This is a genomic window from Caballeronia sp. SEWSISQ10-4 2, from assembly GCF_030464885.1.
Lineage (GTDB): Bacteria > Pseudomonadota > Gammaproteobacteria > Burkholderiales > Burkholderiaceae > Caballeronia.
This window is the reverse complement of record NZ_JALPRJ010000008.1, coordinates 1-56,704: the sequence shown is the minus strand read 5'-3', so window position 1 is coordinate 56,704 and position 56,704 is coordinate 1. Positions and strand designations below refer to the sequence as shown.

Genomic DNA, 56,704 nt, shown 5'->3' with positions numbered 1-56,704 from the left:
GTATCGCCGAGATCACGAAGTTCGATGCCACGAACTTCTCCACGCGCTTTGCCGGTGAAGTCAAAGGCTTCAATGTCGAAGACTACATGCCGGCCAAGGAAGCGCGCCACATGGATACCTTTATCCATTACGGCATCGCAGCGGGCGTGCAGGCCATGCGGGACAGCGGGCTGGAAATCACCGAGGAAAACTCCGAGCGCGTAGGGGTGGTGGTCGGCTCGGGAATCGGCGGCTTGCCGATGATTGAAGTCACGCAAACCGAATTGCTGAATCGCGGTCCGCGCCGGATTTCGCCGTTCTTCGTGCCGGCGTCGATCATCAACATGATCTCTGGCCATCTCTCCATCCGCTTTGGTTTGAAAGGACCGAATCTCGCCATCGTGACCGCGTGTACGACGGGGCTGCATTGCATCGGCGAAGGCTCGCGGCTGATCGAATACGGCGACGCCGACGTGATGATCTGCGGCGGATCTGAGGCGACCGTGTCGCCATTGGGTGTCGGCGGCTTCGCGGCTGCGCGCGCGTTGTCGCAACGCAACGACGACCCGGCGACCGCCAGCCGTCCGTGGGACAAGGATCGCGACGGTTTTGTGCTGGGCGAAGGGGCGGGCGTGATGGTGCTCGAAGAGTACGAACACGCGAAGGCGCGCGGCGCGAAGATCTACGCCGAAGTCAGCGGCTACGGCATGAGCGGCGACGCGTATCACATGACCGCACCGCCGGAAGATGGCGATGGCGCGCGTCGCAGCATGCGCAACGCGTTGAAAAACGCTCAGATCAATGCGGACGAAGTGCACTACCTGAACGCGCACGGCACGTCCACGCCGCTTGGCGATCTGGCCGAAACCATCGGTATCAAGAATACCTTCGGCGACCACGCGAAGAAGATCGTAGTGAACTCGACCAAGTCGATGACGGGCCATTTGCTCGGCGGCGCCGGCGGGCTGGAGTCGGTCTTCACGGTGCTGGCGTTGCATCACCAGATCTCCCCGCCCACCATCAACATCTTCAACCAGGACCCGCAGTGCGACCTGGACTACTGCGCGAATGAAGCGCGGGAGATGAAGATCGACGTGGCGCTGAAGAACTCGTTCGGTTTCGGCGGCACGAACGGCACGCTCGTTTTCAAGCGGCATTGAGCGGCGCGCGCTTTGAGTTCGTGCAGGATTGGCGAGTGACGAGTGCGCAAAACTCCCAGCGGGAGGCCTCGGCGGAAGTATTCGCCGAGTTCCCGCGCCGGCAAAAAATCCGTCCCTCGCGATTGTTGTGGGGCGCGATGGCTGCGTTCGTGGCCATCGCGGCCGGATCGGTATTTCAGTGTGTATCGGCGTATGGCGGATTTTTTGACGCCGGCGTCGCGGCGTCGCGGCGTCGCGGCGTTGGCGGCGATGGTCGCGCTGGCCGCTGCGGCCTGGAATGGCGAGCGGCGCCGGCCCGTCGCGTTTGAGATCGGGCAGGACGGTTTGACCACGTGGGATCGCGCGGGTCATGCGCAATACCGGCGTATTTCGGGTTGCGCCCAGTGGAGCGACCGCTTGCCCTCATCCTGGTGCCGGCAGAGGGCCGTTCTGCATCGTTTCTCGTGCCTGCCGACGCTCTCTTCGACACCTCCGCGTTCCGCGAACTGGCCGTGCGCGCCCGGCGTTGCGCCCAGGAACATCTGTAACGCTTGTAACCGCCAATCAGCATCCGGCGCGTCCCAGCGGCGTAACGCTACAATAGCCCTCCGCGTAGCACTCCCAAAGTTAATGGATTTCCCAGGTGAGCGAAAAAGAAATCGATCAGGTACTGGTCGAACGCGTGCAAAAGGGCGATAAAGCAGCGTTCGAGCTACTGGTCGCCAAATATCAGCGCAAAATCATCCGGCTTATCTCGCGTCTCGTGCGGGATCCGGCCGAGGTCGAGGACGTCGCGCAAGACGCCTTCATCAAGGCTTATCGTGCGTTGCCGCAGTTTCGCGGAGAATCGGCGTTTTATACTTGGCTTTACCGGATTGCGGTGAACACCGCGAAGAATTACCTTGCCACTCAGAGCCGGCGTGCTCCAACTTCTACCGAAGCTGATGCAGAAGAAGCGGAAACTTTCTCCGACGCAGACCAACTAAGGGATATCAACACGCCTGAGTCGATGTTGATGAGCAAGCAGATCGCACAGACGGTCAATGCTGCAATGGCGGTTTTACCGGAAGAGTTGCGCACCGCCATTACTCTTCGTGAGATTGAAGGTCTGAGCTACGAGGAAATTGCCGAAATGATGGGTTGCCCGATCGGAACCGTCAGATCAAGAATTTTTCGTGCTCGCGAAGCCATTGCGGCAAAATTGCGTCCATTGCTGGACACTCCCGAAGGCAAGCGCTGGTAACAGCGAAGGTGCGCGGGGCAGGGACGCGGTATCTGGGTCAGGTAGTGTCACTACGGGGTGCAGTCAAGATGGGGAGCATCATGGGGTCGGTTTCGGTGCAATCGCAAGCTAGCTCGCGAGGCGAGCGTCTGTCCGCTTTTGTCGACGGTGAATCCTTCGACGGTTCGGGCGACATCAGTCAGTTTCTTTCCGGGTTTACGCAGAAGGAACGCGCGGCGTGGTCGGATTACCACTTGATCGGCGACGCGCTGCGTTCCGACGATCTCGCGGCCAGTCCGGCAGCCAGCAGCGCGTTCATGAACGCGTTCTCGGCGCGCTTCGAGGCAGAAGCTCACGTATTCGCCCCTGCGGCCATTCCGGCGGTCGCCGCCGAGCGGGTCCGTTCGCGGATGTTCCGCCGCCGCGTGGTGCCGGCCTTCGCGGTCGCGGCTGCCGCAGCCACGCTGACGTGGATCGTCGTGCCGCAGTTGCAGGGCGTGGACGGCCGTAACGGCGTGCAAGTGGCTAGCTTGTCGTCGGATCACGTGCAGCGCGTAGCCATGGCTTCAATGCCTGCCGCCAGCACGCGCTCGCCGGTTGTCGAGGCGAACATCATTCGCGACGCAAGCCTCGACCAGTATCTCGAAGCGCATCAGCAATTCTCCCAACAGCCCGTCATGCCGGGCTCGATGCCTTTGATCCGCACGGCGGCTACCAGCCAAGGCCAATAACTGATGCAACGTGTGCGGTTGAACAAAACGACTCATTGGGGGCGGTTGCCGGCGTTGATGTTCTGTGCAGCCGTGTTGTTATCCGCAGCATCCAGTTCTTTTGCGCAAGGCGACGATCCCGCCGCCGTGCGCAAGTCCGCTGCGGACCTGCTTAACCGGATTCACGACGCCGCACAGCAGCAGAATTACGAAGGCACCTTCGTCTACCAGCGTGGGACGACGGTGCAATCGTCGCGGATCACCCATTCGGCGGCGCGCAGCGACGGTGAGTTCGAGTCGCTGGAAAGCCTGGATGGCAAGCCTCGCAAGATGCTTCGCCACGACGACGACATGTATACGTTCGTGCCCGAACGTCATCTGCTGGTCGTCGAAAAACGTCAGAACAAGGATGCGTTCCCGTCGCTGCTCACGACCAGCAGCGACCAGGTTCTGACGGTCTACGAGCCGAAAATGCTGGGTGCGGACCGCGTAGCCGGGATCGACAGCCAGGTGATCGAGCTTGATCCGAAAGATGCCTGGCGCTTTGCCTACAAGCTCTGGGCCGACTCGAAAACCGGTCTCCTGCTGCGCGCTCAGACGCTTGGGCCCGACGGTCAGGTGCTCGAGCAGCTTTCATTTTCGCAAGTTCGGATTGGCGGGTCCGTCGACCGGGCTGCTATCGCGAACGGGATCAAGAACATAGCCGGGTGGACGGTCGTGCGGCCGCCGGTTCAGCCGGTAAATATGGAAGCGCAAGGCTGGAAAATTGCGCCTGCCGTTCCGGGTTTCCGCGAGATTCGCGAGTTGCGCCGGCCGATGGCATCGAGTGAGGAAGGGCAGCCTCCCATTCCCGTCGATCAGGCTGTTTTCTCCGACGGTCTTGCCGCAATCTCCATTTTCGTCGAGCCAGTGGAAAAAAATTCGCGCAAGGAAGGCGCGGGCGATAGCGGCGCGACGCACGTGCTGGTCAAGCGCCGGGGCGATTTCTGGATCACCTTGCTGGGCGAAGTGCCCCAAGCCACGTTGCAGCAATTTGCTTCTGCCATAGAATACAAGCCTTCCAAGTAATTCCTCGGCCCACCACGATATGAGCAACCTCTCGCTGCGCACCTTTTTCGCGGCCGCGGCGCTTGCCGCATGCCTGCCGCTCGCGACCTCCGCGGCCACAGCAACAGCAACGGCGCCCGCACTGGCGCCGGCCGTTACACCGGTCGCGGCGCCGGGAGTGAATTTGCCTGACTTCACGACGCTCGTCGATAAAGTGGGTCCGTCGGTCGTCAATATTCGTACGACAACGCGCGTGAGCAGCAGCAGCGATCTGCGCGGCTTGCCGCCCGGCATGGACGACGGCGATATGTCGGAGTTTTTCCGTCGTTTCTTCGGTATTCCCATGCCCGGCACGCCCGGTTCGCCGCGCGGCGGCGGTGGAGGCGGCGGGAGTGGTGGTAACGGCGGTAACGGCGGCGACCAGGGCGGCGACAGCGGCAGCGGCCGGGGTAATCGCAGCGCGCCGCAGGACAGCCCGGACAATCAGGACAATTCGGAGCAGAGCAGCGGCGTGGGCTCGGGTTTCATCATGTCGGCGGATGGCTACGTGATGACCAACGCGCACGTGGTCGACGACGCCGACACCATCTACGTCACGCTCACCGACAAACGCGAATTCAAGGCGAAGCTGGTTGGCGTTGACGAGCGCACGGACGTCGCGGTCGTGAAGATCCAGGCGACGAGCCTGCCGGCCATTACCATCGGCGATTCGAACAAGGTACGTGTTGGCGAATGGGTGCTGGCGATCGGTTCGCCGTTCGGACTCGACAACACGGTGACGGCCGGTATCGTCAGCGCGAAGGGGCGTGACACGGGCGACTATCTGCCGTTTATCCAGACCGACGTTGCGGTGAATCCGGGTAATTCGGGTGGTCCGCTGATCAACATGGCCGGCGAAGTGATCGGCATCAACTCGCAGATCTACAGCCGCACGGGCGGCTTCATGGGCATTTCGTTCGCGATTCCCATTGATGAAGCCATGCGCGTCGCCGATCAACTGAAGACGACGGGCAAGGTAACGCGCGGCCGGATCGCGGTGGCGATCGGCGAGGTCACGAAGGAAGTGGCGGATTCGCTTGGGCTTCCGAAGGCGCAGGGTGCGCTGGTGAGCAGCGTTGAAGCGGGCGGGCCGGCCGACAAGGCCGGTATTCAGCCGGGCGACATCATCCTGAAGTACAACGGTCATGATGTGTCCACGGCGACGGATTTGCCGCGCATGGTCGGCGACACGAAGCCGGGCACGAAGGCGACGATCACCGTGTGGCGCAAGGGCGACTCGCGCGATCTGCCGATCACCATCGCGGAAATGCAGCCGGACAAGGTCGCGAAGGCCGAGGCCAAGAAGACACCGCCGCCGAAGGAGCGCGCGAGCAATACGCTCGGGATTGCGGTGAGCGACATTCCGGCTGACCAGAAGAAAGCGCTGAAACTCACCAACGGCGTAATGGTGGACGCGGTGGAGGGTCCGGCGGCGCGTGCCGGTTTCCAGAAGGGCGACATCATCCTGCGAATCGGCGATACGGACATCACGAGCGCGAAGCAATTCGACGCGGTCGCGCAAAACGTCGATCCGAGCAAGATGGTCGCGGTGCTTGTGCGTCGTGGCGACAACACGCAGTTCGTGCCGTTGCGCCCGCGTGCGCCCGTGCAGAAATAATGGCAATGAACGTGCTCAAGCTGTACGGGCGCGCGTGGTGCCACTTGTGTGAAGACTTGCGCGCCGGGCTTGAGCCGATTGCGGCTGAGTTCGGCGTGGCGATCGAGTGGATCGATATCGATACGGATCCGGCACTCGAAGCGTTATACGACGAACTCGTGCCCGTTCTGGTGCTGGATGGCGTGGAGTTATGCCATTACCGGCTTGACGAAACGCGTGTACGTAACGAGCTCCTGGCACGCGCTTAAGTCCCTGAACAATCGGACCTTTCCCGTAAAATCCGCCGTCAGCCCGCCTTTTCGGCTAAAATAGACGAGTTTTTCACCCCATTTTCAAGGCGTGCTCCGCGTTTGTCTGGGCGCGCCTTTTTGCTTGATCGGCACTGAATGAATCATATTCGTAACTTCTCGATCATTGCGCACATCGACCACGGCAAGTCGACGCTCGCCGATCGCATCATCCAACTGTGTGGCGGCCTGTCCGATCGCGAGATGGACGCGCAGGTGCTCGACTCCATGGATCTCGAGCGTGAACGCGGCATCACCATCAAGGCGCAAACCGCGGCGCTCAGCTATAAAGCGCTCGATGGCCAGGTCTACAACCTGAATCTCATCGATACCCCCGGTCACGTCGACTTTTCGTACGAAGTCAGCCGCTCGTTGTCCGCCTGCGAAGGCGCGTTGCTCGTGGTTGACGCCAGCCAGGGCGTGGAAGCGCAGACGGTTGCCAATTGCTACATGGCGATCGAACTGGGCGTGGAAGTCGTGCCGGTGCTGAACAAGATCGACTTGCCCGCGGCCGACCCCGAGAACGCAATTTCGGAAATCGAAGACGTGATCGGTATCGATGCAACCGATGCCACGCGTTGCAGCGCCAAGACGGGCCTCGGCGTGACCGACGTGCTCGAGGCGCTGATCGCAAAAGTGCCGCCGCCAAAGGGCGATCCGGACGCACCGCTGCAGGCGCTGATCATCGACTCGTGGTTCGATAATTACGTCGGCGTGGTCATGCTCGTGCGCATCAAGAATGGCACGCTGCGCCCGAAAGACAAGATCAAGATGATGGCGTCCGGCGCGATTTATCCGGTCGAAAGTCTCGGCGTGTTCGCGCCGAAAGCCACGAATCTCGCGTCGCTGTCGGCGGGGCAGGTGGGCTTCATCATCGCGGGCATCAAGGAATTGCAGGCGGCCAAAGTCGGCGATACGGTCACCACCGTCGCGCGTCCGGCCGAAGCGCCGTTGCCAGGTTTCAAGGAAGTGAAGCCGCAAGTGTTCGCGGGCTTGTATCCGATCGAAGCGAACCAGTACGACGCGCTGCGCGAATCGCTGGAAAAGCTGAAGCTGAATGACTCCTCGCTGCAGTACGAGCCGGAAGTGTCGCAAGCGCTCGGTTTCGGTTTCCGATGCGGCTTTCTCGGTCTCCTGCATATGGAGATCGTCCAGGAACGGCTCGAGCGCGAGTTCGACATGGACCTCATCACCACGGCTCCAACCGTGGTGTACGAAGTCGTGAAGCGCGATGGCACGCTGATCCAGGTCGAGAACCCGGCCAAGATGCCGGAGCCTTCGTATATTGAAGAAGTGCGCGAACCGATCGTGACTGTGAACCTGTACATGCCCCAGGAGTATGTCGGCGCGGTGATCACGCTCTGTACGAACAAGCGCGGCCAGCAGGTCAACATGTTGTATCACGGCCGTCAGGTCCAGCTTACGTACGAAATCCCGATGGCGGAAATCGTGCTGGACTTCTTCGACCGGCTGAAGTCCACGTCGCGCGGTTATGCCTCCATGGACTACGAGTTCAAGGAGTATCGGGCGTCGGATGTGGTGAAGGTCGACATGCTGATCAATGGCGACAAGGTCGACGCGTTGTCAGTGATCGTGCACCGGTCGCAGAGTCAGCATCGCGGGCGCGAAGTGGCGTCCAAGATGCGCGAACTGATTCCGCGGCAGATGTATGACGTGGCAATCCAGGCGACTATCGGCGCGAACATTATCGCGCGCGAGAACATTAAAGCATTGCGTAAGAACGTTCTGGCAAAGTGCTACGGCGGCGATATCTCGCGAAAGAAAAAGCTTCTGGAAAAGCAGAAGGCCGGCAAGAAGCGCATGAAGCAAGTCGGTTCGGTCGAGATTCCGCAAGAAGCTTTCCTCGCGATTCTTCGCGTCGAAGATTAATAAAACAACCGGAAACGATTGATGAATTTTGCGTTGATTCTTTTGGTGCTCGTCGTCGTGACGGGGATTGCGTGGGCATTCGATAAACTGGTGTTCGAGCCGCAACGACGGCGCGCAGCAGATGTAGCGGTAGCAGAATTCGATCAGCAGCAGGCCCGCCTCGAACCCCGTTTCGCCGATGAAAACGCACCGCAAACGCGCGCTCGTCTACGCGATGAAAAGCTCCGCCAGCCATGGTATCTGGAATATTCGGCGAGCTTTTTCCCGGTGATTCTAGTGGTCTTCGTGGTGCGCTCGTTCGTGGTCGAACCGTTCAAGATTCCGTCGGGATCGATGGTGCCGACCCTGCTGGTGGGCGACTTTATTCTCGTTAATAAATTCGAATACGGTTTGCGTTTGCCGATCAGCAACACCAAGCTGACCAGCGGCACGCCGCTCAAGCGCGGTGACGTAGTGGTGTTCCGTTATCCGAAAGACGAATCGGTGGATTACATCAAGCGCGTGATCGGCCTTCCCGGTGACACGGTCGCGTATCAGGACAAGAAGCTCACCATCAATGGCAAGCCGGTTCCTGAAACCTCGCTTCCCGATTTCTTCGACGACGAACGCATTGGTTATGCAAAGCAATTCGAAGAAGATCTCGATGGCCGCAAGAACGCGATCCTGAATAATGCGCAAGTGCCGCCGTTCGTGATTGGCGCCGACGACTTTCCTTATCGCAACAACTGCAACTACAACGCTCAAGGCGTCATTTGCAAAGTACCGCCGGGCAACTATTTCATGATGGGCGACAATCGCGACAACAGCGCGGACAGTCGTTATTGGGGTTTTGTGCCTGACGCGAATATCGTCGGCCGTGCGTTCTTCATCTGGATGAACTTCAGCAGTTTGAAACGCATTGGGTCGTTCCATTGAAGCGTGCTTTCGAGCAATACCCTGAGCAGTAATTTCGTTCGACAACTACGCCGCGTCATCGCGGCGTAGTTGTTATTGCAAGTCACCTTAGAGCCGCCTAGAAACAGCACGAAGAATCGCGGCTAACCGTGTGCTTGCCGTACCATTTTCCTTGCGGTTTTCCGGCCTTTCAGCCGGATTCGCCCCTCCCGGCGCCCGCGTTATACTCTGCCCATGCCCTCAACCCCGTTGGAAAGCCGGCTCCAGTACGAATTTCGCAATGCGGAATTGCTGCGCCAGGCGATGACCCACCGCAGTCACAGTGCCACGCACAATGAACGACTCGAATTTCTCGGGGATTCCGTTCTAAATTGCGTGGTGGCTGCGCTTTTGTTCCAACGATTCGCAAAACTCGACGAAGGCGATCTTTCTCGCGTACGGGCAAATCTCGTCAAGCAGCAGTCGCTTTATGAGATTGCACAGGCGCTGAACGTCTCCGAGGCGTTGCGGCTGGGCGAGGGCGAATTGCGCAGCGGCGGTTTCCGGCGCCCGTCCATCTTGGCCGACACGCTTGAGGCCATCTTCGGCGCAGTGTTCCTTGACGGTGGTTTCGACGCCGCGCATCAGGTCATTAAACGGCTCTATACGCCGATCCTCGACCACATCGATCCACGCACCATCGGTAAAGACGCGAAGACACTGCTGCAGGAATATTTGCAGGGCCACAAGATCGCGTTGCCGACTTATACGGTCGTCGCCACGCACGGCGCAGCGCACAACCAGCAGTTCGAAGTGGAATGCACGGTGCCGAAGCTCGAGGTGAAAGTGTCGGGTTCCGGTGCGAGCCGGCGCGCGGCTGAACAGGCCGCGGCGAAGAAGGCGCTCGATGAACTTGCATCGGCCGCGCCCGCGATGACGGCGAAGCCGAAGCGCAAGGGCGCGCGTGCAGCCAAGCTCGCGGAACAGGAAGTCGTGCCGGGCGTGACGGGCGTGCAGGCGGCGCTCGATCTGCGCACCCCGGACCGGCGCGAGCGTTCACGTGCCAGTAACACCAGCAATAGCGGCAACAGCAATACGCATAACGATCCCGAGCGTCCGGCCACCGCGCCATTCGCCGTGATTCGTGCGTCGCACGTGGAACCGTCGGCGGGTACATTCGCCGGAGCGGAGAAAACGGAGCGGGCCACGATTCATCGGACGGAGAAGTCGGAGAAGTCGGACAGGGCCGCGCCTGAAGTTCAGGCTGGGAAAGGCGAAACGGCCGACAAACAACCCGCCGTGCACGTCGAGCAAGCAGTGGATAACGCTGTGCATAACCCGGTGGAAAAAGGCGCTGCGAAGACGGATAGCGCAGGCGAGAAGGTCGCTCCTAAACATGCCGACAAGCCGGCCGGGAAGAGCGCCGAGGTGTCCGTCCTCGACAAGACCGCATCGCCGGTGCGACAGCGTGAAGACGTACCCGCCGCGCACGCCGCTTCGATCCCGAAGAGCGAAGCAAACGCAGAAGCGCACGCAGAAGTGCACGCAGAAACGCATGCAGAAACGCATGCAGAAACGCATGCAGAAGAAAGCGCCGTACGCGCCGCCGATGCCGGCCATTGATGCGGCCACCGAACCCGCACGCGACCGAACAAGCACACTCCCGACGCCACGCGTCGCAACGAATTCAACGAAGCCGCAGCACACATTTATGAACGCACCCACTTCCCCTGGTTTCCGCTGCGGTATGGTCGCGATCGTCGGTCGGCCGAACGTCGGCAAATCGACTTTGATGAACGCGCTGGTCGGCCAGAAAGTCAGCATTACGTCGCGCAAGGCGCAAACCACGCGTCACCGAATCACCGGCATTCATACGCTGGACGACGCGCAGTACATCTTCGTCGATACCCCAGGCTTCCAGACCAAGCACAGCGGCGCGCTGAACCGTTCGCTGAATCGCGCGGTGACGTCCACGCTGACGTCCGTCGACGCCATTCTGTTCGTGATCGAAGCGGGCCGTTTCGGTCCCGACGACCAGAAAGTGCTCGACCTGATTCCGAACGACACGCCGTGTCTGTTGATCGCGAACAAGCTCGATCACGTCAGCGATAAAGATTCGCTGTTCCCGTTTATGCAGAAAATGAGCGCGCTGCACGACTTCAAGGAAATCGTGCCGATGACGGCGAAGCATCCCGACGACATCGCGCGCCTGATGACGGTCGTGAAGCCGTATTTGCCGGAAGGCTCGCCCATCTACGGCGAAGACGATCTCACCGATCGCAGCGAGCGTTTTCTCGCCGCCGAAATCCTGCGCGAGAAAGTGTTCCGCTGGACCGGCGACGAACTGCCGTACACGAGCACGGTGCTCATCGATAAATGGGAAACGGAAGGGCGCTTGCGCCGCATTTTCGCGACGATCCTGGTCGAACGCGATACCCACAAGGCGATGATCATCGGCCAGAAAGGGGCGAAGCTCAAGCAGATCAGCACCGAAGCGCGGCTCGATATGGAAAAGCTTTTCGACGGCCCCGTGTATCTCGAGACCTTCATCAAGGTGAAGAGCGGTTGGGCGGACAACGAAGCGGGACTGCGCGCCTATGGGTACGAATGACGCGTGGATGACCCAGTCTTCCGACGCAGACTCCGAACCGCTCGCCGACAATAGTTTCAGCACCGACGAGCCTTCAGCGCCTGCGCCTAAAAGGCGCCGGACGGCGTCTGCGTCTGCAAAATCCGCCGCGCCTAAAGAACCCAAAGCCCCCAAACCACCGCGCGCCGCGCCGCGCTCGGATTTTCGTATCGCGGAGCAGCCTTCATTCGTGCTGCACAGCTATCCGTATCGCGAGACCAGTCTCGTGCTCGATGTGTTTTCACGCGATCACGGCCGCGTCGCGCTGGTCGCCAAAGGCGCCAAGCGCCCGCATTCCGCGCTGCGCGGCGTGCTGCAAACCTTCCAGCCGCTGGGGTTGTCGTGGACGGGGAAGGGAGAAGTCCGCACCTTGACGCAGGCCGAATGGGTCGGCGGCATGCTGCCCCTCGCCGGCGACGCGTTGCTCTGCGGCTTCTACGTCAACGAATTGCTCGTCAAGTTTTGCGCCCGTGAAGACGCGCATCCCGCTCTGTTCAATCATTACGTGCTGACCTTATCGCGCCTTGCGCACGGCGAACCGGCGTTGCACGTGTTGCGTTCATTCGAGCGCGTGCTGCTGCGTGAAACCGGCTACGCGATGGCATTAGATAAAACCATTACGCGCCAGCCAGTTCTCGCCGATAAAAGATACGTCTTCGATCCCGAACGCGGTGTGCGCGAAGCATCGGACGAACTGCCCTCGCAATGGCCGGTGATTGCCGGCCAAACGCTGCTGGACATGGAACTCGATGACTACAGCCGCCCGCAGACGGCCGCACAGAGCAAGACGCTGATGCGCTTTCTGCTGAACGTGTATCTTGGCGGCACACCGCTCGCCACCCGTCAAATCCTGATCGACCTCCAAAATCTATGAGCTTCTTTCTCTCGTCGCCCGCGAATGTGATCGATCTGGGCGTGAATATCGATCATGTCGCCACGCTGCGTAACGCGCGCGGCACGAAATACCCCGACCCGATCCGCGCTGCGCTGCAAGCCGAAGAAGCGGGCGCTGACGCGATCACGCTGCATTTGCGCGAAGATCGCCGCCATATTGTGGATGCCGACGTGCACGCGCTGCGTCCGTTGTTGAAAACGCGGATGAACCTCGAATGCGCGGTGACGCAGGAAATGCTCGACATCGCGTGCGGTGTTCGTCCGCACGATGTCTGCCTCGTGCCGGAAAAGCGCCAGGAGTTGACGACTGAAGGCGGACTCGATGTCGCGGGCCAGTTCCAGGCCGTCAAAGCCGCGTGCGAGCAATTGCGTCAGGCGGGCGCGCGGGTGTCGCTGTTCATCGACGCCGATGAAACGCAGATCCGCGCGGCGCACGAAGCCGGCGCGCCGGTGATCGAATTGCATACGGGCTGCTACGCCGAAGCCCACGATGAAACCACCCAGCAGAAGGAATTCGAACGCGTCGCGCGAAGCGTCGATTTCGGCAATTCGCTGGGCTTGAAAGTGAACGCCGGACACGGTCTGCATTACACCAACGTCCAGCCGATCGCGGCGCTGGAAGGTATCGTGGAATTGAATATCGGCCATGCGATCGTCGCGCACGCGATCTTCGCCGGCTGGGACAACGCCGTGCGCGAGATGAAGGCGATCATGGTGGCGTCGCGCCTTGCCGCTACGTCTCGATAATCAGGGCCAACCATGGCGATCTATGGAATCGGTACGGATATCGTTCAGGTAAGCCGCGTTGCGGCGGTCATGGAGCGCACGAAAGGGCGTTTCGCCGAGAAGGTGCTCGGGGCGGACGAACTGCGTATCTATCACGCGCGCAACGCTCGCTCCCAAGTCCGCGGCCTCGCGTTCCTCGCGACGCGTTTCTCGGCGAAAGAAGCATTTTCGAAAGCGATCGGACTCGGCATGCACTGGCCGATGACCTGGCGCGCGCTGCAAACGCTCAACGAGCCGAGCGGCAAGCCGAAGATTGTGGCATCGGGCGAACTCGCCGACTGGATGGCGGTGCGCGGCATTACCGCCCAGGTCACGATCACCGATGAACGCGATTACGCGGTGTCGTTTGTGATCGCGGAAACCGGCACACAGCCAGAAGCTAAAACAGCAACAAAAACCCCCTGACTTTTTCTCTGCCAATTTGAACTCGCTAAAACGCACTCCCGGACCGGTCATGCTCGACGTGGCCGGCACGACCCTCTCCGATGCCGACATTCGCCGTATCGATCATCCGAATACCGGCGGCATCATCCTCTTCGCAAGGCATTTCCAGGATCGTGCGCAACTTGTTGCACTGACCGATGCGATTCGCGAGGTTCGCGAAGACATCCTGATTGCCGTCGATCACGAAGGCGGCCGCGTGCAGCGTTTTCGCACCGATGGCTTCACCGTCCTGCCCGCGCCGGGCAAGCTTGGCGCACTGTGGGACCGTGACGTCTTGCTCGCGACGAAAACCGCGACCGCGTTTGGTTACGTGCTCGCGGCCGAACTCAGGGCATGTGGCATCGACATGAGCTTCACGCCCGTGCTCGATCTCGATTACGGGCACTCGAAAGTCATCGGCGATCGCGCGTTGCACAGCGATCCGCGCGTAGTGACGATGCTCGCCAAAAACCTGAACCACGGTCTCGCGCTCGCCGGCATGGCGAATTGCGGCAAGCATTTTCCGGGGCACGGGTTTGCATCGGCGGATTCGCATGTGGCCATGCCCGTGGACGATCGCTCGCTAGAAGAAATCCTCGCCGCCGATGCGAAACCGTACGACTGGCTGGGGATGTCGCTGGCATCGGTGATCCCGGCGCATGTGATCTACCCGCAAGTCGATGAAAAACCCGCCGGTTTTTCGCGCGTCTGGCTGCAGGAGATCCTGCGCGGCAAGCTCGGTTTCAACGGCGCGATTTTCAGCGATGACCTTTCAATGGAAGCCGCCCGCGCTGGCGGCACGCTGACCGAAGCGGCTACGGCTGCGCTCACGGCGGGCTGCGACATGGTGCTGATCTGCAACCAGCCGGACGAAGCGGGGAAGGTGCTGGATCGACTCACGTTCACGCAGACGAAGGCATCGCAGACGCGCTTGCGGCGGATGCGGCCACGAGGCCGCGCGTGGCATTGGGGCAAGCTGATGGCGCAGGTGGAATATCAGCAGGCGCTGGCGCTGATGAAAAGCGCGCTGGGCTGAAATTGCTTCGCTCAAGTCTGCACAGGTCGTAAAAAAAAGCCGCTGGTTCGCGAGAACGAGCGGCTTGTTTCAATCAACGTCGATTCACCAAGTCGCGCGGGATGCACCGGCCTTCAGGCCGGTGAGGCAGAGCGCTCAAGCGTATTGACTGAGTACTGTACAAATATACAGTGGTATGCTATTGATGTGTCATGGCCGAAATTCGCACGAATACGTTACGCATCGTGCCTTCCCGTGAGGAAGCGACGACCTTGCGCGTGCTGGGCGAACGAGTTTCCCGGCTGTACAACGCGGGCAATTACCTGTGCCGGCAAGCCTTCATTGCAGCAAAGCCGATTCCGAGCTATGCGACGCTGTGCAAGCGGCTGCCCGTGGAGTATGAAGCGGACTACCGCGCACTCCCCTCAGATATCGCACAGGAAGTCATCCAGAAACTGGCGGAAGCCTGGAAGTCTTTCCGGGCGCTACGCCTGGCGCATGCGCCCGGCACGCTCAAGCAAAAGCCCGGGCTGCCTCGGTATCGCAAGAACCGGGACGGCACCCGGCCGTTCAATTACATCCCCATTCAGGGCGAGGAGGAAGTCAATCCAGCTTCATGCGCTGAAGCTTGTTATACAACGTCTTCGGGCTGATCCCGAGCAGCGTCGCCGCGCGATGCCGCGTGCCGCCCACGGCCTCAAGCGTCGCGCGAATCAGCATGTCCTCAACATCGGCGAGCGCCGTGCCCACCGTCACCTGCACGCTGCTACCGTTCAGCCCGCGTCCGCCTGCGCCACCTTGTTCATCGGCGCGCAGCGTTTCGATTACATCGCCGGAAGCGTGATACGCGCGGCGCACCCGCTCGCGCAGTTCGCGCACATTGCCGGGCCATTCGGCTGCGAGGCATTCGCGAATGAAATCCGGGCTCACGCGCTTCGGCGCACCACTCGTGATACCGCTCACGTAATTCTCGCGATTCAGTTCGTAGACGAAATGCTCGGCGAGCAAGGCGATGTCGTCGCCACGATCGCGCAAGGGCGGCAACGCTATCGACGACGCATTCAGGCGCAGGAACAGGTCTTCGCGCAATTTGCCATCGGCGACAGCCTCTTTCACCGGCAGCCGCGTAGCCGCGAGCAGGCGGAAGTCCGTCACGATCTTGTTGCTGCCACCTACGCGCATGAAGGTTTGCGAATCGAGCGCACGCAGCAGCGCTTCTTGCTGCGTGAGCGGCAATGCATCGATCTGGTCGAGGAACAGCGTCCCGCCGCCAGCCTGTTCGAGCAAGCCAGGCTCGCGGTTTTCCGCGCCGGCAAATGCACCGCGCTCGTGGCCGAACATCAGGCTTTCCATCGAGCGATTGCTGGTTTCGTTGGCCGCGGCGCAATCGAAGGAAACGAACGGGCCTTTGCGGCGCCGGCTCATCTCATGCAGCGTGCGGGCCGCGACTTTCTTGCCCGTGCCGCTTTCGCCGCAGATGAGCACGGCGGCTTCTGTTGGCGCGGTATGTTCGATCAGATCGTAGACATGCTGGATCGCCCCGCTACGGCCTAACAAACCGCCGAAATGCCCGAGATCGCGCAGCGTGCTGCGTAGCGCCCGCACTTCCTCCGTCAGCTCGTAGGGGCGCGGAATGCGGGCGAGCAAGCTGCGCAGGCGCGGGATGTTGACCGGCTTCAGCAGGTAATCCCAGATCCCTTGCCGCAAGCCTTCGATAGCGCTCTCCACTGTCGCATTACCCGTCATCACAATCACGGGCAGCGCGCCGCCGGGCGGTTGCGCCGGCAGGTTGTGGAGCAGGTCGAGACCGCTGCCGTCGGGCAGGTTCAGGTCGACCAGCACGACGTCCGGAATGAAGCGCGTGAGAGCAGAGCGCGCTTCGGCGAGCGTCGTCGCGGTATCGACGGAAAAACCGTCGGCCGCGAGGATGGCGGACAAGCCGGAAAGGCTGTTGGGATCGTCTTCGACAATCAAAGCGTGTGGCATGGTGGACACAACGTATTAAATGGTCTGAAATGCGTTCCGTGCCGCTCGCCTGTAACGGCGAGGTTCGGCGGCGGACGCCTCGATGCCGGGCCGCGTCGGCACGGGCTGCTGGCGGGCTGACGTCATGGTGTCAGTTCATCCTCCAGTTGCAAGCCCTCGCCCGACGCTGCGGGGTCTTCGTCCTGCACTTCCTGATGTGCTGTTTTCTGCCTTGGCACGCAGTGCGCCCGATGCAGACGCTCAGCGGGCTATTGCATTGTTAATCCTTGTTATTTTGGCTTCACCTGCAGCTCATTCTTGACCGACTGCACGCCCTCTACGCCACGCGTGACCGACACCGCCTTTTGAATCTGTTCCGGCGAATTCACGAAGCCCGACAACAGCACTTCACTCCGATACGTCGTCACACTCACCGCGAGCGACTTCAGGCCCGGATCTCCCAGCAACGCTGCCTTCACCTTGGCGGTCAATGCGGAGTCGGCCGTGTATTCGCCGGCCGATTCATGCGTAGGCGTCGATGAACATCCGGCAGTGATCGCGATCGCCGGTACAGCACAGGCAACAGCAAGGATGAGGCGGCAGAGAGCGGTTTTCGTAGTGGGCATAGTGGTCTGTTGTTGTTGGAAAATTCCACGCCGTCACAGCGCAGTCACAACTAGCACAGCAGGTTTCATGCCATTGACCTGTTCAAGGCAAATCAAGGTCCTAGGACCGAACATCGCATTCCGTGCAAACGATTGCCCGAAAATTTCGAGATACGAACCGGTAAAGTTTGCCTGAATTGGCAAGAATGTTCAGCAAAAAGAAAAAGCGCCCCGAAGGGCGCTTTTTCTCAATGCGTTGATACGTGAATTCACGCGGGCCGGCCTGACTGCCGGCCGAGCGGCACTTTACGCGCGGCTGCGGTACTCGTTGGTCCGCGTATCGATTTCGATCTTGTCGCCGATGCCGCAGAACAGCGGCACTTGCAGTTCGAAACCCGTGGCCAGCTTGGCGGTCTTCAGGACCTTGCCCGACGACGTGTCGCCCTTCACAGCCGGTTCCGTGTAGATGATCTCGCGGACCAGCGCGGTCGGCAGTTCCACGGAGATGGCTTTCTCGTTGTAGAACACCACTTCGCACGGCATGCCGTCTTCGAGGTAGTGCAATGCGTCGCCCATCATGTCGGCTTCGACTTCGAACTGGTTGTAGTCGGAGTCCATGAACACATACATGGGGTCGGCGAAGTACGAGTACGTCACTTCCTTGCGCTCGAGCTGAACGACGTCGAATTTGTCGTCCGCCTTGTACACCGATTCCATGTTGCCGCTGGAAAGCAGGTTACGGAACTTCATCTTCACGACCGCGGAATTGCGGCCGGATTTGTTGTACTCGGCCTTCTGCACGACCATGGCATCGCTGCCGATCATCACGACGTTGCCGACGCGGAGTTCTTGTGCGGTCTTCATATTAAAAAACTGTCCTGTACGAAAATGTGAGCCTGATCGCTGCAGTTTCGACGGCCGGCTCGTGGCCAGGGATCCTGTTAATCCCCAGCCCGGGCGCCTTGGCCCTTGTGGCCGCTTCACTGGCTATTCTGACTATTCCCAGCGTGCTTATTCCACTGTGGCGCTGTGGAATTCGTCCGGAACTTAATTGTTCTGAACTGTAAGCAGTTGGATAACCGCTTATTTTAACTGAGTTTTCGCGAATTCCGCCAGATTTCCGGCCAGATCGCCGATGCTTGCCAGTTCCGCCGCCCAATCGGCGGCACGCTGTTCCAGCAGAGCGCGGTTTCGCCAGAAATCGTCCCAATCCGGGGCGCCCGCGCCGTTCCACGCATGCCAGAAGCGTTCGAGCGACGCCCGCGCTTCATCCGGCAAGCTGCTCGCGTAGTGCGCGAGCGCGGCGTCGAGTTTCGGCAGATGAGCGTCGTCGCCTTGCGGATAGATTTGCCAGACAAACGGCTTCTGCGCCCATTGCGCCCGCACGAACGAATCCTCGCCACGCACGAAATTCAGATCGGCGGCCCAGAGCAGGGAATCGAAGAGCGGCTGCTCGACAAAACCGAGCGAGTAAGCCTTCAGCGACCCGCTTTGTGCCTTTGCTCCGGCAACGAAGTCCGGCAGGCCGAAAAACCTCGCCAGCGCTCCGGAGATGCGGCCCTCCGGCACGAGCAGCGCGACCGGCGTGTCCCAATCGCGCCATTGTTCGAGCAGTGAATCGATGGCCGGGTTTTCGTACGCGAACATGGAAATCACGGTCGTGCCGGGCGGCGGCGCCGCGATGCCGACACGCGCGCGCCACCAGGCATCGCGCCGGAACGCCTCGCGCTCGGCGTCAAGCGCGCGCTCTTTCAGCACGCCGCCGGTTCCGGGACCCAGGCCAGGAAAGAAGAACGTCTTGTCGAGCGCATAGCGCGGATGCGGTGACGGCCTCAGATGAAAATCCGCGACCCAGTCCTCCGCGCTCAGATATTCGAGATTCAGCCACACGGGCTTCTGCTCGCGGCGCGCCATCGCGCTCACGTACACCGCCGGTAATTCGCAGCCGAACGCCTCGATCACCACATCGGCTATCTGCAGTGTGTCGCCGGCGTGCGACGGCGCGTGCCAGTGCTCGATCGCGACGCCCGCGGCGCTTTGCCGGTCGAGCGCCGGATCGACGGCGGGGCAGAGCGCATGAAAGGCCTTGAGGTCATCGACGAACAGGCGCACTTGCCAGCCGTGCTCGGCCGCGAGTTGGCGCGCGAGCCGCCAGCAGACGCCGATATCGCCGAAGTTATCGATGACCTCGCAGAAAATGTCGCAGGCGATGTTGCCGGCTGGAGCGTCGAAATCGACGCTGGCGTTGCCGGAAGCAGCCGGCGATTGTTCCGATGAAGACGGCATGGGCAATAGGGCGGCGACGAACCGCTAATGAATGGTGGACTACGGTTTGAACTAAACTGGCGTTTTTAAGGATAACGATTCGCGCGGTGCACTGCGTTACGGTTGCGTTACGGGCTTGCATGTTGACGACGCATCACTCGTCCGCCATCCGGTGCATTTCCGGCGTGCCTGCAAACTAATAAAACTTTGTTGAACTTAAGCCGCGCGCTCCCCGCAATCATCCCTGCATGACAGACTCCGACGTTTTCGACCCCAAAAAAAGCCTGGCTCAGTTGCCACACTTGCCGGGCGTGTACCGGTATTACGACGAGCATGGCAACGTGCTGTACGTCGGTAAAGCGCGCGACCTCAGAAAACGCGTGTCGAGCTATTTTACGAAGACGCTGCTTTCGCCGCGCATCGCGATGATGGTCACGCGCATTCGCAAAATCGAAACGACAGTCACGCGGTCCGAAGCCGAAGCGCTGCTGCTCGAGAATAATCTGATCAAGGCGCTCGCGCCGCGCTACAACATCCTCTTTCGCGACGACAAGTCTTATCCGTATCTGAAGCTCACCGGCCACAAGTTTCCGCGCATGGCGTATTACCGTGGCAGCGTCGACAAGAAGAACCAGTACTTCGGCCCGTTCCCGAGCGCGTGGGCCGTGCGCGAAAGCATCCAGATCCTGCAACGCGTATTCCAGTTGCGCACCTGCGAAGATTCCGTCTTCACCAACCGCACGCGGCCTTGCCTGCTGCATCAGATCGGACGCTGTACCGCTCCGTGTGTGGGCTTGATCAACGAAGAGGATTACGCACGCGATGTATCGAACGCATCGCGTTTCCTGCTCGGACGGCAGGGCGAAGTGATGAAGGAACTCGAGCAGAAGATGCACGCGTTCGCCGCCGATCTCAAGTTCGAACAGGCCGCGGCCGTGCGCAATCAAATGAGCTCGCTGTCCACGGTGCTGCATCAGCAGGCGATCGAAGTGGGCGGCGATAACGACGTCGATATCCTCGCGGTCGTCGCGCTCGGTGGCAAGGTCTGCGTGAATCTTGCGATGGTGCGCGGCGGCCGGCATCTCGGCGATAAAGCCTATTTCCCGACGCACGTGGAAGCGGCGCTCGCGATAGAAGATGCGATGCCGGAGGAACTCGCCGACGATGAATTCGTGGAAGGCGTGGCGAATATTGTTATCGAGCAAGTGGAGGCAAGCGCCGATGACATAAGCCTGCCACCTGGCACGCTTGCTTCGCTCGAACAGGATTTCGAGGCCCACGCGACGACTGGCGAGATGCAGGACGAGATCGCCGAGACCGGCGCACTGCCGCCGCTCGACGCGACTGAATCCGAGCGTCAGGGCGCGCTCGAAGCCGAGGTGCTCGAAGCGTTTATCGCGCAGCATTACATCGGCAATCGGGTGCCGCCGGTGTTGGTCGTGAGCCACGCGCCGACGAACCGCGAGCTCGTCGATCTGCTGATCGAGCAGGCGGGGCACAAGGTCGCGGTGCTGCGCCAGCCGCAGGGGCAAAAGCGCGCGTGGCTCTCGATGGCCGAATCCAACGCGAAGCTCGCGCTCGCGCGCCTGTTGTCCGAACAGGGATCGCAACAAGCCCGCACGCGTTCTCTCGCTGATACGTTGCGCCTCGAAATGGACGACCTCGCGCAGTTGCGGATCGAATGTTTCGACATCAGCCACACGATGGGCGAAGCGACGCAGGCGTCGTGCGTGGTGTATCACCATCACAAGATGCAGTCGGCCGAATACCGGCGCTACAACATCACCGGCATCACACCCGGCGACGACTACGCCGCGATGCGCCAGGTCCTCACGCGCCGCTACGAGAAGATGCTGGCCCAGGCCGCCGCGCGAGCCGCCGATGAACCGGTTGAGTCTCAAACCGAGTCTCAAACCGGGTTGCAGTCGCAAGAGCAAGTGGAACCACAAACCGCCACCGAAGCCGATGTTGCTGAACCCGTGCCATCGGGCGGCCGGTTGCCGAATATCGTGTTGATCGATGGCGGCAAGGGCCAGGTCGAAATCGCACGGCAAGTGTTCGCCGAGCTGGGCCTCGATCACGGCATGCTGGTCGGCGTGGCGAAGGGGGAAGGGCGCAAGGTCGGGCTCGAAACCCTGATTTTCGCCGATGACCGCACACCGCTCGAACTCGGCAAAGAGAGCGCGGCGTTGATGCTCGTCGCGCAGATTCGCGACGAAGCGCACCGCTTTGCGATCACCGGCATGCGCGCAAAACGGGCGAAGACGCGGCAGACATCGCGGCTCGAGGAGCTGGAGGGGATTGGCGCGAAACGGCGTCAGAAGCTGCTATCGCGTTTCGGCGGTTTGCGCGGCGTGCAGGCGGCGAGCGTGGAAGATCTTGCGAGCGTCGAAGGTATTTCGCAAGCGCTCGCCGAGCAGATCTACCGGCAGTTGCATTGAGCGCAACGTCCGGCCGTCCGGCCCGTCGGCTTGTGACATATAGGTCGACGCGGCACAATGGCACCTCTCTATAAGAGTCACGCCCATGCCGTTTAATTTTCCGATTTTCCTGACGTGGCTGCGAATTGTGCTGATTCCGCTCGTTGTGGGCGTCTTTTATCTACCGGACGTGATGATGAGCCCGGACCATCGCAACCTGCTTGCAATGGTCATCTTCGTGCTGGCCGCGCTGACCGACTGGTTCGACGGTTACCTCGCACGCAAGCTCAATCAGACATCGGCGTTCGGCGCGTTTCTCGACCCCGTCGCGGACAAGCTCATGGTGACCGCCGCGCTGCTCGTGCTGGTGCAACTGATGCGGCTGAACGCAGTGATTGCGCTGGTTATCGTGGGGCGTGAAATCACTATTTCGGCATTGCGCGAATGGATGGCGCAGATCGGGGCATCGAAGAGCGTGGCCGTGAACTCGCTCGGCAAGTTCAAGACGGTTTGCCAGATGGTCGCCATCCCCATGTTGCTGTTCTACGGGCCGCTGAAGATTGCCGGTACGCCGCTGGTTATCGATACCCGCGTGTGGGGGCTCTGGCTGATCTACGTCGCCGCGTTCCTCACGGTCTGGTCCATGCTCTATTACATGAAGCTCGCCTGGCCGCAGATTCGCGAGCGGGGCGGCATGCTTTGATCGACGGATGAAGGCGGTAAAAAGTGATGGGGCATATACAAAGCCCTTGACACTAAAGTTGGCCTTCTCCATAATCTCGTTTCTGTCGGATGCGCGCAAAACACCGCAGCGTTTGATGAAGTACAAAAGCAGTAAATTGGCAGAAGAAGTCGGCAAGATGCGGGAGTAGCTCAGCTGGTAGAGCGCAACCTTGCCAAGGTTGAGGTCGCGAGTTCGAGCCTCGTCTCCCGCTCCAAGATCAAGAGGTCGTCGGCAATGGTAAGCCGGTGGCTGGCAGCACAGTGTAAGACCATGCGGGAGTAGCTCAGCTGGTAGAGCGCAACCTTGCCAAGGTTGAGGTCGCGAGTTCGAGCCTCGTCTCCCGCTCCAACAAAAAAGGGGAAGCCAAGCTTCCCTTTTTGTTTGGTGGCCCGGCTCAATGTGTTGATGTGGGTCAGTTTTGCCAGACACGGAATGTTTGACGTAGTCCCCGCTTCTGGCGCGATAGCAAAGCGGTTATGCAGCGGCCTGCAAAGCCGTTTAGGCCGGTTCGACTCCGGCTCGCGCCTCCAGAGATTCAAAGAAAAAGCCCTGACTTGTCAGGGCTTTTTCTTTGTCTGCACCATTTCCATATATGGAAATATGCCGCCTAAAGTGGCAAAAAGCCTTCTCTAACCACGCCAAAAAAACGCCAAACCGCTCGCATATCGGCTCATTGGCCGTTTGCGTGAGTTTCGCTCGGTCGGGGAGATGTCCACAAAAAGATTGCGTCCATCTGGGGCGTGGGAATACGTCATCCGGCGCAAAGGCATTCTGCCAAAGCCACTTTCCTTGACGTTCGATACAGAGGAAGAGGGCGACATCTACGTCAGGCGCCTGGAGCAGATGCTCGACGCCGGCATCCTACCCGAGGATCTCGTCGCGCGACGTAGCGACCTAGTCTCGATCGACGATGCGATCCGCTCATACATGACAAAGGTTTCGCTGCCGCCCTCGGATGCATCGTTGCTCAACGCGCTGATCGATCGCTGGAACGGCCAGGTGCTCACGGGTGTCGACTACCAGTGGGCGGAGACGTGGGTGAAGAGCATGAAGCGGAAAGACGTTATCGCGCCGTCTACAATTCGTCACTACGTGGGGGCGCTCGCTCGGTGCTTCGATTGGGTCGTGCAATCCGGCACACTGTCGCTCGCTACAAATCCGCTGCGCCTTCTACCGAAGCGCTATGCACATACACGGACGAAGACTCGGCCGCTGTTCGTGCACACGTTCCCAATCTTGCCGACACAACATGGACTTCGTTGTGCCTGTCCGTTTAGCACCTGTCTTTCCCCCGGTAGCGCTCACGGCGACGTACTCCCAACTGGCAGGGGAGCATCCGGCTACCCACCTTTTGGTTAGAGCCTTTCAGCAGCTTTGGCTCATCAACTGTCACGGGGGTTGTACAACAGTTCACTTACGTTGTGCATGCGGAACTTGCCTCGCCCCTACACCGCACGGTTGCTGATCGACCACACCAACCCGGTAGGGCATGGCGCGTGTACTAAGTTTTTGGGGAAAGCGATCCGATATCTTCGCCCAGCCGTCAATCATCGCGAAAGTCCGAATATCGAGCTTCTGCGCGACTGCCCAAATGGTATGTTCAACCTTGGTTCTAATACTGGTACCAGTGACCACTATATCCGGGCGAAACCGAGCAATAACGCTTCTGAGCGCAACCATTGCAGTTGCATCTTGCAGAGACTGAGATACACACGTTTGGAATTGATCAAGTCCATTGTCGGCCTTTGTCAGGGTGAGCCCATAGCACGTGTGTTTACGGTGAGAAATGTATTTCCCTGTGACCACATAGGGCGCGACATACGAGACCCCAATGACTTGATTCATCACGTTCGCAAAGGCCAGTAATCCGAATGGAACAAGTAGAACTGCACCTATCAAACCTAGTATCCACGATTCGGTGCGTCCGATCGTGCGTTCCGATCTACCCCGCAGCCTATACGAACTACTTATCAGGGCTCTTTGGAGCCTCCACGCGATGAGAAGCCCTGCGGGAATCGCAACAGGTGTAACACTACGCCAATAGTCGCTGCTTACTCGTACCGCTGGGCCATCGAACGACGAGCCCCAAGCTAGAACGGTGCCTATGACAAAGCATACTGAGAATACTGCGTAGGAGCTTCGGTCAGTCGATTCGACCACACGGTGGCGTTCGGTTTCATCGCGCACTTCCAATTAGAAGCGGCGCTTGCGGCGCCGCCATCGTTAATCCATGTCGGCGGGCATGTCTTTCCCCTTGCGCTTGCATCAAGCTTTTTCTTCAGATTTTGTAGGGCACGCGCACGCCGGGTTCATCCGCAGGAAAGTCCTTCGTGTTACGCGAAACCAGCAACAGCGAATTCACCTGGGCTGACGCCCATACAATCGCATTGGGCAGGCGAATCCGCTTTTGCTTGCGAATTTCAACCGCACGATTCGCAATGGCAGTGTCCAGTGCGATCACGTCGAATGATCCAAGCCATGCCCGAATGACCGCCTCGTCCTCTGCCGTTGTGCCGACGAGTACTTCCATCCAGGTAATCGTGCTGATCGCTTTGTACTCGTACCGTGCAAGTTCCTTTTTTGCTGCGCTGACGCCACCGAGATAGTCGATCAGAATGTTGGTGTCGAAGAGAGCCTTTACCATTCCGAGCGCAGTTCCTGCTGGTACTCAAGGCCATCGACTTTTTTGCGCTTCCACAGCCCAAAAACGTCGGCTCCAAGCATCGGCTTGTGCTGCGAGATATACGCCTCGATCGCATCACGGATGACCGCAGCGCGAGGGCGCTGCTCGGCCTCCACCAACACGGCCAACTCTTCAACCTGCGAGTCAGGCAGATCAATCAGGATTCGACTCATTACCGCCTCCATTACATGATATACATATCGTATATCACTGATCATCGCTCTGCAAGAAAAATTGCGATTCACCACGGTTTATCGGCCGCTACCGCCCAGCGCTTTAGGCGTTGCGGGACTCTGGCCCCACGTGAGGCCAATCATGGAAAAACGCGACTCGCTGAAGGACGTTCTGCTCCGCGCTGCCAAGCGCTCGGAGCAGTCCGGCGTGCTCACGGAAAAACGCGACGCACTCGGGGATGTTTTCCTCCGTGCTGCAAAACGCGAGCAGCAGGAGCAGTCGCACGAGCTCGTCCGAAGCGGTGCTCGCACGCAGGACTGGGAATACATCATCCGGCGCAAAGGCATTTTGCCAAAGCCACTTTCCTTGACCTTCGGCACAGAGGAAGAGGGCGACGTCTACGTCAAGCGCCGGGAACAGATGCTCGATGCCGGAATCCTACCCGAGGATCTAGTTGCGCGGCGTAGCGATCTCGTCTCAGTCGACGACGCGATTCGCTCCTACATGGCAAAAGTCTCGCTGCCATCGTCGGATGCGTCGCTGCTGAACGCATTGGTCGATCGATGGAATGGGCAGGCGCTCACAGATGTCGACTATCAGTAGGCGGAGAACTGGGTCAAGAGCATGAAGCGGAAAGACGTTATGGCCCGGTCCACCATTCGCCACTACGCAGGCGCGCTTGCTCGATGTTCCGACTGGGTCGTCCGATCCGGCACGCGCGAGTCAAGAAACAGACTTGCGTGCGGCAAAACTAACCTCGCTAGACACTAGCGAAGTTTTCGTTGGATATCCTAAAAAAGCTGACATGCGCTTTTAGAGCTTTTGCCTGATCCACTAACGAACCGGCAGCGGCCGCCGCTTGTTCGACGAGTGAGGCATTTTGCTGCGTCACCTCGTCCATCTGCGACACCGCCCGGTTGACTTGTTCGATCCCCGTAGCTTGCTCCGCGGAGGCCGAGGCAATTTCAGTCATTAGCGCGGCGACGCCATCGATTGCGCCTGTCACCTGCGCCATCGCCTCGCCAGCCTGAAGGGCCTCGGTCGCTCCCGACGTCACCGACGAACTGGTCGCGACTATCATTTCCTTGATTTCCTTTGCTGCCGAGGCACTCCGCTGTGCGAGCGTTCGTACTTCAGTTGCGACAACTGCGAAACCTCGTCCTTGCTCGCCAGCACGCGCAGCTTCAACCGCCGCGTTCAGGGCAAGAATATTGGCGCGCTTTCGCAGGACCTTCGCGAGCCCCTCCCAGCTGCTGGTCTGCTAGTGAGCCTAAGGAAAGCGACGCGATCGAACGCATGGCCATAGGATCTTCCTCGCGGTCGGCAACACGCCGACCAGATCCATGCGTGAGCAGGAAAGGTCGCGCCCGGACGTGGCGAACACGGTCGATGCAGCGGCTGATTTTTCTGGTCAAAATCCTTTTCTGGTGGGCGACGCCGCCGTTTCGCGCCTTCGCCGAAAAACGGGCGCGATCTGAATGTAATTGCGTCAGCGAGGGTAACCAGAATAACCTTGATAACCAGGATCACCGCTGCTAGACTATTCTAGTGACGGACGCGCCCTGAGGAGATCGAGCATGGAACCGTTTGACGCATCCTATCCGCTCGCCGAATTCAAAAAATTGCTGGGACAGTTCAAACTGCCCGGATTCGAGGTGCCGGCTGTAATCGAAGCGCGCCGCAAGGACGTCGAGGCCTTGATCGCCGCCAATCAGAGGGCCATGAAGGGCATGCAGGCGCTCGCGCAGAAGCAGGCCGAGATGCTGCGCTTAACGCTCACTGAACTCCAGGACCTCGCGAAAAAGCAGGCGGCGGCGGGCGACATCCCGTCGGCGCAGACGGCCGAACTCGTCCAGCAGACGCTGCACCAGGCGATCGCGGATATGCAGCAATTGACGCAAACCGCGTCTAGCACGCAGGCCGATTCGTATGCGGTGATCGCGAATCGGATCGGATCTTTGAGTTCTTCTTTGAGTTCCCTTCTTGAGACGGCGCGCGCTGTGAAGGACCCAGAACAGGCTGCAATCGATTTTCGGGACGAGTTGCTCAAGCTAAAGTGGCGCGACGGAAAACGTGTCGCTGCGCTCCTCGGCATGGCTATCGATGTAGCCAATCCGAACCAGTGCGCTTACAGGCTGCGAAAAAATGGCGTGCTGTTCGGTGTATGGAGCGGGAAAGACCGATGTTACCTGTACCCGGATTTCCAGTTCAATAACGGCACTCTTCGGCCACAGGTAGAAGAACTCCTGAAGGTTCTTCCTGGGGGCGAGGACGACAAAGGTGGATGGCGCAGTGCATTCTGGCTCTATTCTCCTCATGCGTTGCTGAATGGAGAAACTCCAGCCGACGTATTCGCAACCGATCCCCGGCGGGTGATCGACGTAGCCACGCAGGAATTCCGGGAACATCAGGATGCCGGCTGGTGACAGTGACGTTTTAGACAAGGTCGAAGTCTTCGAGGCGGGTCTCGGCACCTATTGGCACGTGTATAACAAGCGTTACTCACCAGTCGCATCCAACCCGGCGTCGGAGGCAAGGCTCGCCTGGCGGGACGGCTCCCACGGAATGTTCTATACCGGCGCCACGCGATCGGCCGCGCTGTGGGAGACCGTCCTTCGGAATGCATCAGTTCGGCGCGACGATGTCTATACCGACCGCGTACACCTCAAGAACATGGTGCTCGTGCGACTCGAACTCGTAGCCATCGCGGACATTCTCGACTTGCGCCCTCCCTACCGGCGCGCGATCGTCACCGCACCTTCCGAACTTGACGAGCAGTGGGACCAGATGCTGAAGGACCCGGTCCACAAGAATACCCACGATTTCACGACACGGGCCATGGCACAACTGGCGGCAGCCGGTCACAAGGATGGCGCTGCATTGAGGTGGTACTCCCGCATGACGGGCAGTCACACGGCAACACTCTTTTTTGAACCGCCAATGAAGCCGGACTGGTGGACCTATAAGACCGAGGAACTCTTCCACCTCGACTCTCCCGAAGGTGAAGAGCAGATCCGGCAGGCCCTTGCCGAACAGGGGTTGCGCTGGCTTGCCGCGCCTGTCTCTGCGGACTTCGTGCCGGTTGATGGCGCGGAGGGGACCGACACCTGACGGCGCCAGGAGGTCGCAGCGGAATTTGCGCGCGGCAGCCATCCTGGGCCGCATAGGCCGCCCGATATCGCGACGGGACGGCGGGTAGACAGATAGCATTCAGGCCATCGTCATCCATGGCGATCGGAACGACGACGAAATCACTATCGGCCGAGCCCGTCTAACATATGACCCGGACGCGACTAGTTCAACCCTAGTTTGGGCTTTTCTTTCGGTGCAAGTGGCCGCGTGCTAAGTAAAAGCATGCGGAAAATGCCCCGAGGGGAGCCGTTTGGGGCCGCCTGACGGCAGGCCGATAACGCAAGCAGAGGTTAAAGAAGACACTGCTGGAGCAATGAGCGCCTGCTTTCCGTGCGTGGTAGGCCATGAGCGGCCGATCGTCCGCTCGAACTCCCTCAGACTTTTCCTCGGACGAGCGGTTTTAGTCCCACTAGAAGTCGTCGAGTTCAGCGGCCAAACCTTGGCTGGCAGCAGACATTGCGGGCTCATCGTCATCGCTTGGCGTAAGTCAACCGGCCGCACCGGTTACTCAACAACCTCGGAGCGGTGTCCATATTGGACTGGAAATAGACCGCTTTTGACCTTTGACGGCGCCTAGACTGTTAGGAGCTCACGGAGGTGCCATCATGGACATCAAACTCTTCAGCGATGTGATCGACGCTCTCGCGAAAGCAGGCGACATCTTAAAAGCGGTCGTCGGTTACCCCAAAGGACAGCGCGATAAAATTCAGGAGACGCTGAATGAGACTTATCGGCTCCTGGACACCACTCTCAGCATGGTCATCATTCGACTGGGCGACATCCGACTGAAGGACGAAGACGAGCTTTTGAAAGAGGCCGCGTGCTTGGGCAATTACGAGGCGTGGATGAACGCCGAACGGGAGTTCCGCTTGTGCGCCAGCCTGCGCAAAGCAATACGGGAGATGGAAACTGTCATAGGTGATTTCTCCGGCAGAGTGAGTACCAAGGATTGGGAATCCCTGCTCGGCCAGATGCGCGCCATCCTCAAAAGCGAATACGAAGTCGCACAATTCATCGCCGAGCAATTCAGTACGCTCGCGAATGATGCCAGTCGTGCTGAACGCACAGGAGATGCCAAGGCTATCGACGACGCGCTGCGCGAATTTCGCGAGTCGCTGATTGCCGAGCGGGAGACACTTATCAAGCAAGAACTCAAACTTCGAGAGGCAATATAGCGATCAGGCTGGCGGCCCGGGAAACCTGCCCGCTTTTGATGCCACACTCTGACTCATCCTTCCTCGCACGCCATCTGGCTGACTTGGGTCGACAAGACTCATTCAATCTATCCGAAGCGATCGTTCGTGGCGGTTCACGCTTGCGACCGCAAACGGCTGATGACCGATAATTCACGGTCGAAGCGTTTAAAGAAACGAGGCACGCACGACAGAGGCACGCACGACAATGCGTTGCCCCCGCGACGCTTACAGATAAGCGTCCAGCGCATTGGCCGCCACGAAGATGCCGATCGTCTGCTTCACATGCGAGCGGATGTCGCCGCGGACATCATCAAGATTTTCACCCATCAAGGCTCTCATGAGCATCGGCGAGATGATCGCATCGAGGAGCTGAGTCGCGAGCGTGCGCGAATGCCGCTTGGCTTGCGCGCGCGCTTGGGGCTCGAGGGTGCGCCCGGAGTGTTCGGCGATCATCGTCGCCACCGCTTCTATTGCGCGCGACCTGCCGGCGTCGCTCGTCAGTTTCGCCAGCAATGGAAACCGCGGCGCATCCGCGACCACCATTCTGATCAGTCCAATCACCTCGTCGCTGAGCAATCGCGTGGCGAGCGTCTGTGTCACCGATACCAGCCGTTGCGCAAGCGCCGCTGATTGCGGCGCTTCAAACACGAGACGCAGGCTGCGTTCGCAGTTTCGTTTGACCACTTCTGAAAATAGCGCTTCCTTGCCGCTGTACCTGCTGTAGAGCGTCGCCTTGCCGGCGCCCGCCGCCTCGGCGATGCGTTCGAGCGACGCCCCGCCAAAGCCGTCTTGAAGGAACATGGCCGTGGCGGCATCGAGAATCCGCTCTTCGACGTCTCCCGCCATCGCGTTCGACGGCCGGCCTTTCTTGCGTGAAAACATCGACCTGATCGGGCAGGACGCCGTCTCTGCATCAATACTTTTCGGGGTACGTCTCACAACTGCTCCTTGCACGAAATCTCGAGGTCGGATTATCGCAGGCTTTCTTAATAGAACGATACCGTTCCGTTCTATTGTAGAATGCATCTCGATATTATTTTGGAGAGTGCAATGGCCGGAAGTGAAAGCGAAAACAGCACGCCCGCCGGCGAAAACAAAGCCGATGGCGACCGCGCCGAAGCGGGCAAAGGGCCGGAACAGGAAACGTCCGAGCCAATGGACCCGCGGCGCAAGCGCCTGAACGCGATCATCGGCGGTGCGGTGCTGCTGGTCTGCGTGGCTGCAGGCGTTGCGTACTGGCTGCATAGCCGGCACTACGAAAGCACTGACGACGCATTCATCGATAGCAATCAAAGCCAGATCGCGTCGCAGGTGAACGGGCGTGTTGTCGAACTGCTGGTCGCCGATAACCAGCACGTCGAGAAAAACCAGCCGCTGCTGCGGATCGACCGGCGCGACTTTGAAGTAAAGCTCGAACAAGCCGAAGCGCAGGAGGCGAATGCGGTTGCGCAAGTCGCGCAGGCGCGCGCCGACCTGCTTTACCAGACGGCGAACCTCGCGCAGCAGACGGCGCAGGTGCGGGTGGCGCAAGCAGACCTGACGCAGGCTCAGCAGGATCTGGCCCGGTTCGCGGGTACAGATCCTGCCGCGATCACGCGCCAACAGCTGGAACAAAGCCAGGCGACGACCAAGAGCGCGCTTGCCAAGCTCGATAGCGCGAAACAGGCGGTCCAGGCCGGCGAAGCCCAGGTTGCATCGCAGAGCACAAAGATCGACGCCGCGCAGGCGTCAGTGCGCCAGACCCATGCCGATGTCGACAATGCGAAGCTGCAACTGAGCTACACGGAAGTGCTCGCCCCGCAAGCGGGAAAGGTGACGCGCCGCACGGTGAACCTCGGCAACTACGTCACGCCCGGGCAGGCGCTGGTCGCGGTCGTTCCCGACGAGATGTGGGTCACCGCGAACTTTAAGGAAACGCAGCTCGTTCACATGAACGTGGGACAACCGGTCGATGTCACCGTCGACGCCTATCCGGACAAGCTCCTTCATGCACACATAGAGAGTCTGCAGCGCGGGACCGGGTCGGTCTTCAGCAGCCTGCCAGCAGAAAACGCGACAGGTAACTACGTGAAGGTCGTGCAGCGCCTGCCCGTGAAGATCGTCTTTGACGGCGACGACTGGCGCCACCTGCCGCTCGCGCCCGGCCTCTCGGTCAGCCCGCGCGTGACGGTGCGATAACCATGGCCGCTACTCACGCAGCCCACGCGCCATTGCCCCGGTCGGCGGCGGGGCCGTTCAACCCGTGGCTGATCGCGGTCATCGTGTCGATCGCGACGTTCATGGAAGTGCTCGACACCACCATCGCGAACGTAGCGCTCCGGCATATTGCCGGCGGCCTTGGCGCGAGCCTCGACCAGAGCACCTACATCACGACCAGCTATCTCGTGAGCAACGCGATCGTCCTGCCGATCAGCGGATGGCTCGCGAACGTGATTGGCCGCAAGCAGTTCTACATGATCTGCGTGTTGCTGTTCACGGTCAGTTCGGTGGCATGCGGGTTCGCGACCTCGCTGCCGATGATGATCGTCTTTCGCGTGTTTCAGGGCCTGGGCGGCGGCGGCCTGGCTCCTGTTGAGCAAAGCATCTTCGCCGATACGTTCACGCCCGAAAAACGCGCGATGGCGTTCGCGCTGTACGGCTTCACGGTCGTCACGGCGCCCGCCATTGGACCGATGCTGGGGGGCTGGATCACCGAGAACTATTCGTGGCACTGGGTGTTTCTGATCAACCTGCCCGTCGGCATAGTGTCGCTGGTGCTGACGTGGATGTTCGTGAGCGACAGCAAGCTGGTGCAGCAGGAACGGCGCGCCCTGCTCGATAAAGGGCTGCGGATCGACTACCTGGGCTTTTTTCTCGTAGCGGCGGGCTTCGGTAGCCTGCAGATCGTGCTCGACAAGTTCGAGCGCGAGGACGGGTTTTCATCGAATTTCATCTGCATGTTCACGGCGATCGCGGGCGTGGCGCTCGTGGCGCTGGTCATTCGTGAACTGACCACCGCGCAGCCGATTGTGAACCTGCGGCTCTTCAAGTCGCGCGCTTTCGCCATCAGCTGCAGCGTGATGTTTGCGTTCGGCTTCATCATCAACAGCACGACGCAGATGCTGCCGCAATTCACGCAAGAACTGCTGGGCTATGACGCAACCAACGCCGGCCTGACGCTCGGCCTGGGCGGCCTCGTCACGCTGTTCATCATGCCGATAGCGGGCGTTGTGACCGGGCGCCTGTTCCAGCCCAAGTGGCTCGTCATGATGTCGCTCGCCGGCACCGGATTCGCGTTGCTTCATACCGCGGGACTCGACTTGAACATCGGCTTCTGGGATGTATCGTTGTCGCGGCTCTATCAGGTGATCTGGCTGCCGTTCCTCTTCATTCCGCTTTCGACCGTGCAGTTCATCGGCATCCCGCCGAAAGAGAACAACAATGCGTCGGCTCTGATCAACATGATGCGTAATCTCGGTGGCAGTTTCGGCGTGTCGCTGGTGACGACACAGCTCGCGTGGCGGGAACAGTTTCACCATGCGAGGCTCGCCGAGCACATCACGCCGTACAACGGCTTTGTCAGCTCGCTTGGATCGATCGCCGGGAGGGTCGGGCAGCAGGCGTCGGTCATGAGTTACCTCGACGTCTTCATCATGCTGGGCGTGATCTCGCTTGTGCTGTGTCCCATTTGTTTCTTGTTGCCGAAGCTGCCGAAGGGGGCACAGGTCAATGCGCATTGATTATCGATGGATTCCGTTTGTAGCCTTCTTGTCCGCCTGCACGATGGGCCCCGACTTCCAGCGCCCCGCATTGCAGACGCCGGCGCAATGGCCCGAGGCGCCGGCCACTACCGACGCCGTTCGTTCGGTCGCGGTGCCTGAACCCGTTGATCCGCTATGGTGGAACAGCTTCGGGGATCCGCTTCTGACAGAGCTGGTCACGCGCGCCATCGACAGCAATCTCGATCTCAAGGTCGCGGCGGCGCGGCTGGCCGAGTCGCGGGCGCAGTTCGGGCAAGCGAGAGCTGATGAGCTCCCTACGTTGAACGGCAACGCGTCCTACACGCGTGAGCTTCAGAGCGCCGATGGCGTCATCGGCCTGCTCGGGGGCAGCGGGTCACCGTCGGCAACCGATACGAACGGGTTGGGCGGACGACAGGGCGGCATACCGACGCAAAGCGCGACATCAACCGCATTGCCGCCGTTCAACCTGTATCAATATGGTTTCGATGCATCGTGGGAACTCGATCTCTGGGGCCGCGTGAGGCGCACGGCAGAAAACGCGAGCGCCACAGTCGATGCTCAAAACGAAGCGCGGCACGACGCGATCGTGTCGACGGCTGCGGAAGTCGCCCGCGACTATCTCAATCTGCGTGGAACGCAGCAAAAGCTGCGCATCACGCGGGAAAACCTCGCGTTTGCCGAGCGCACCGTGCAGTTGACGAACGAGCGCGCCAAGCATGGACTCGCTACCGATCTCGATGTTGCCAATGCGCAAAGCCAGGCCGAGTCGAACGCCGCGGATATTCCGCAGGAAGAGCAGCAGGAGGCGAAGCTGATCAATGCCATTGGGGTGTTGCTTGGTGAGTATCCGCGAATGCTCGCGGAGAAGCTGAAGGAAACGCCGGACGTGCCCGTGGTACCGCCACGCGTGCCGATCGGGCTGTCATCGGAGCTCGCGAGGCGCAGGCCGGATATCCGCGAAGCGGAAGCGCAGCTTCATGCAGCGACGGCGAACATCGGCGCGGCGAAGGCGGATTTTTTCCCCAAGATCACGCTGTCGGGAAGCGTCGCCATTCAGGCGACGCAATTCACGAATCTCGGTAGCTGGGGTGCGCGCAGCTATAGCGCGGGGCCGAGCCTTTCGATTCCCATTTTCGAGGGTGGGCGCCTGCGCTCCACACTCGCCTTGAGGGAGGCGCAGCAGCAGGAGGCGGCGATCACGTACCGCAAGACGGTGCTCTCGGCGTTCCAGGAGGTCGATGACGCGCTGACAGGCTTTGCTGCCGAACAGCGTCGCCGAGACCGGTTGGATGCAAGCGTGCAAGCGTCAAAACGCGCGTTGGACATCGCAAACAAGCGCTATGTCCGGGGTCTGTCGAATTACCTCGATGTATTGACGGCGCAAAAAACCTTGCTGACAAGCGAGCAACAATGGGTCGACAGCACGGCGACGGTATCGACGAACCTCGTCGCGCTGTATAAGGCGCTCGGCGGCGGGTGGGATACGCAGGCCGGGCAGTACGCCAGTCGCGGCGTAGTGTCCACGGCCGGACGAGAATGAAGCTGGACGATTGATGTTTTCGAAGTTGTCCAGCCGATCCGCCAGCAGCGCCCGAAAAAGGCACCGCCGTGAGGAGACAAACGAGCGGGATAAAGCTCTGAGCTGGCCGGTGCAAGACGATATCCGAGGGATTGATCGACGGTCCAAAGGTGTCGGCCTCGCGCCAAAGCATCTCCATCGCCGCCCGGCAGCTGTTCGACCTTCAGCCGCTCGGCCTGCCTGCCGATCCTCAGCATCGCGACCCTACTGGTAGGCGCTCGGTATGTTGATCATCGTCGCACGAATCTATTCGCCGTCGAACTAGCGTAAAGCGAAATGGTGATCGTTAGTGATCGGCCAGGAACGGACGATGGCCGCAAGGGCTTAAATCGTCAACAATTGGGCGCGACGTCAGGTCCGCATAGCGGTGAGAACGTAGCCGACAAGAATCGCCCCCTCACAGCGGCGCTAGAATTCGGTTTTCCATCCGGTCGAATCTATAGATGACGCACTTATACGATGACACTAGAGCGCTGGCGAGATCTCTTGCCGACGCCGGTTTCGGGCGGCACGCAGAGCAGCTCCTAGCTGCGCTGTCCGAAGGATCGACCGGAACGGAGATTTTTATGATCTTGCGTTCACGCCTCTCCGACGTCATCGACGATGGAGCCGTACCCACCAAGCACAAAGTTGAAGCTGTGGGACTGCGTGACATTGTGGTCCATGCGTTGAAATAATCCGTCCGGGCATCCGTATCTCGCGCTTTCGACGTGCGACCGGCCGCTTTCGGAAACAGCGTTCGGCAGTTCAGGGTCGACCTGAGACGATCAAAGTTACTTTGACGCACTTTCCCGGCGCAGCGATAGTTCAGGGGGTGGAATGAGATCCGCCTGCCTTGCTATAGCAATTCTGTAGCAGATTTGACGGAAACCGAGTCAAGGGCCCTCTCTCACTGCTATAGCGTGTTCGAGCAGCCTAGCGAGCTCGTCGCTCGTACCCGCTTCGATCTGGATGTCGCCAACATTTAGTGTCAGCCTGCGCCCGGATCGACCTTTGAACCATCCCGCTATGGCCACACCTAGTGTGACGCCGATGATTTGCGTGCCCGTCACGACGAATTCACCGACGAGCCCCCCAATGGTAGTGCCGCTGTCCATGGTGAATACAACTGGGGTAACCAGTACACCGTTGGAGAGTAGATGATCATAAAATTTCTTCAACCCTGCCTGACACTCGGCACGGAACACGGTGCCGTCGCTCGTTGACGGCATCAACTTAATGCGGAGCGGGCTAGCATCAAATAACGTCATTCTTTGGCATCTTCGTGTAGTTCAATCCGGGAAGCTTAGTTCTACGGACTGAGCGCATGCAATCCTGCCGTGCGGGAGATCTTTTCGCAGAAGTTGCGAGCATTCGATCCGGGTTTTCTTTCATCCTTGCCACTGAAAAGGCACCACCAGAACCGTCCCGAGGGGTTAGCTCCGTTAGCGCACTCATCGACTCCGCAATACGAGAAGGCTCCTGACCTTCTGTAACCCCTCGGTGGGACGACCGACGAACAGAAGGGAACTCGCAACGCCAACTGCGGATCTTGCGACTAAATCTGCGTCGTGCAGCTCACCCGCGAATCCATGATAGTCCTTTCCGCCGCGAGCCGATTGGGGTCATTTACTAGGCCGAGCCTGACTCTATTGCCTTGATCATGCAAGATTGACGGCGACGGGGCGCGGAAATTGCGTTTTGCGGAGGCTTCTATGCGTTTTCAGCACCGTACGTTCAACATCGAGTGTTCGGCGATGGACAGCAACATCGGATTTATAGGGCAGGCAATTATCTGGCGCGGGCCACCCGACGCCGAACCGGAAGGAGCCTTTAGATCTGGCGGTCTTTCATCCTTTCCGACCCATGCCAAAGCGATCGGATTCGCAAGATTTTGGGCCGAAATTTGGTGCGATGAAACCCACGACATAGGTGGGAGTCGGGACAGCTTCCCGTACGACCGCCATATGCTGCCGATCGCAGAGCCAACTTCCCTGGCACGAAAGCGCCGTCCGCCTGCAGGCGCGCTCAAGACGCGGTCATAAACATGCAGTCGCTTGCGTTGAGGCTTATCCGACGCCTGCCGGCAGGCGCCGCACCGTGTTCACAGCCATAGCGACCACGGCAGACATCCAACAACTCTCAGCGACCTGAGACGATCAAAGTTGCTTTGACCGGTTGCTCCGAGGTGGCGATAGTTCAGGGGGTGGAATGACAAGCAAAAAACCTTGTCAGATAAGACATCTACTTGCTGCTATAGCAAATCTGTAGCACGCAAAAATCCCCAGTAAAGCATCAACGGACTACTACTTAGTCCCCACGTTTCGTGCGCCCGTTCGACGGCAATCGGCCGAGGCTGTGTCAAAACGTGTGGCGCTAAGACTTGGCTAGAAAGTCGGCTTGTCAGAACGCTCTATACGGGCTTCGTGACCCTCGGGGAAGGGTAAAAAGACCCCCTAAAACCTAGTGTTTTTGAGTTCTCACACAGCCTCGGCCAGTTTCAGCCATTCAACATTACTACCTAGATGATTTTCAATCCGTTCGAGTAGAAGGGTCCTCGGCACAAACTCTCGGGTTGTCTGGCGAAGTACATTACGAAGCGTTTTTCAGAGCATGTGATGAACGAAAAGCGCTACTGGACCAGTCGTGGGGTCGTTGTCCGGAGCGCACGCCATTCGACCACCTTCTGTCGGACCATCCGGCGGGGGCACTGAAAATCGCTTTTGCGGCGGCGAAGCGGGCCGGGGCGACGCTCGACCGGTGTCAGACGTTCTGGAGACAGGAATGGGGATGCTTGTCGCTGTCCACCCGGGAGCTGTAAATGCTGGTCCGGGGGTCGTGGGCATGCTCAATATCAGGAATCAAATTAGCAGGTAATCAAGCTTCTGTTTAGCTAAACATAATAAAAATTGGTGAAACTACCTGTTGTCAGCGCATCTCTATTAAGGGACCCTCTATCGGCGTGTCGTTGACGCTATGCGTTGGGGCGCTCCTTGCGGTGGTGACCTGGATTCGAAGTCCCGGGCGTCGACAGGAAATTTCCCTTCCAGTCTAGGCACCGACAACGTGGAACAGGTGAACTCGCCGGCCTACTGGTCGGATATGATATTAAATTTCTAGTACATAAAGTAGTACTAATTAAATAATCGACAGTAGTTTTGGAGGAGCACATTATGTCAACGATTGCGCTTAAATCTATGATGAGAAGCCCGGTGCGAGCAATCAAGTACGTGGGAGCCGGAGCGATTCTCGTCTTGCTTGCTGCGTGCGGTGGCTCATCTTCGGATTCGTCCCCTGCCAATACAGCCGGCACAGCCGCTCAACGATCGAATGTGCCTGGCGTGAGCGTTGCGCAGTACGCGAACTCATTCGTGACGCGGCAAGGCTCGCAATTGTTGGTCGCAGGACAGCATTTCCGGTTTGCGGGCGCGAACGTTGAGTATCTGGGGTTGAAGAACTATGGGCCCGCATCGTCGACGTCGATACCTGTTGGGAGCTATAGCTATCCGACGCAATACGAGGTCGACGATGCGCTCGCGACCGCGCATGAAATGGGCGCAACCGTGATCCGTGCGCAGACACTCGGCGATACGGTTGGATGTCCGCTGTGTATTGAACCGGCTCAAGGCGTGTTCAACGATGCCGCGTTCGCGCACATGGATATGGTGGTTGCCGAGGCGCGTAAGTATGGAATAAAGCTGATCGGCGAGTTCGATGGCGACGCGGGCGGGACTGGATTAGGTGAGTCCTACAATTGGTATTGCACGTGGCGCAACATATCCAGTTCCAGTTGCGCGGCGGCATTTCTAACCGATCCGAATTTGATAGGTGATTACAAGCAACATATGCGGGCGATACTGACCCACGTCAATCCGCTGACAGGGCTTGCATATAAGGATGATCCAACCTTCCTCGGATGGGTGGATGGCAATAATCTCAATCTCGACCTTAGTGCCATAACTTTCACACCCTCCGGTGTGGTCGTCCCTCCCGCGGTATCCGACGCACAAATGACGGCGTGGTTGAACAACGTATCGACTTATTTCAAATCCATCAACAACAAGCAGCTGTTTATCGACATCAGCCAGAACGGAGCAGCCACTCCGGCATCGCTTGTACTCAGTGCGTCCAATGTCGATATTTTTGCTAACGAATGGTATCCGCACTGGACGCCTTCAGCGGCGAACGCGAAGGTTACTGGCGATACACCTCAGGTTCATACGATAGCTGCGCAAGTTGTTGCCGCCGGCAAGGCTTACGCCATGATTGAATACGGATGGGACCAGACCGATTACCAGACCACTGCGGCCCTGCAGACATTTTTGGATGGCATCGCTTCCGATTCCAATATTGCGGGCGACAATTTCTGGGCATTGATATCGCATGCAAGCGGACACGGCTGGTTGCCGATCCCGGCCAATGAAGGATGCCAACCCAATTGCGAATCGACCGAAGACGGCAACTGGTGGGCACTGTATTACACGGGCATCACCACGCTTTCCAACACCGCCGCAGACATGGCTCAGCGAGCACAAATGCTGCGCCAACACGGTTACACACTGAATGGATTTAGCGCTGCGCCTTCGCACGAACTCGTGGGAGCGCCGGTGATTACATCCACCGACGGCGGACATGTCGAATTTGAAGGTGCAGCAGGTTCCCCCACTTACTCGGTGCAGATGCTGCAGGCGAACGGTAGCTGGACGACGCCGTGCCAGAACTGCACGACCGATGCAGGAGGCGGCTGGGTCGATACGACCGGACAGTCGACGCCGTGCTATCGCGTCGTCGGCGTGAATCTGGATGGCGTTCCGGGCACCCCGTCTGCGCCTGCGGGCAGCGGATGTTCGACGCTCACCGCACATCGCGAGCAGCAGCCGACGAGCGGTACATGATGTTTGCGCGGCACCAGGCGTCGACCGCCAAGAGCGTATGAACCAACAGCGCTACCTTGTCACCGGGTATCGAAGGTAGCGCTGTGAATTGCGCTCTGCAAGGGACTGTACCGAGATAGATCCGACACCTCTATCCAGAAGACACTGACCGTGATCCAAGGATGTCGGCCAATCGTTCTGAGCCGGGTTGGGATTTTTGAGCAACTGAGATGTCTAGGGAGACTGGCTCGGGTTCCGGCACGAAATTAACAGATTAGATAGGGTCACCACCTACCATACTGAACGGCCGCTTTCCGCAAAATCGAGTGTCCCTTCAGGGTCGACTTCACAAGTTCGACATCGGACCGGGTCGGGCCATTTTGAGACGTTCGACACAGCCGCCTTGATCGTTGAGAATCGACGGACGAACGCCAGATAACGACCATCATCGACATGAATAATCCTGGTTCACCATTCTTGCCCGCGTCGGACATTGACACCAGCGAGTTCCAGGCCGGTAGATGCGGTCCCGTGCAATGGTAGTGCTTTTGAAACCGACTGCTCGATCAATCGTATTTCGTCAAACTGGGTTACTAGTTCAAAACATAAGAGAAACGCGAAGGTATAACAAGGCCCGGGAAATCTGTGAATCCATCCCAGGATCGGCACTGCAAAACGCGTTCTGACGGAGTCCCGTGACATCACATATGTGAGGACAATTCCGATCGCAGCCCCCCCGAGCACGTCGGTCGGATAGTGCAAGCCGAGATAAACGCGCGGCATGCATATGAAGATCGTGGTGTACAAAAGCGCGAGCACGCCCACGCGGCGCCAGACGAGAAAAATTCCTGTCGCGACCGCCATCCACAGCATCGCGTGGTCGCTCGGAAAGGAACTCCAGGTTCGCAGCACCGCCTCGGGCGCACCGGCTGATGGAAAGTGCAGGTGCAGTTCGGGGTTATAGATTGGTCGCCCCCGGAATGGTAAGTAATGGGCGAGAAGCCTGCCGATTGCGAGTGACAGAAGGCCGCTCGCAATCGTTGCGATGACCATTTCACGCTCCCATTCACCACGCTGACTGGGTTTGAACCATATCCACCACAAAACGGGTATGAGCACCAAGCCCTTCGATGTATATAGGTCCGCGATTACCCTTATCGCGTGGTTAAGCAAGTCGGAGCCAAAAGCGAAGTGCGTCAGAAAAGTTTGAATTGCTGTATCGAAACTGTCCATTTCGCATCTCCTCTTAGATCTATCGCTATAAAAATGGCTGTTAGCGAAAGCTGACGCTGGCGCGCGCTTTTTCTGAACCGCGGGTGCGCCAAGTATGTCACCCCGGACGTAAGCACGAGACGTATACAAAATAACGGGTCCAGTTCACTTGTCAGGGCTTTTTCTTTGTCCGCGGCTTGTTCAATCCCATGTTACAAGGGCTGTGGCCTGGCGCTGTCTGAACGGCATAATTGCTAATTTGCGATCCGGCTAGCGGGCTATATTCGCACACCATCCCGCACTAAAAACCTCTACCCGATCCAACCATGCCCGAGCTATTTTCCGAATTCGACTGGCGCTGGAAATCCTTCGACGCCCTGAGCGCACTCGACGTCTACGCCATGCTCGCCGCGCGCAGCGAAGTGTTCGTGGTGGAGCAGAAATGCGTGTACGGCGATGTCGACGGACAGGACCCCGATGCGTGGCATTTGCTCGTCTATCGCCATTCAGCCGATGCACGGCCTGCACTCGCTGGTTATCTGCGAGTCCTGCTGCCGAACCCGGCTGACGGCGAAGAAGGTTCCGATATCCGCATCGGTCGCGTGCTGACAACGGCCGGTTTCCGCGGGATCGGATTGGGCCAGGTGATGCTCGAACGCACGCTGGGTTTCATCCATGAACAATGGCCCGGCCAGCCGATACGTCTGCACGCTCAAGCACGATTGCAGCGTTTCTACGCCGGCTTCCGTTTCGAGCCAATTTCCGATGTCCACGTGGAAGACGACATTCCGCACATCTGGATGCGCCGCACGTAAAAGTGCAGCGCTATACCGTTTCTAGATGACTTCAGGAAGCAGGCAATTCGATCACGCGGCGCACGTCGTGTGTAATCGTATCGATGGAATCGCTTTCGGTGGCGAGCAGGCGCGCGTGGCCGTGGCCATCGAAGATATAGACCGCGGAACTGTGCGTGACGTCGTACGCGCCGGATGGATCGCGTTTCTCCATCTGGTAAGCCACGCGATACCGCTTCGCAATGCCTTCAATCGCCCCATCCGTGCCAGTCAGGCCGACGGCGTGCTGTGCGTCGAACGCACGCACGTAGTCATGCAGCACGGCCGGCGTGTCGCGGGCGGGATCGACGGTAATGAACGCAATGCGCGTGTTTTTTGCGTCGGGCCCGAGTTGCTGCAAAACTTGCATCAGCCGCGCCATGGTCTCCGGGCACACATCCGGGCAATGCGTGTAGCCGAAATAAACCAGCGTCGTCCGGCCCGCGAACGACTGGCCGGTGACGGGTTTGCCGGTATCGTCGGTGAGATTGAAGTCCAGGTCGGGCAGATGGCCGCTGACATCGGTCAGCTTCCAGGGCGTGGTGTCAGGGTGTGAGCACGCGGCAAGGCCGGCGCTCAGGAGCCACGCGGTGAGCAGTGCGGCAAAGCAGCCCTTGCGTTGAAAACTGAACCAGGAAGACATTTTGCAACTCGGATGAGGGTAGGGTGCATCAAGGCGGATGGGTGATCGATCAAACAGCGCGTCCACGAAGCCATCCGGGTGCCGACTCTATCTCAGAATAGAAGCTTACGCCGGGCGTACACGGGCGCTGGCACGTGGCCGAGGCGTTATGCCACAGGGCCACCAGACAAGGCTGAAAGGCGATAGAGGCGGGTTCGAAAGCTGCGTGGTGCGTAGCATCGGACGCACTCTTTGCGTGTAAGCCCTCAACGCCGCTTTACCAGACGGGGTTACAAAGCGCGGTAACATGCGCACACTTTTCCGGTCTTTCTCCGGCTGAAAGGCAGATATAGATGCAAAACCTCCCAGATAATTTTCCGCTTGCCACGACCGCTTTTTTCTTCGATTTCGACGGCACGCTCGTCGAACTTGCGCCCACGCCCGACGGCGTGGTCGTGCAACCGATCGTGCCGGCCATCCTGAGCGCGTTGCGTCGCGCGACCAATGGCGCGGTGGCGATCGTGTCGGGACGCGGAATTGACAGCATCGATTCGTTCCTGTCGATGCCCGATCTGCCCGTGGCCGGTTTGCACGGCGCGGAGCGGCGCGATTCGAACGCGGATGTCCAGCGTGTGGGTTTCAACGACGAGCGCCTGCTGCGCATGGAACATGTGCTCGAAGGCGTGATGAAGGCTAATCCCGGCATGCTCCTCGAGATCAAGGGCGCGGCGCTCGCGCTGCATTACCGCAATGCGCCGGAACGCGGCGCGGCGGCGCGCGAGGCGACCGAAAAACTCGTCGCTCAATACGCCGCCGCCTACGTGCTGCAGCCCGGCAAGATGGTCTACGAGATCAAGCCGAAGGACGTCGATAAAGGCCGCGCGGTGCTCGCTTTCCTCGATGAACCTCCATTCGCGGGCCGCAGGCCGGTGTTTATCGGCGACGATTTGACAGATGAAAAGGGCTTCGCGGTTGCGAACGAGCGCAACGGGGTCTCGATCAAGGTTGGCGCCGGCGATACGCTCGCGCATGCGCGCGTCGAATCGGTGGGCGAGTTGCTCAACTGGCTGCAGCGTATTGCAGGAATTGAAGGTTTTACAGGGACACATTCGTGAGTCGGCTGATCATTGTTTCGAACCGGGTTGCGCCGATTTCCGAAGGCGGCCCAGCGGCGGGCGGCCTGGCCGTGGGCGTCTACGACGCGCTCAAGGAAACCGGCGGCATGTGGTTCGGCTGGAGCGGCGACGTGGTGGCGGAGCCGCCGGAGAGCATCACGCTGGAGGAGCGCGGCCGCGTGACGTTCGCGACCATCGGCCTGGCGCAACGCGATTACGACCAGTATTACCGCGGGTTTTCCAACGCCACGTTGTGGCCTGCGTTCCACTATCGGCCGGATCTGATCCAGTTCGACCGTGACGAATTCGACGGTTATTGCCGCGTGAACCGCTGGCTCGCGAAGCAACTCGCGCCGCTGCTGAAAGCCGATGACGTCATCTGGGTCCACGACTATCACCTGATCCCGTTTGCTCAGGCATTGCGCGATGAAGGCGTGACGAACCGCATTGGCTTTTTCCTGCACATTCCGTTTCCGGCAGCGCAGGTTCTGCTGAGCGTGCCGCGTCATCGCGTGCTGGCCGAAGCGCTGTGCTCCTTCGATCTGCTCGGTTTCCAGACCGCGCCCGATCTGCGCGCGTTTTGTGATTACATCGAGACGGAGGCGAATGGCTCGGTCGTGCGTACCGCGGGCAAGCCGAATGTGGTGAACGCTTTCGGCAAGACGCTGCGGGCGGGAGCTTATCCGATCGGCGTTTATCCGGACGAGATCGCGTCTCTCGCCAAAGACGGTGAAAGCGGGCGCGAAGTGCAAACGGTCAAGACGACGCTGCGTGATCGCAAGCTGATCATGAGCGTCGACCGGCTGGATTATTCGAAGGGTCTGGTCGAGCGCTTCCGCGCGTTCGAAAAGCTGCTGGAGCACCAGCCGGCGCAGCGCAACAACGTCTCGTTCGTGCAGATCGCGCCGCCTACACGCGCCGATATGGACACGTATCGCGACATCCGGCTGCAGCTCGAAGCGGAATCCGGGCGCATCAACGGGCGGTATGCGGAACTCGACTGGACGCCGATCCGCTATATCCATCGGCAATACGAGCGGCCGGTGCTCGCCGCGCTGTTCCACGCGTCGCATGTGGGGTTTGTCACGCCGTTGCGCGACGGCATGAATCTGGTGGCGAAGGAATACGTCGCGGCGCAAGATCCCGACGATCCCGGCGTGCTGGTTTTATCGCAATTCGCCGGCGCGGCGCAGGAACTGAACGGTGCGCTGATCGTGAATCCGCTCGATATCGCCGGCATGGCGGACGCGCTCGCCGCGGCGCTCGCGATGCCGCTGAACGAGCGTCAGGCCCGGCACGCGGAGATGTTCGCGCAACTTCGCGAAAACAACGTGTCCGTCTGGCGCGACAACTTCATGCGCGATCTGCAGGCGTAAAAAAGCCGCTTAGGTCTGACTTAAGTCTGACGAACCTGAAGCGGCTTTCCAGCTTGAAGCGAGCAGCGATGAAGCAACGTTACGTTGATTCAGCCTTCGCGGCGACTTGTTGCGAGGGCATGGTCGTGGGCGGCAACTTGCCGTGTTGCTTCGACAGCAGCTCGCGATACAACCCCGGCCGGTTGCGCAACTGATCCGGCGAACCGTCGTCGATCACCTTGCCTGCGCTCATCACGATAATCCGGTCGAAGCCCTGCAGCGTCGACAACCGGTGCGCAATCGCGATCACCGTGCGGCCGACCATCAGCCGGTCGAGCGCTTGCTGGATGGCTTCTTCCGACGCGCTGTCCAGCGCCGACGTGGCTTCGTCGAGCAGCAGGATCGGCGCGTTCTTCAGAATTGCGCGCGCGATGGCAATTCGCTGGCGCTGCCCGCCCGACAACTTCACGCCGCGATCGCCGACGATGGTATCGAACCCTTCCGGCATCGCTTCGATGAAGTCCGTGCACCGCGCCTCGCGGGCGGCGGCGATCACTTCTTCGCGCGATGCGTCCGGCCGGCCGTACGCAATGTTCTCGTAGACAGTCCGGTGGAACAGCGAAATGTCCTGCGGCACGAGCGCAATCGACATCCGCAGACTGTCTTGCGTGATCAGCGAGATATCTTGTCCATCGACCTTGATCGCGCCGCCCTGCGGCTCGTAGAAGCGCTGCAGCAGCGCGAGCACGGTGGATTTCCCCGCGCCCGACTTGCCAATCAGCCCGACACGCTGACCCGGTTCGATATGCAGGTTGAATTTATCGAGGATCGGCCGGCGGCGCGGATACGCGAACGTGACTTCTTCGAAGTCCACGCGACCGCCTTGCGGCACGAGCTCGGTCGCGTCCGAGCGATCCGGCATGCCGTGCGGTTCGAGCAGGGTCTGCACGGCTTCCGCCAGTCGCGCGACGTGCTGCGTCACATCCACGAGCGCGACGGCGAGATCGCGCGTGCCGTGGAGAATCGTGAAACCCAGCGAGCTGACCAGCACGATATCGCCGGAAGTCGCCTGTCCCTTCGACCACAGCCACAACGCCCAGCCGAGCAGCCCAGCCGACAGGATCGCGGTCACGACTGCGTGGAACAGCCGCAGTTTCTCGAGATACAGCAAGCTCTGCTGACGCGCGACCATTTCGGCCTTGACCGTCGAGCCGAAGCGCTTTTGCTCGCGAAACGTCATACCGAATGCACGCACGAGCGCCATGTTGCCGATCACGTCGACCAGTTCGCCGTCGACCGAAGCCGCCTTCGATGCAAACGTATGGTGCCGCGCCGAGCCGCGGCCGGCGAGCCGGTACAGCACGAACGCGAGGATGGCGGAGGCGAGCATCAGGCCCGCGGCCATCAGCGGATTGACGGCCACGATCATCACGATCGCACCGATCACCGCGATGCACGGCGGCAACACGTTCCACGCCATGGTGTTCTCGGAGGTATAGATCGCATTCGATGTCGCCGTGATCCGGCTCGCGAGCATGCCAGGCTGTTTCTCGGAGAAGTAGGTGGGCGAATGGCCGCTGAGATACGAAAACAGGTCGCGCCGCAAATCGCCCGTTACCGCGACGAACGTGTGCGCGCCGACCCAGCCGCCGACTCGCCACAGCATGTTGTCGGCAGCGATCAGGCCGACCAGGATCATGAAGGCGGACCAGAGCGGGCCGGGGTGGCCGCGGCCTTGGCCGAGCACGTCAATCAGATGCTTGATGGCGTACTGCGAGGCGAGCGCGCAACCGACGGCAGCCAGCACGCTGGCCAGCACGATGGAGTGAGCGACCGGATGACGGCGGATGTAACGAAACAGGAACGCAAGCGGGCGATGCGCATAGCTCGCTAGCTTCGCGTTGTGCACGTTACGCTGAGAGACAGTGAGTTGTTCCAATGGTCGTTTTCGGTCAAGTAGAGCGGTTGAGCGCGATGCTTCGCCGTGGCCGCATGCGCGGCTGGCCCGGGCGAGGCGATGGCGTGCAGCACCGATTGTTGAATTGTAGCGAGTGTAGCGAGCCAAATCGCCTCGCAAAATGCTTTCCGTGGTGCAGATCCATCAGGCGGGGCTCAAATTCCGCAAAAGTGCGTCGTCTGAAGGGGCCAGCCAGCGCCCTCTGGAGACGCGTCGTGCACCTTGTTCGATCCGCACGCGGTTCACCCGGTGCTGTTCGCGGTACCTCGACGTGAGCAGGGAATTACGCCCTATGCGGGGTGAGAGCACGTCGCGGTCCCGCTGCCGATAAAGCGGCGTTGGCGGCGATTCCGGATGCCGGACGGGACACTGCGGCGCAGCCGGATCCAGATGGAATCGCAGCGTTTTCGTCCTTGCAGCACGGCTGCGACCCGTTCGCTCAATGTAGAACAGCCTTGATAAACAAGGGCTTGCAAAGTGTATCGACGATGTAACAAGATAAATAAGTTGAAATGTAAGCTTGGAAGTCTTGTAAAAACCGCGATACTTCACGCGGGTTTCCCCTTAGGCTTTTTGACAGGTTCTTGTAGGTTCCGGTCAACGGGTCGGTAGGTTGTGCGTTTATGGCTGGGTGCGCTGCATTTACGAGATGGAATCGATCTTGCTCTGCCTGATCACGCTCTGAAACAGACGCCCGACACCTGCAGCACTAGCAAAACCCGCAACACCCAAGCAAACAGCGAAGCATCGCGATTTTTTTCTCGTGCTATCGGCCATTACGCTGGAGACACCAGCACCGTGCCGAACCCGGGTAGGGCGATTCGCTTGATTAACGACCGATGCCAAGCGCATCAATTTTGCCTGACATATTTAGGAGTTTCCGACATGCGAATCGCTCAAATCGCGCCTCTTCACGAAGCCGTTCCCCCGAAGTTCTACGGCGGCACGGAGCGCGTGGTGTCCTATCTGACCGAAGCGCTGGTTGAGGCCGGTCACGACGTCACGTTGTTCGCGAGCGGTGATTCGCAAACGTCGGCGAAGCTCGAAGCCTTCTGGCCGCAAGCGTTGCGCCTCGACCCGACCATCCGCGACACGATGGCGCCCCACATGCTGTTGCTGGAAGAAGTGCGCCGCCGCGCCGATGAATTCGACGTGCTGCACTTTCACATCGACTATTACCCGTTCTCGCTGTTCTCGCGCCAGCCGGTGCCGTTCCTGACGACCATGCACGGCCGTCTCGACCTGCCGGAACTGCAGCCGATCTTCAGCACCTTCAACGAAGCGCCGGTCGTGTCGATCTCCGACAACCAGCGCCAGCCGTTGCCGCAAGCCAACTGGCTCGCGACCGTTTATCACGGCCTGCCGGAAAACCTGCTCAAGCCGATCCCGAATGTCGAACCGGGTTACCTCGCGTTCCTCGGCCGGATTTCGCCGGAAAAGCGCGTCGACCGGGCGATCCGTATTGCCGGCGCAGCGGGCATGAAGATCAAGATCGCGGCGAAGATCGACAACGCCGACCGCGCTTATTACGAAGAGCAGATCAAGCCGTTGTTCGCGCTGCCGCACGTTGAGTACATCGGCGAGATCAACGAGCAGCAAAAGACCGAATTCCTCGGCAACGCCCACGCGCTGCTGTTCCCGATCGACTGGCCGGAGCCGTTTGGCCTGGTGATGATCGAAGCCATGGCTTGCGGTACGCCTGTGATCGCGTTCAATCGCGGATCGGTGCCGGAAGTGATCGAAAACGGCGTGTCGGGTTTTGTCGTGGAAGACGAACTGAGCGCGATCGCCGCGGTGAAGCGCCTCGACACGCTGCCGCGCGCCAAGGTGCGCCAGGCGTTCGAAACGCGCTTTTCGTCGAAGGTCATGGCCGCGCGTTATGTCCAGACGTATGAAGAACTGCTGCGCGCCAAGCGCCGCACCGTCCTTCGCGAAGTCAACGCCGGCTGATCTTGATGGTCGACGACGCTCGCGAGAGCGTCGCCCGAAGTCGAGCTTGCTGAACTAGCAGAACAACGCCCCGTGCGCCGTCAGGCGCACGGGGCGTTGTTGTTTTGACACACTGCGGGGCCAAGCTTGCGACGTTATCGTCGGGTTGAGCATGCGATGCCAATGCCGTTTTCGACATTCTCCCTATAATGTGCGGGCCTCGTGAGATGCAGTGCAGCATCGGAGCGAATGTATGGATGGGTGTGGAAGTCTCTTGAAAATCGCATCGCGCGACGGGAGGAACTTACCGCGCGAACAAGGACAGTCGTGAACAGGAGCGAAGTTTTGGCGAGAGCGAAGCAGAGTAGCGCGAGCCCGGCACCGGGTGCGGGCACCGTATTCGCGCTGCGGGCGATCGGACTCGTGCTGGCCGCGCGCTGGATGTTCTCGATGTCGCAAATGGGCTACCTCTCTTCAATCCGGGCGATGACTTCATCGCCGTGGGCCTGCGTTACGCTCGTACTCTTGTTCCTGCTGCTGTTTCTCCCCGGCGCCCGCGCCCGCGCGGAACGGCCGCTGCATCCGTTGCCGCAATGGCTGCGGCAAGCCTTGCGGCTGCTTGCGCTGCTGAGTTTCGTGTTCGCGGTGTGGTCGGTCGGGTTCTTCACCTGGACCGCCGGCTGGAAAAACGCCATGCACGCGCTCGCCGAAACCAATGGCTGGCTGCTCGTCGCGCCCGCGCTGTATGGCGTGGTGCTGTGGATCTGCCGGCCGCGTGCGTTGTGGCGCACGAATATCGCGGCGCGCCGGTTTGCTATCGGCCGCTATGCCATTTCCATCGATCCCACCACGCGTACCGCCGTCGTCTGGGCCGAAAGCCGCAAGCTCGGTCAGTACGATGCGCGGGAGTTATCGGTGAAATGGCCTGATGCGGTGCGGGAATCCACCGGGTCCGACGGCTCGGATGGTTTGCAAAGCGCCGCCGCTGTCGTGCCGAAAAAGCGCGGGTTGTCCGTGTTCGGGTTAGGCGCGCGCGCCAAGATGGAACTGCTGTGGGATTCTCCCGCTGCCGCCGGACATAATCGCAAAATCGTGTTTCGGGCCGCACTGGCGAGCGAAGGCGACCGCAAGACCGCGCGGGCGCTCGACGCGTCGTTGCGTCAGAGTTAAAACACCGGCGCTTGAGGTGAGGCGTCGCCTTGTCGCGGCTGGTTTCGAGGCGGCGTAATCGCCGGTATCCGTTGCTCGGACGTCGAATTGGCACGGGTGACGTGTCGATAGAACCCAAGGTTGTCAGTCGCGCCCGATTCGGGCGACTCAGTTGGTATCGTCGAACTTTCTTTGCACAAAGGAGGGCGCATGCTTGCTCGATGGTGTCTCGCGGCCATTCATTTGCTGGCGTTCGGATTTGCGTTTGCATCGGTATTCGGCCGGGCGCGGGCGCTGCGCCAACTCGATCCGGCGAGTTCCCTGAGCGCCAATGCCGCGCGCCTCAAACACGTTTTTCGCACCGATGCCATGTGGGGACTCGCCGCGCTGGTCCTGCTCGTGACCGGGGTGATGCGCGCGTTTGGCGGGTTCGAAAAGGGCGGTGCTTATTATCTGCACGAACCGCTGTTTCACTTGAAGATGACGGCGCTTGTCGTGATCCTGCTGATCGAAATCGCCCCGATGATGGCCCTGATCCGATGGCGCGCCGCGCTCGGACGCGGCGGAGCGATCGATCTTGGAAAAGCGCGGAAATATGCAGTGATGAGCGACGCGGAGGCAGGCTTGATCATCGTGATGGTGATCGCCGCGACGGGAATGGCGCGGGGGATCTGGGCGGGGTAGGTCGCGTATTTGCAGTTTTGGCTTGACCGGTCTTTCGACCACCAAGAGGCGTACGCCATGACACAACGCATTCTTTTGATGAGCAGTTCGCGCAAGGACCGACTCGGGTATCTTGAACATGCCGACGAGCAGATTCACGCGCTGCTGAAACATGAGCCGCGCAAGGTGCTGTTCGTGCCGTTCGCGGCCGTCACGCTTAGCTTCGATAGCTACGAAGACCTCGTCAAGCCGGTATTCGATCGCCTCGGTTATCCGCTCGAATCGATTCATCGCAGCGACAACCCGCTTGCGGCAATAGAGCAGGCCGACGCCATAGCAATCGGAGGCGGCAACACGTTCGCGCTGCTCAAGCGACTGTACGACGCCGGTATTGTCGATGCGATTCGCGCCCGGGTGATAGCGGGTACGCCTTACCTTGGGTGGAGTGCTGGTAGCAATGTAGCGTGCCCGACGATCCGTACCACTAATGACATGCCCGTCGTCCAGCCGCCGACGCTGCGCGCGCTCGGACTGGTTCCGTTCCAGGTGAATCCGCATTTCATCGGCGGTAAGCCGGTCGGCCATAACGGCGAAAGCCGCGAGGAGCGGCTTGCGGAGTTTCTCGCGATCAACGCACCGGAACAGGTCTTCGCGTTGCCCGAGGGGTCGGCTTTGTATTCGGACGGTACGCACGGCACGGTGCTCGGCGAGCGTCATGCCTTGCACTTTCTCGGCGATGGGCGCGCGGAGACCTTGCGTGAAAACGAGACCTTCGCGCTCTCCCGCATTACAGGTCCAGCCGATATGAGTGGTTGGCCCGCGTTCGCGTGCTGAGCGCTTAAGTTCCGCCTGCCACGTGATCATCCTTGAGGCATTCGCCGCGCGAAGGCGGCGCCCGCACGTTTTCAAAGACGCCCTGCATCACGACGTCTAATCGCTGGCGGCCGGCATGGCTTGCTGCGTGCACAAAAGAAAATGGCCCTCAAGCAATTCGTCACCGCTCATGTCGGTGTTCGGATAGGTCTGCGCTAGCCGGGCTTTCACTTCCTGCAGGAGCGCCGACTGCCGGTTCCACGTGTAGGCCTGAAAGCGGTAGTAGAGCTCGTCCGGCAGCAGAAAGTACACGTCGACATCACGGGGCGGCCGGCATAGCCGTGTCCTTGCTCCACGAGCCGACGTAAAAGCTGTTGTCGGTGTTTGAGGAGGTGCCGTAATACGCGCGGTTAAGGCAGCTCACCACGTTGGCTCGTTTGTTGATACCGTCCAGCCACTGCATCTGCGTCAGAGCGAGGTTGCGATGAAACTGCTCAAAGCGTTGCCGCACCGCGATCCAGTTGATCGGCCGGTAGGCCGGGAGCGTACCGAGCACATTTAATGACGCAATGGACGTGCCTAGGCCAAAATTCTGGGGATACGGAGGCGTCAGTACCGAGTCCAGGGAGAGCAGCCCGTTCAGGGTTCCGGCGGCCGGACGGCTTCCGTCCAGGGCACGCAGCAGCTGGTCGATGTTGGTGTCGTACACCATGGGACTCCTTCGAGGGGTCTGAACATTGAGCATACGTCAGCTTTAATGCGTTTTCCCGGATCGGTACCGCAGGCCACCGGGCGTGCCTTAGATCAGATCCGCTGCGTCACGTATTCGCTGGGCAGTGGCAGGTAGACCACCCTGCTCGAGCGCCCGGGCGAAATTCTCCGGGGTGGCCTCCGGATTCTTCCAGCGCGCGCATGCGCTTGAAGGCAGCCATGGCAACAAGCGGGTCCAGATCCCACTGGTTGAGAATGAACCGGTCGGGATCGACTACCACGATACCGTACGCATTGACGATTTCGGGCGGAAAGTCACGAAGGTTCGCGGTCACGATGCAGTCAGCGTGTCCGGCAACGGCGGCCGCGAGAACATGCCGGTCGTCCGGGTCCGGAAGTTCGTAACCCGAAACGAGGGGCGCCCAGGCAACCTCCGGGACCTCCCAGTCCGGCACCGCTTCGCGCATGCAGTCCCGTCGAAACTCGGGCTTGTCTTTCAGCTCTGGTCGTCGCTCTTCGAGCGCAGCGATCCATTCCTGCTCAATCTTTGTCGACCATTTCGCAGCAAAGAGTCCGGCGGTAGCCAGACTCATCAACGAATCGGTCATCGCGATCGGATAGAGGACGCACGCGTCCAGCAGGGCTGTGTAACGTTGCGTTGCCAGCCATCTCAGTAGTCCAATCCCAATTCACGAGCATTGTCAGCCATGCGCTCAAGGGCGCCAGCCTGTTTCTCGCGCATCTTGTTTGCGTACGTCACCAGGTCGTCAAAGGCGATCCGTCGGTGGGTACCCACCAGGCGATGCTTCAATCGGCCCTCTTCGATTTCCTTGACGACGAACGGCCGCGACACGTTAAGAAAATGGGCTGCCTCTACCGTGGTGAATTCCCGGTTTGCCGGCATGACAGTGATCGATCGACCTTCGCTCATTGCACCGAGCAGCTGGCCAATGAGTTTTAGCGCTGCGGGGGGGACTTCAACCTGCGGCTGTTCACCCTCGTCAGTCGTGAGGGTGATCGACGCAGCCCGGGAATGATCTAGGGCCTCCATGATGCAGCGCTGTGCGACGCGAGCCATCTCGAGCTCACGTGCATTCAGCGGAGGCGGGGTTACCTCGCGGATTCGGTCGAGGGTTCGCATGTCTTTTCCTTTGTCTCACACAGATTTGTGCCCAGCTCACCAGCTACGCTTGCTTCCGCGCAGGCGGAAGCAAGCGTAGCTGGCAAACGAATTAAGTGCAATAAGTGCAATAAGTGCAATAAGTGCAATAAGTGCAATAAGTGCAATAAGTGCAAGACTAATGTATCGCAAAACCAGACAAATGGCTCGACAAGGGCCGCCCAGTCTTCTCAGGCTGCTAGGCGCCAGTTTTGAACAGAAAACCGGCAGCCCAGTGCCGGGAAGAAATTCGCACCCGATCATAAGCCCATATTTCTATGTGTGATAATGGCCTTTATCACATATATCAGGAACCGCCATGCCGACCCCGGACACCCTGCGTTTGACCCTGGTGCGCGCGCCCGACGATGAGGCGTCCTTCAGTCCGGGATACCAGGCCGAGCTGCGGCAGTTCTATAGCCTCGCCCGTGCCGAGGGTGGCAAGATTGGTGCGGTCACCTTCACGACTGACCACGCGGATGGGGGTGATGGCTTCGTTGGGGAGTTCATGGTCCCGTTCACCCCGGTCGCCGGGTCCACGCTCACCGCGGCGACCGGCGCCTGGCTGCAGGGTCGAGCCGGGCGCACATTGCGCCTGACAATGGGCGACGTTGAAGTTGAGGCGACCAGTGCGGGCGAACTGTACGGGCTTCTAAACCTGACGATGGCAGTCACAGAACGGCATGAAAAGCCCGCGACCGATCATGTCTGAGGCCGCGCTTGCGGTTCGCTCATCCTCTCCACTGCCCACCTTGGTGATCAATGCCGGCGAGTGGGCTGGCATCCGGTTTCTTGAGTTCTTCGCGTCGAGCATTCGCAATCCGAACACACGGCGCGCGTATGCGCACGCGGTGGGCGAGTTTCTGACCTGGTGTGCGCAGGCCGGCGTGATCTCGATCACGGCCGTGCAGCCACTCCACGTCGCCACGTGGGTCGAACTGCAGACGCAGACGATGTCGGCGCCGACAGTCAAGCAGCGCCTGGCCGCCATTCGTCACCTTTTTGACTGGCTGGTGACCGGCCAGGTCTTGCCACACAACCCAGCCGCCTCGGTGCGAGGCCCAAGTCATAGCGCGCGCCAAGGCAAGACGCCGGTGCTCGATGCACTCGAAGCGCGGCAACTGCTCGACAGTATCAATGTCGCGACGCCGATCGGGTTGCGGGATCGGGCGTTGATTGGCTTGATGGTGTTTTCGTTTGCGCGAATCGGCGCGGCCGTCACGATGCGGGTGGAAGACGTGTACGTGCAAAACCGGCGGCTATGGGTACGCCTGCGCGAAAAAGGCGGCAAGCGTCATGAAATGCCGTGTCACCACACGCTTGACGCGTATCTGCACGCGTACCTCGACGGCACCGCGATTGGCGGCAATCCTAAAGGGCCACTGTTTCGCACGATCCAGCGTGGCACCGGGCAGTTGAGTGACTCGCCGCTGCCGCAGGCCAACGCCTATGCGATGGTGCGACGTCGAGCGATCGCCGCTGGCATAGCCACGAAGATCTGCAACCATACGTTTCGCGCGACCGGCATCACCGCCTATCTGAAAAACGGCGGCACGCTTGAGAATGCCGCGGCAATGGCGAACCACGCGTCGACGCGCACGACGCAGCTTTATGATCGGCGCCGAGATGACATTAGCCTCGACGAGGTCGAGCGGATCCGTGTGTAGCGGATGCGACTACTCGTGAGTTGCTGGCGCATCCTGGTCACAACGCTTTCTTGTCACGTGAGGTGGCATCGGTGGTTCGTGGCTGGTTGCCACGTGCATTGAGAGGCTCGACTGGACGGCGTTTGCCTGAAAAAACTCCCGCATGGAGCGGGAGGAGTGTGGCTGAGAGACAGCGCCGCTGCAAAGGACGACGCATCTTATTAAGTTTCTTGTTCGCCGCATAGCCTTGGGGCTGTAACACAGAATTTCGCAGATCCCTGATCCGGCGTGCTGACGTAGGGCCAAGCCGCCCGCGTCATGCGGTCACGCTGCCCCGCATTCCGCAATACTGGACAAGTGACAAACGCGAGCCTCGTCGCCGCTCGCGGGAGCGTTACACTGTACGTTTATACAGTGGTCGCCTTGTCATGTATCTTCAAGTCGTCGCCATGCGTTTTCACGGCAAAGCGCTCGAACAGTCTCAAATTCGTTCGGCCGAATCCGTTCGCGCGGAGGCGATCGTCGCTCACGAAAACTCGGACGCACTAGGGCGATATTCAGATGTCGCGAGAGCGAGCGCCGCCGGCGACGGGCGGGAGCAACTCTTGCCCGCGCTCTACGACTGCAGGCTTTCCCACATGGGGCACGGCGGCTTTGTTCTTTCTGGTTTGGAGTTGATTGGTTCTATCGCGTTCGCTCAAAACTGGTGGTGTCGCCCAGCCATCCGGTAGATATCGGAGTGACAACAGGCTGCGGAACGTTCCATCATGCGATGACGATTCTAAAGGAGAGGTCGCACTATGTGCTATTCGGCGCAGATCGTGGCGGACTACCGCAAGTACGTGAAGATGTTCGGTCCTGACATGGATATTAGGGAGTTCGCCCGGCTGTACTGGGAGCGCGTCGAGGGTAGCGGCGCGAAGGTTCCCAAGGGCATGGATGCGCCCTTCGTCAATCCGGAAACGGATGAGGAGCGTCGCATCAAGGAGCTGATTGAGCGGTATGACGCAGCTCAGATGACGAATCTCGAACAGGAACTGTTCAAACAGCGCACCCGGCTCGCTGATGCGGAACGCATCCTCCAGACCAAAACCACAAAGGCGGCCTTCGAGAGCAAACGGATCGCTACGGGCAAAATCGACGGCACGCTGCGCCGCCTCGATGACCTACGGCGAACCGAACTAGCGGACCGTGACTCGCGGATATTTCCTGGTCAATACGCGCCCGTCATGGTCATGGAGAACGGTCGGCGCGTAATCAAGCCTATGCGCTATCAATGTCGGCCGGCAGGTAAGCCCGCGATCTACGACGTGAAATACCCCGGAACCTACAACGCGCGGCGGGACAACTTGGAGGGCTTCTGGAAGGGGCTTTTCGGTTATACGCATGGCCTGATGCTGGTAACAGCGTTCTACGAAAACGTCAGTCGATTCCGACTCGAAAACCGCGTGCCGCTTGAGGGGGAGAAAGATGAAAACGTGGTGTTGGAGTTCAGGCCCAACCCGGCCCAGGAGATGCTGATTGCGTGCCTGTGGTCGCACTGGCAGGGGAAAGGCGAGCCTGACCTACTGTCGTTCGCGGCCGTTACGGATGACCCGCCGGAGGAAATAGCGCTTGCCGGCCACGACCGCTGCTTCTGAATACTACTAACTGTTAGGTCATCGTAAGTCG

At 59.8% G+C, this 56,704-nt stretch carries 53 protein-coding genes, 3 tRNA genes and 2 pseudogenes (1 of these 58 cut by a window edge); 41 read left to right on the top strand and 17 right to left on the bottom strand.

Translation table 11 applies throughout. The features are described 5' to 3' along the window. The 16 genes from fabF to M0D69_RS07370 form a co-directional block, all read left to right on the top strand. On the top strand, window positions 1-1,139 hold the 3' portion of the coding sequence (fabF, locus tag M0D69_RS07445; RefSeq protein WP_301781416.1) for a beta-ketoacyl-ACP synthase II. 100 nt of this gene lie to the left of the window's left edge; the window shows 1,139 of its 1,239 coding nt (coding positions 101-1,239); its start codon lies off the left edge, out of view; it ends in the stop codon at window positions 1,137-1,139. Between the two features lie 35 nt (window positions 1,140-1,174). Beyond that, entirely contained in the window at window positions 1,175-1,447 is a 273-nt protein-coding gene (locus M0D69_RS07440; RefSeq protein ID WP_301781415.1) for a hypothetical protein, read from the top strand. A gap of 314 nt (window positions 1,448-1,761) precedes the next feature. Further along, a complete protein-coding gene (gene rpoE / locus M0D69_RS07435) occupies window positions 1,762-2,361 on the top strand; it encodes an RNA polymerase sigma factor RpoE (protein WP_047844769.1) in 600 nt (199 codons plus the stop codon). An 80-nt stretch (window positions 2,362-2,441) separates the two neighbouring features. Continuing rightward, on the top strand, window positions 2,442-3,071 hold the full coding sequence (locus M0D69_RS07430; RefSeq protein WP_301781414.1) for a sigma-E factor negative regulatory protein: 630 nt from the start codon (window positions 2,442-2,444) through the stop codon (window positions 3,069-3,071). A 3-nt stretch (window positions 3,072-3,074) separates the two neighbouring features. Further along, window positions 3,075-4,118 carry a MucB/RseB C-terminal domain-containing protein gene (locus M0D69_RS07425; RefSeq protein ID WP_301781413.1) on the top strand — a complete coding sequence of 348 codons (1,044 nt, stop codon included), beginning with the start codon at window positions 3,075-3,077 and terminating at the stop codon, window positions 4,116-4,118. 19 nt (window positions 4,119-4,137) lie between these two features. Then, entirely contained in the window at window positions 4,138-5,754 is a 1,617-nt protein-coding gene (locus tag M0D69_RS07420) for a DegQ family serine endoprotease (RefSeq protein WP_301781412.1), read from the top strand. Continuing rightward, window positions 5,754-6,002, top strand: a complete 249-nt coding sequence (locus M0D69_RS07415; protein WP_301781411.1) for a glutaredoxin family protein — start codon at window positions 5,754-5,756, stop codon at window positions 6,000-6,002. Before M0D69_RS07420 ends, M0D69_RS07415 begins: the two co-directional genes overlap by 1 nt. A 138-nt stretch (window positions 6,003-6,140) precedes the next feature. After that, on the top strand, window positions 6,141-7,931 hold the full coding sequence (gene lepA, locus M0D69_RS07410; protein ID WP_301781410.1) for a translation elongation factor 4: 1,791 nt from the start codon (window positions 6,141-6,143) through the stop codon (window positions 7,929-7,931). A 21-nt stretch (window positions 7,932-7,952) separates the two neighbouring features. Then, on the top strand, window positions 7,953-8,846 hold the full coding sequence (lepB, locus tag M0D69_RS07405) for a signal peptidase I (protein ID WP_301781409.1): 894 nt from the start codon (window positions 7,953-7,955) through the stop codon (window positions 8,844-8,846). Window positions 8,847-9,059: 213 nt separating this feature from the next. Further along, window positions 9,060-10,427, top strand: coding sequence for a ribonuclease III (rnc, locus tag M0D69_RS07400; RefSeq protein ID WP_301781408.1), 1,368 nt, complete (start codon window positions 9,060-9,062; stop codon window positions 10,425-10,427). A gap of 88 nt (window positions 10,428-10,515) precedes the next feature. Next, window positions 10,516-11,415: a GTPase Era gene (gene era / locus M0D69_RS07395; RefSeq protein WP_301781407.1), complete on the top strand. Its 900-nt coding sequence runs from the start codon at window positions 10,516-10,518 to the stop codon at window positions 11,413-11,415. Then, complete coding sequence (gene recO, locus M0D69_RS07390; RefSeq protein WP_301781406.1) at window positions 11,402-12,307, top strand: DNA repair protein RecO; 906 nt, start codon at window positions 11,402-11,404, stop codon at window positions 12,305-12,307. Before era ends, recO begins: the two co-directional genes overlap by 14 nt. Then, window positions 12,304-13,074 carry a pyridoxine 5'-phosphate synthase gene (gene pdxJ, locus M0D69_RS07385; RefSeq protein ID WP_301781405.1) on the top strand — a complete coding sequence of 257 codons (771 nt, stop codon included), beginning with the start codon at window positions 12,304-12,306 and terminating at the stop codon, window positions 13,072-13,074. Before recO ends, pdxJ begins: the two co-directional genes overlap by 4 nt. 12 nt (window positions 13,075-13,086) lie before the next feature. Continuing rightward, window positions 13,087-13,518 (top strand): holo-ACP synthase, encoded by a 432-nt coding sequence (gene acpS, locus M0D69_RS07380; protein WP_301781404.1) that lies wholly within the window; start codon window positions 13,087-13,089, stop codon window positions 13,516-13,518. A 49-nt stretch (window positions 13,519-13,567) separates the two neighbouring features. Beyond that, on the top strand, window positions 13,568-14,572 hold the full coding sequence (nagZ, locus tag M0D69_RS07375; RefSeq protein WP_301781403.1) for a beta-N-acetylhexosaminidase: 1,005 nt from the start codon (window positions 13,568-13,570) through the stop codon (window positions 14,570-14,572). Window positions 14,573-14,763: 191 nt separating this feature from the next. Then, the gene (locus M0D69_RS07370; RefSeq protein ID WP_301781402.1) at window positions 14,764-15,204 is read left to right on the top strand and encodes a hypothetical protein; all 441 of its coding nucleotides are present in this window, start codon (window positions 14,764-14,766) and stop codon (window positions 15,202-15,204) included. Here the strand turns inward: M0D69_RS07370 and M0D69_RS07365 are convergent. From M0D69_RS07365 to earP, 4 genes are all read right to left on the bottom strand, one after another. Further along, window positions 15,155-16,537 (bottom strand): sigma-54 dependent transcriptional regulator, encoded by a 1,383-nt coding sequence (locus tag M0D69_RS07365; RefSeq protein WP_301781401.1) that lies wholly within the window; start codon window positions 16,535-16,537, stop codon window positions 15,155-15,157. The genes M0D69_RS07370 and M0D69_RS07365 overlap by 50 nt on opposite strands. A gap of 269 nt (window positions 16,538-16,806) precedes the next feature. Beyond that, window positions 16,807-17,142 carry a BON domain-containing protein gene (locus M0D69_RS07360; RefSeq protein ID WP_301781400.1) on the bottom strand — a complete coding sequence of 112 codons (336 nt, stop codon included), beginning with the start codon at window positions 17,140-17,142 and terminating at the stop codon, window positions 16,807-16,809. A 285-nt stretch (window positions 17,143-17,427) separates the two neighbouring features. Then, window positions 17,428-17,985 carry an elongation factor P gene (gene efp, locus M0D69_RS07355; RefSeq protein ID WP_047844746.1) on the bottom strand — a complete coding sequence of 186 codons (558 nt, stop codon included), beginning with the start codon at window positions 17,983-17,985 and terminating at the stop codon, window positions 17,428-17,430. 219 nt (window positions 17,986-18,204) lie between these two features. Beyond that, window positions 18,205-19,407 carry an elongation factor P maturation arginine rhamnosyltransferase EarP gene (earP, locus tag M0D69_RS07350; RefSeq protein ID WP_301781399.1) on the bottom strand — a complete coding sequence of 401 codons (1,203 nt, stop codon included), beginning with the start codon at window positions 19,405-19,407 and terminating at the stop codon, window positions 18,205-18,207. Window positions 19,408-19,634: 227 nt separating this feature from the next. Here earP and uvrC point away from each other — a divergent pair, with 227 nt between their 5' ends. The 6 genes from uvrC to M0D69_RS07320 all read left to right on the top strand — a co-directional run bounded on the left by uvrC (window position 19,635) and on the right by M0D69_RS07320 (window position 23,889). Next, window positions 19,635-21,827 (top strand): excinuclease ABC subunit UvrC, encoded by a 2,193-nt coding sequence (gene uvrC / locus M0D69_RS07345; protein ID WP_301781398.1) that lies wholly within the window; start codon window positions 19,635-19,637, stop codon window positions 21,825-21,827. Window positions 21,828-21,912: 85 nt separating this feature from the next. Further along, on the top strand, window positions 21,913-22,509 hold the full coding sequence (gene pgsA, locus M0D69_RS07340) for a CDP-diacylglycerol--glycerol-3-phosphate 3-phosphatidyltransferase (RefSeq protein WP_031363425.1): 597 nt from the start codon (window positions 21,913-21,915) through the stop codon (window positions 22,507-22,509). Window positions 22,510-22,668: 159 nt separating this feature from the next. Next, a tRNA-Gly gene (locus M0D69_RS07335) sits at window positions 22,669-22,744 on the top strand. A 58-nt stretch (window positions 22,745-22,802) separates the two neighbouring features. Continuing rightward, window positions 22,803-22,878, top strand: a tRNA-Gly gene (locus M0D69_RS07330). Between the two features lie 108 nt (window positions 22,879-22,986). Further along, window positions 22,987-23,060 (top strand) — tRNA-Cys (locus M0D69_RS07325). Between the two features lie 178 nt (window positions 23,061-23,238). Then, on the top strand, window positions 23,239-23,889 hold the full coding sequence (locus tag M0D69_RS07320) for a hypothetical protein (RefSeq protein ID WP_301781397.1): 651 nt from the start codon (window positions 23,239-23,241) through the stop codon (window positions 23,887-23,889). Between the two features lie 51 nt (window positions 23,890-23,940). Here M0D69_RS07320 and M0D69_RS07315 read toward each other — a convergent pair whose 3' ends face one another. The 3 genes from M0D69_RS07315 to M0D69_RS07305 all read right to left on the bottom strand — a co-directional run bounded on the left by M0D69_RS07315 (window position 23,941) and on the right by M0D69_RS07305 (window position 25,386). Further along, window positions 23,941-24,375 (bottom strand): hypothetical protein, encoded by a 435-nt coding sequence (locus M0D69_RS07315; protein WP_301781396.1) that lies wholly within the window; start codon window positions 24,373-24,375, stop codon window positions 23,941-23,943. A 433-nt stretch (window positions 24,376-24,808) separates the two neighbouring features. Further along, window positions 24,809-25,174: a type II toxin-antitoxin system VapC family toxin gene (locus tag M0D69_RS07310; RefSeq protein ID WP_301781395.1), complete on the bottom strand. Its 366-nt coding sequence runs from the start codon at window positions 25,172-25,174 to the stop codon at window positions 24,809-24,811. After that, on the bottom strand, window positions 25,168-25,386 hold the full coding sequence (locus tag M0D69_RS07305) for a ribbon-helix-helix protein, CopG family (protein ID WP_301781394.1): 219 nt from the start codon (window positions 25,384-25,386) through the stop codon (window positions 25,168-25,170). Before M0D69_RS07305 ends, M0D69_RS07310 begins: the two co-directional genes overlap by 7 nt. Window positions 25,387-25,528: 142 nt before the next feature. Between M0D69_RS07305 and M0D69_RS07300 the strand changes: the two genes are divergently transcribed. After that, entirely contained in the window at window positions 25,529-25,990 is a 462-nt protein-coding gene (locus M0D69_RS07300; RefSeq protein WP_301781393.1) for a hypothetical protein, read from the top strand. A gap of 157 nt (window positions 25,991-26,147) precedes the next feature. Here the strand turns inward: M0D69_RS07300 and M0D69_RS07295 are convergent. Then, window positions 26,148-26,600, bottom strand: a pseudogene (locus M0D69_RS07295) (methyl-accepting chemotaxis protein); the annotation flags it as partial. Window positions 26,601-26,730: 130 nt separating this feature from the next. On the opposite strand from M0D69_RS07295, the gene M0D69_RS07290 reads away from it, so the two are divergent. The 4 genes and pseudogenes from M0D69_RS07290 to M0D69_RS07275 all read left to right on the top strand — a co-directional run bounded on the left by M0D69_RS07290 (window position 26,731) and on the right by M0D69_RS07275 (window position 29,694). Next, window positions 26,731-26,865: a hypothetical protein gene (locus M0D69_RS07290; RefSeq protein ID WP_301781392.1), complete on the top strand. Its 135-nt coding sequence runs from the start codon at window positions 26,731-26,733 to the stop codon at window positions 26,863-26,865. Between the two features lie 99 nt (window positions 26,866-26,964). After that, window positions 26,965-27,339, top strand: a pseudogene (phaP, locus tag M0D69_RS07285) (TIGR01841 family phasin); the annotation flags it as partial. A gap of 460 nt (window positions 27,340-27,799) precedes the next feature. Continuing rightward, entirely contained in the window at window positions 27,800-28,498 is a 699-nt protein-coding gene (locus M0D69_RS07280; RefSeq protein WP_301781391.1) for an RES domain-containing protein, read from the top strand. 626 nt (window positions 28,499-29,124) lie between these two features. Next, on the top strand, window positions 29,125-29,694 hold the full coding sequence (locus M0D69_RS07275) for a hypothetical protein (protein ID WP_301781390.1): 570 nt from the start codon (window positions 29,125-29,127) through the stop codon (window positions 29,692-29,694). Window positions 29,695-29,940: 246 nt separating this feature from the next. On the opposite strand, the gene M0D69_RS07270 is transcribed toward M0D69_RS07275, so the two are convergent. Beyond that, window positions 29,941-30,597: a TetR/AcrR family transcriptional regulator gene (locus tag M0D69_RS07270; protein WP_301781389.1), complete on the bottom strand. Its 657-nt coding sequence runs from the start codon at window positions 30,595-30,597 to the stop codon at window positions 29,941-29,943. A gap of 168 nt (window positions 30,598-30,765) precedes the next feature. Here M0D69_RS07270 and M0D69_RS07265 point away from each other — a divergent pair, with 168 nt between their 5' ends. The 3 genes from M0D69_RS07265 to M0D69_RS07255 are packed head-to-tail and all read left to right on the top strand — an operon-like array spanning window position 30,766 to window position 34,977. Continuing rightward, window positions 30,766-31,893 carry an HlyD family secretion protein gene (locus tag M0D69_RS07265; protein WP_301781388.1) on the top strand — a complete coding sequence of 376 codons (1,128 nt, stop codon included), beginning with the start codon at window positions 30,766-30,768 and terminating at the stop codon, window positions 31,891-31,893. Window positions 31,894-31,895: 2 nt separating this feature from the next. Next, the gene (locus M0D69_RS07260) at window positions 31,896-33,434 is read left to right on the top strand and encodes a DHA2 family efflux MFS transporter permease subunit (RefSeq protein WP_301781387.1); all 1,539 of its coding nucleotides are present in this window, start codon (window positions 31,896-31,898) and stop codon (window positions 33,432-33,434) included. Further along, window positions 33,424-34,977 (top strand): efflux transporter outer membrane subunit, encoded by a 1,554-nt coding sequence (locus M0D69_RS07255; RefSeq protein ID WP_301781386.1) that lies wholly within the window; start codon window positions 33,424-33,426, stop codon window positions 34,975-34,977. Before M0D69_RS07260 ends, M0D69_RS07255 begins: the two co-directional genes overlap by 11 nt. A 914-nt stretch (window positions 34,978-35,891) precedes the next feature. Here M0D69_RS07255 and M0D69_RS07250 read toward each other — a convergent pair. Next, entirely contained in the window at window positions 35,892-36,266 is a 375-nt protein-coding gene (locus M0D69_RS07250) for a hypothetical protein (RefSeq protein ID WP_301781385.1), read from the bottom strand. A gap of 1,941 nt (window positions 36,267-38,207) precedes the next feature. Here M0D69_RS07250 and M0D69_RS07245 point away from each other — a divergent pair. Then, window positions 38,208-39,890, top strand: a complete 1,683-nt coding sequence (locus M0D69_RS07245; protein ID WP_301781384.1) for a hypothetical protein — start codon at window positions 38,208-38,210, stop codon at window positions 39,888-39,890. Between the two features lie 447 nt (window positions 39,891-40,337). Here M0D69_RS07245 and M0D69_RS07240 read toward each other — a convergent pair whose 3' ends face one another. Further along, the gene (locus tag M0D69_RS07240; protein WP_301781383.1) at window positions 40,338-41,102 is read right to left on the bottom strand and encodes a phosphatase PAP2 family protein; all 765 of its coding nucleotides are present in this window, start codon (window positions 41,100-41,102) and stop codon (window positions 40,338-40,340) included. 305 nt (window positions 41,103-41,407) lie between these two features. Between M0D69_RS07240 and M0D69_RS07235 the strand changes: the two genes are divergently transcribed. Further along, the gene (locus M0D69_RS07235; RefSeq protein ID WP_301781382.1) at window positions 41,408-41,896 is read left to right on the top strand and encodes a GNAT family N-acetyltransferase; all 489 of its coding nucleotides are present in this window, start codon (window positions 41,408-41,410) and stop codon (window positions 41,894-41,896) included. Between the two features lie 31 nt (window positions 41,897-41,927). On the opposite strand, the gene M0D69_RS07230 is transcribed toward M0D69_RS07235, so the two are convergent. Beyond that, a complete protein-coding gene (locus M0D69_RS07230) occupies window positions 41,928-42,557 on the bottom strand; it encodes an SCO family protein (protein ID WP_301781381.1) in 630 nt (209 codons plus the stop codon). Window positions 42,558-42,889: 332 nt separating this feature from the next. Here M0D69_RS07230 and otsB point away from each other — a divergent pair, with 332 nt between their 5' ends. Both otsB and otsA read left to right on the top strand, forming a co-directional pair. Then, window positions 42,890-43,651, top strand: a complete 762-nt coding sequence (gene otsB / locus M0D69_RS07225) for a trehalose-phosphatase (RefSeq protein ID WP_301781380.1) — start codon at window positions 42,890-42,892, stop codon at window positions 43,649-43,651. Then, entirely contained in the window at window positions 43,648-45,027 is a 1,380-nt protein-coding gene (gene otsA / locus M0D69_RS07220; RefSeq protein WP_301781379.1) for an alpha,alpha-trehalose-phosphate synthase (UDP-forming), read from the top strand. Before otsB ends, otsA begins: the two co-directional genes overlap by 4 nt. 79 nt (window positions 45,028-45,106) lie before the next feature. Here the strand turns inward: otsA and M0D69_RS07215 are convergent, their stop codons facing one another. Further along, window positions 45,107-46,945, bottom strand: coding sequence for an ABC transporter ATP-binding protein (locus M0D69_RS07215; RefSeq protein ID WP_301781378.1), 1,839 nt, complete (start codon window positions 46,943-46,945; stop codon window positions 45,107-45,109). A 903-nt stretch (window positions 46,946-47,848) separates the two neighbouring features. Between M0D69_RS07215 and M0D69_RS07210 the strand changes: the two genes are divergently transcribed. The 4 genes from M0D69_RS07210 to pepE all read left to right on the top strand — a co-directional run bounded on the left by M0D69_RS07210 (window position 47,849) and on the right by pepE (window position 51,538). After that, on the top strand, window positions 47,849-48,913 hold the full coding sequence (locus M0D69_RS07210) for a glycosyltransferase family 4 protein (RefSeq protein WP_047844713.1): 1,065 nt from the start codon (window positions 47,849-47,851) through the stop codon (window positions 48,911-48,913). Between the two features lie 324 nt (window positions 48,914-49,237). Continuing rightward, a complete protein-coding gene (locus tag M0D69_RS07205; RefSeq protein ID WP_301781377.1) occupies window positions 49,238-50,062 on the top strand; it encodes a hypothetical protein in 825 nt (274 codons plus the stop codon). A gap of 189 nt (window positions 50,063-50,251) precedes the next feature. Beyond that, window positions 50,252-50,725, top strand: a complete 474-nt coding sequence (locus tag M0D69_RS07200; RefSeq protein WP_301781376.1) for a DUF2214 family protein — start codon at window positions 50,252-50,254, stop codon at window positions 50,723-50,725. A 57-nt stretch (window positions 50,726-50,782) separates the two neighbouring features. Continuing rightward, complete coding sequence (pepE, locus tag M0D69_RS07195) at window positions 50,783-51,538, top strand: dipeptidase PepE (protein WP_301781375.1); 756 nt, start codon at window positions 50,783-50,785, stop codon at window positions 51,536-51,538. Window positions 51,539-51,634: 96 nt separating this feature from the next. Here pepE and M0D69_RS07190 read toward each other — a convergent pair whose 3' ends face one another. From M0D69_RS07190 to M0D69_RS07175, 4 genes are all read right to left on the bottom strand, one after another. Then, a complete protein-coding gene (locus M0D69_RS07190) occupies window positions 51,635-51,829 on the bottom strand; it encodes a hypothetical protein (protein ID WP_301781374.1) in 195 nt (64 codons plus the stop codon). 7 nt (window positions 51,830-51,836) lie between these two features. Then, window positions 51,837-52,229, bottom strand: coding sequence for a hypothetical protein (locus M0D69_RS07185; RefSeq protein ID WP_301781373.1), 393 nt, complete (start codon window positions 52,227-52,229; stop codon window positions 51,837-51,839). Window positions 52,230-52,335: 106 nt separating this feature from the next. Beyond that, window positions 52,336-52,821: a PIN domain-containing protein gene (locus M0D69_RS07180; RefSeq protein WP_301781372.1), complete on the bottom strand. Its 486-nt coding sequence runs from the start codon at window positions 52,819-52,821 to the stop codon at window positions 52,336-52,338. Between the two features lie 77 nt (window positions 52,822-52,898). Next, a complete protein-coding gene (locus M0D69_RS07175; RefSeq protein ID WP_301781371.1) occupies window positions 52,899-53,369 on the bottom strand; it encodes an excisionase family DNA-binding protein in 471 nt (156 codons plus the stop codon). 337 nt (window positions 53,370-53,706) lie between these two features. On the opposite strand from M0D69_RS07175, the gene M0D69_RS07170 reads away from it, so the two are divergent. The 3 genes from M0D69_RS07170 (at window position 53,707) to M0D69_RS07160 (ending at window position 56,673) form a co-directional block, all read left to right on the top strand. Further along, on the top strand, window positions 53,707-54,099 hold the full coding sequence (locus M0D69_RS07170) for a hypothetical protein (protein WP_301781370.1): 393 nt from the start codon (window positions 53,707-53,709) through the stop codon (window positions 54,097-54,099). Continuing rightward, a complete protein-coding gene (locus M0D69_RS07165; protein WP_301781369.1) occupies window positions 54,092-55,054 on the top strand; it encodes a tyrosine-type recombinase/integrase in 963 nt (320 codons plus the stop codon). Before M0D69_RS07170 ends, M0D69_RS07165 begins: the two co-directional genes overlap by 8 nt. 779 nt (window positions 55,055-55,833) lie before the next feature. Continuing rightward, a complete protein-coding gene (locus tag M0D69_RS07160; RefSeq protein ID WP_301781368.1) occupies window positions 55,834-56,673 on the top strand; it encodes an SOS response-associated peptidase family protein in 840 nt (279 codons plus the stop codon). The last annotated feature ends 31 nt before the right edge of the window (window positions 56,674-56,704 follow it).

Bases quoted from the DNA above. Each gene is read 5' to 3' on its own strand.
- M0D69_RS07430 (WP_301781414.1), top strand. From the start codon at position 2,442: ATGGGGTCGGTTTCGGTGCAATCGCAAGCTAGCTCGCGAGGCGAGCGT.
- M0D69_RS07425 (WP_301781413.1), top strand. From the start codon at position 3,075: ATGCAACGTGTGCGGTTGAACAAAACGACTCATTGGGGGCGGTTGCCG.
- M0D69_RS07420 (WP_301781412.1), top strand. From the start codon at position 4,138: ATGAGCAACCTCTCGCTGCGCACCTTTTTCGCGGCCGCGGCGCTTGCC.
- M0D69_RS07415 (WP_301781411.1), top strand. From the start codon at position 5,754: ATGGCAATGAACGTGCTCAAGCTGTACGGGCGCGCGTGGTGCCACTTG.
- lepA (WP_301781410.1), top strand. From the start codon at position 6,141: ATGAATCATATTCGTAACTTCTCGATCATTGCGCACATCGACCACGGC.
- lepB (WP_301781409.1), top strand. From the start codon at position 7,953: ATGAATTTTGCGTTGATTCTTTTGGTGCTCGTCGTCGTGACGGGGATT.
- rnc (WP_301781408.1), top strand. From the start codon at position 9,060: ATGCCCTCAACCCCGTTGGAAAGCCGGCTCCAGTACGAATTTCGCAAT.
- era (WP_301781407.1), top strand. From the start codon at position 10,516: ATGAACGCACCCACTTCCCCTGGTTTCCGCTGCGGTATGGTCGCGATC.
- recO (WP_301781406.1), top strand. From the start codon at position 11,402: ATGGGTACGAATGACGCGTGGATGACCCAGTCTTCCGACGCAGACTCC.
- pdxJ (WP_301781405.1), top strand. From the start codon at position 12,304: ATGAGCTTCTTTCTCTCGTCGCCCGCGAATGTGATCGATCTGGGCGTG.
- acpS (WP_301781404.1), top strand. From the start codon at position 13,087: ATGGCGATCTATGGAATCGGTACGGATATCGTTCAGGTAAGCCGCGTT.
- nagZ (WP_301781403.1), top strand. From the start codon at position 13,568: ATGCTCGACGTGGCCGGCACGACCCTCTCCGATGCCGACATTCGCCGT.
- M0D69_RS07370 (WP_301781402.1), top strand. From the start codon at position 14,764: ATGGCCGAAATTCGCACGAATACGTTACGCATCGTGCCTTCCCGTGAG.
- M0D69_RS07365 (WP_301781401.1), bottom strand. From the start codon at position 16,537: ATGCCACACGCTTTGATTGTCGAAGACGATCCCAACAGCCTTTCCGGC.
- M0D69_RS07360 (WP_301781400.1), bottom strand. From the start codon at position 17,142: ATGCCCACTACGAAAACCGCTCTCTGCCGCCTCATCCTTGCTGTTGCC.
- efp (WP_047844746.1), bottom strand. From the start codon at position 17,985: ATGAAGACCGCACAAGAACTCCGCGTCGGCAACGTCGTGATGATCGGC.
- earP (WP_301781399.1), bottom strand. From the start codon at position 19,407: ATGCCGTCTTCATCGGAACAATCGCCGGCTGCTTCCGGCAACGCCAGC.
- uvrC (WP_301781398.1), top strand. From the start codon at position 19,635: ATGACAGACTCCGACGTTTTCGACCCCAAAAAAAGCCTGGCTCAGTTG.
- pgsA (WP_031363425.1), top strand. From the start codon at position 21,913: ATGCCGTTTAATTTTCCGATTTTCCTGACGTGGCTGCGAATTGTGCTG.
- M0D69_RS07320 (WP_301781397.1), top strand. From the start codon at position 23,239: ATGTCCACAAAAAGATTGCGTCCATCTGGGGCGTGGGAATACGTCATC.
- M0D69_RS07315 (WP_301781396.1), bottom strand. From the start codon at position 24,375: ATGAATCAAGTCATTGGGGTCTCGTATGTCGCGCCCTATGTGGTCACA.
- M0D69_RS07310 (WP_301781395.1), bottom strand. From the start codon at position 25,174: ATGGTAAAGGCTCTCTTCGACACCAACATTCTGATCGACTATCTCGGT.
- M0D69_RS07305 (WP_301781394.1), bottom strand. From the start codon at position 25,386: ATGAGTCGAATCCTGATTGATCTGCCTGACTCGCAGGTTGAAGAGTTG.
- M0D69_RS07300 (WP_301781393.1), top strand. From the start codon at position 25,529: ATGGAAAAACGCGACTCGCTGAAGGACGTTCTGCTCCGCGCTGCCAAG.
- M0D69_RS07290 (WP_301781392.1), top strand. From the start codon at position 26,731: ATGCGTGAGCAGGAAAGGTCGCGCCCGGACGTGGCGAACACGGTCGAT.
- M0D69_RS07280 (WP_301781391.1), top strand. From the start codon at position 27,800: ATGCCGGCTGGTGACAGTGACGTTTTAGACAAGGTCGAAGTCTTCGAG.
- M0D69_RS07275 (WP_301781390.1), top strand. From the start codon at position 29,125: ATGGACATCAAACTCTTCAGCGATGTGATCGACGCTCTCGCGAAAGCA.
- M0D69_RS07270 (WP_301781389.1), bottom strand. From the start codon at position 30,597: ATGTTTTCACGCAAGAAAGGCCGGCCGTCGAACGCGATGGCGGGAGAC.
- M0D69_RS07265 (WP_301781388.1), top strand. From the start codon at position 30,766: ATGGCCGGAAGTGAAAGCGAAAACAGCACGCCCGCCGGCGAAAACAAA.
- M0D69_RS07260 (WP_301781387.1), top strand. From the start codon at position 31,896: ATGGCCGCTACTCACGCAGCCCACGCGCCATTGCCCCGGTCGGCGGCG.
- M0D69_RS07255 (WP_301781386.1), top strand. From the start codon at position 33,424: ATGCGCATTGATTATCGATGGATTCCGTTTGTAGCCTTCTTGTCCGCC.
- M0D69_RS07250 (WP_301781385.1), bottom strand. From the start codon at position 36,266: ATGACGTTATTTGATGCTAGCCCGCTCCGCATTAAGTTGATGCCGTCA.
- M0D69_RS07240 (WP_301781383.1), bottom strand. From the start codon at position 41,102: ATGGACAGTTTCGATACAGCAATTCAAACTTTTCTGACGCACTTCGCT.
- M0D69_RS07235 (WP_301781382.1), top strand. From the start codon at position 41,408: ATGCCCGAGCTATTTTCCGAATTCGACTGGCGCTGGAAATCCTTCGAC.
- M0D69_RS07230 (WP_301781381.1), bottom strand. From the start codon at position 42,557: ATGTCTTCCTGGTTCAGTTTTCAACGCAAGGGCTGCTTTGCCGCACTG.
- otsB (WP_301781380.1), top strand. From the start codon at position 42,890: ATGCAAAACCTCCCAGATAATTTTCCGCTTGCCACGACCGCTTTTTTC.
- M0D69_RS07210 (WP_047844713.1), top strand. From the start codon at position 47,849: ATGCGAATCGCTCAAATCGCGCCTCTTCACGAAGCCGTTCCCCCGAAG.
- M0D69_RS07200 (WP_301781376.1), top strand. From the start codon at position 50,252: ATGCTTGCTCGATGGTGTCTCGCGGCCATTCATTTGCTGGCGTTCGGA.
- pepE (WP_301781375.1), top strand. From the start codon at position 50,783: ATGACACAACGCATTCTTTTGATGAGCAGTTCGCGCAAGGACCGACTC.
- M0D69_RS07185 (WP_301781373.1), bottom strand. From the start codon at position 52,229: ATGGTGTACGACACCAACATCGACCAGCTGCTGCGTGCCCTGGACGGA.
- M0D69_RS07180 (WP_301781372.1), bottom strand. From the start codon at position 52,821: ATGAGTCTGGCTACCGCCGGACTCTTTGCTGCGAAATGGTCGACAAAG.
- M0D69_RS07175 (WP_301781371.1), bottom strand. From the start codon at position 53,369: ATGCGAACCCTCGACCGAATCCGCGAGGTAACCCCGCCTCCGCTGAAT.
- M0D69_RS07170 (WP_301781370.1), top strand. From the start codon at position 53,707: ATGCCGACCCCGGACACCCTGCGTTTGACCCTGGTGCGCGCGCCCGAC.
- M0D69_RS07165 (WP_301781369.1), top strand. From the start codon at position 54,092: ATGTCTGAGGCCGCGCTTGCGGTTCGCTCATCCTCTCCACTGCCCACC.
- M0D69_RS07160 (WP_301781368.1), top strand. From the start codon at position 55,834: ATGTGCTATTCGGCGCAGATCGTGGCGGACTACCGCAAGTACGTGAAG.